The following is a 57,671-nucleotide window of genomic DNA, read 5'->3' on the forward strand; positions in this document are numbered from 1 at the left end:
TTTTTATTATACGTACTGATTGGAAGCAGGATGGAGGCCATTAAGCTGATGAATACAAACGGGAACTGACTCACGAGCAATGAACTCTGATTGATAAAACCATAATTAATGGTTAGAAAGCTGGCTCCCAAATTCACCGAGTAGAGGGTGAAAAAACCGGCTTTATTTTTAATATTCCCAATAAAAAAAGCAAGAAACAACGAGAAATAGGCATAATCATAAGCGATGGTCATCGTAATGGATATGGCAATGAGCAATCCAATCCACATGTACACCTGCCAGCCCTTGGTAATGAAGGCGAGCAGATAACAGACGAAGAAGACGAGAATGATAATAATGCCGGTCACCATCGTCCATAATTTGGAATATTGTGAAATGTAATAGAAGGGCAGGATGAAAAAGACCAGCCATACATAAGGATTTAACCCTGTATTTTTATAAAAAATCTGCATCCACTTTTGAATGTAATTCTCCTCCTTGCACTTGTACTCAACTTTAGCATGACTGTAGCATGACTATGGCTTGAATACAAGAAAACGAATCCGACAGAGTTAAGGCTTCTCTGTCAGACCCGCTGGATTGGTTACTCGGATAGGCGGTTGAACATACGGCTTGCGGGATAAGCTTTTGAGCTGTTTGAAACTAATAAATTGTTTGGATTCTTCATCCCATAAGCGGAAGCGCAGGGCAACCAGGCTGGAACGTAGTGTAATAGTCGTTGCTTTTTGCAAGGGTGGTGTTGCGTTATGTGCTTCTTCCAAGAAATAGTTAGGTACACGCGGGCTCAAGTGATGCACATGGTGAAACCCGATATTACCACTGATCCATTGCAATAATTTTGGTAATTTGTAATAAGAACTGCCTTCAACAGCTGCTTTTACATAACTCCATTCATCTTCATGTTCAAAGTACGTTTCTTCGAACTGATGCTGAACGTAGAACAACCAAATGCCGAAGAAACCGGAGAAGAAGAATACAGGTGCTTGCACCATAACAAAAGCCTGCCAGCCAATTAACCAGCACATGAATGCATAGAGTCCAACGATCAAGGCTGTGGTCAAGTGAGTATTAATGCGCTCTTTACGTCGTGCGCCTTTGCGGTTAAAGCGATAAGCGAGAATGAACACATAGATTGGTCCGATGCAGAACAATACAAACGGATTACGATAAATCCGGTAGAAAAGACGACCCCAAGGAGAAGCTTCTTTGTATTCGTCAACCGTCATGACCCAGATATCACCTACACCACGTTTGTCGAGATTACTGCTGGTTGCGTGATGGATGGAATGCTCGGCTTTCCATTGTTGATAGGGTGTCAGTGTTAATACGCCTGTAATGGTACCGAGAATATCATTGGCACGTTTGCTTTTAAAGAATGAACCGTGACAGCAGTCATGGAAGATAATGAATGTCCGTAGTACAAATCCGGATGCCACCAGGGCAATCGGGAAGGTTAGCCAGTAGGAAACCGATAAGCTAAAGTAAGCTGCAGCCCATAGCAAGAAGAGCGGGAGCAATGTATTGATTAACTGACGGATACTTAATCTGAGATCATTTTTTTCGTAAGGGGTGACTTCTTTTTTTAGCGCCATTTCTTTGGTTCTACTCATTGACGTGTGTCCTCCTTCAATCGTTATAACTGTAATCAGCTACAACTTCACGTTTCCCGGTAAGACTTTCCTCTAGGAAGCGTTTTTATCATTGTAAAACAATACACCCATGACAGTAAGTCATAAACGTCAGCCCTTTATAATGATGAACATCAATGATGGACCATGACATTTGTCATGGGTGTATGGTGGTGAATGGCTTTGTAGAAGAGAAAAGAGAAGGGTTTTGTAAATTCCTTTGCACAAATTACGTAACAATTTGTATTATGTATACAAATTTTGTTGTGGGCATGGTAAAATCTATCTTTGAGTGATTATGACAACTTATGAGACGGGTCGATTAGGTTGATTTCTGATGGATTGGATGGAATGCATAATGAAGAAACGAATTACGGATATTCTATTTATTATGGCAGGTGCATTTCTGTTTGCACTGGCGGTGAACCTGTTCGTCATCCCGAACGATTTGGCTGAAGGCGGCGTCACGGGCATCACGATTATTTTGTATTACCTGTTTGAATGGTCTCCTGGACTGATGAACTTGATCCTGAACGGTATTCTGTTAATTGTGGGATATCGGTTTCTTGATAAAACGACTACGGTGTATACAATTATTGCGGTCGTATTCAACTCGTTGTTCCTGCATCTGACGGAGAGCTGGACAATTGCATCGGATGAACTCTGGATCAATACCATCTTTGCTGGCGTATTTGCCGGTCTTGGTATTGGCTTGATTGTTAGAGTGGGAGGCACAACGGCGGGTACCGTGATCTTGGCCCGACTTGCCAACAAGTATCTGGATTGGAATATCAGTTACGGACTTCTGTTTTTCGATCTGATTGTGGCCTTTTCCTCATACTTCATCATTGGCCCACAAGGATTAATGTGTACCATTGTCCTGCTGTTTGTCGGAACCAAAACGATGGAGTTCATTATTGAAGGACTCAATCCGAAAAAAGCAGTTATGATTATTTCTTCCAAACAGGATGAAATTGCGAAGCAAGTCATTGAGAAGATGGATCGCGGAGTAACTGTTCTGTCCGGTCATGGCTACTACACGAAAAATAAGAAAGAAATTCTATACATTGTGATTAGCAAACAGGAAGTTTCTATGTTGAAGAAAATTGTTCGAGCAGAAGACGAGATTGCTTTTATCACCATTCATGATGTGCGTGATGTCTTCGGTGAAGGATTCATTGAACTTTCCAAGACTTGATACACTTATATAGAAGAAAGAAGTTGCGGTGAAAGCTCACTGCAGCTTTTTTTTGTTGCGTTGATGTGGGAATATCATGTCATCTATTGGAGCATAAAAAGCTGTACACCCCCAAAAGGCGGTGATATATTGAATTTAATTAATTTGTTAATAAACTTAACTAACTATAAAAGGAGGGGATAAGATGGCTGGCACACCGCAATATATCCGCAATCTGAATGAAAATCTGATTATGGATGCTCTGATAACTCAGGGAACCATGTCGAGAGCGGATATCAGCCGTCAGACCGGACTTAGTAAACCCACAGTGTCGTCGGCGATCGAACATCTGATTGATCGTAATCTGGTGAGGGAAACCGGGAGAGCTGACAACGCCCAGGGTCGCAAAGCAACGCTCATCCGTTTCAATGAAACGGCTTATTATGTCTGTGGCATAGATCTCGGAGCAACACGTATTCGGATCGCATTATCCGATCTGAATGGAGAGATCATCGCCTATCGAACGTATCCCATGGTAGTTCAAGCAGCCAATGACCAAGCACAAGCGACGATACTGGAGCTTCTTCGAAGTCATATGAACGCATTGCTTGAGGAAAATCATCTGAACTGGAATCAGATACAGTGCATCGGGTTTGGCATACCGGGTGTAGTTCTACCCGAAAAGGGGCGTATCAGTCGTATTGTGGACCCGTTAGTGGGTCTGGAACAAGCCTTCTCGCTGGAGTCGTTGTCAGGAGCATTCCCCTGTGAAGTAATCTTGGAGAATGATGTGAATCTTGCGGCGCTGGGGGAGTACAGGAGTGGTGCAGCAGCAGGTTATCCTTTGTTTGTTTTTTTCTCCATCGGGACAGGTACGGGCGCTGGTATCATGGTGCATGGTCAACTGCTTCGAGGTCTTGGTGGGTTAACCGGAGAGATTGCCGAGATGCTGATGGAGGATGGCCGTCGTCTGGAGGAAGTGCTATCAGCCGATGGTCTGATGCAGCTGGCGAAACGTCATCTTTATCTGCATGATGAACTATTGGTAGCTGCTGATTCGGGTGCGGATGTAGATGTAGATGTAGATGTAGATGTAGATGTAGATGCTCTTCGCAGACATTTGACTCCCGAGAAGTTATTTGAAGCTGCACGCAGTGGAGAAGTAGAGGCGTTAGAGATTCTTAAGCAGTATAGCCAGATGCTTGCTTCAGCTCTGCGTCAGATTAGCGTGGTGCTTGCTCCTGATCTGATTGTGCTTGGCGGAGGCGTAGGAGGGAACGGTGATGTGCTGTTACCGTTATTGAGACAGATCATATCTGAGCATTTCCCGGTGCAGCCACAGTTAATCTGCTCCAAGCTTGGTGAGCAGGCTGTTGTTACTGGTGCGGTGCAGGTGGCTCTACAACAAACGATGCTGAATCTTCAACAGGAAGTCATGGAATAAGAGATTGGATTTATACATGTGAGGAGGGAAATAGGATGACAGAATCCATGAAAAACGTAAGTAATGATCGCCAGTCCAATCAGAATGGTACGGTTGGAGGGGAGCGATCCGGCTGGATTGCAGGTATTGACATTGGAGGTACCAAAACATTAATGCTCTTGTCATCACAACAGGCTGGAAGTGAAGTTCGTGAATGTCGGTTGCCTACTCTTGCCAGTGATCAGCCGGATGAGTTCTTCCGTTGGTTATTCGCTGAATTGGAAACGTTCTGCCGTGAGGTTGGATGCAGTCTGGGTCAACTTTCGGGAGTAGGCTTGGGATTCCCTGGTGTGATTCTACAGGAGGAGGGAATACTGCGAAGTGCCCCAGCTTTTCAGTGGCCTGAGCAAGATATTCGCCCTGTTATTTCGAAGTATTACGGCGGCAATATCATGCTGGATAATGATGTGAACATGGCTGCGATGGGAGAATATGATCAAGGGGCAGCACAGGGACATCAGCATTGTGTAATGGTCACGGTTGGAACAGGCATTGGATCTGCTCTTATCCTGAATGGACAGCTGTATAGCGGTCAGAATGGAGCAGCAGGCGAGATTGGGCATTTCATTGCAGGAGACGAAGGGCTTCATACCGGTTACGTTGCGGATGCGGATTCCTTTGGCGTATTCGAGCAAGCGACTTCAGGTACGGGAATTACCGAACAGGCGAGGCGTTATTTTGCAGATGGAAAAGGAAGTGCCGGTTCCCTGATCATGAGTCTGGCAGGGGAGAAAATGGAGCAGATCGAAGCCAGACATGTATTCAAAGCAGCCGAATCTGGTGATGTTGCTGCACTGGAGATCCTGGAACTACCCATGCGTTATATGGCGAGAGGTCTGGCGAATATTATAGCTTTACTCAATCCTTCCATTATTGTGATCGGTGGTGGCGTGGCAGCATCCAACCCATCCTATTATCTAAATGAAGTACGTACACGCCTTGAGCGATATACTGTACTGCCTGCGCGTCTAGCTGTTGCTGAACTGGGGAACAAAGCAGGAGCGATCGGGGCATTGGCTGCAATCAGGTCGAGTCTAACACGGACATATCAATAGAGAATAGGCGAAGCGACTACAGAATTAAAGGATGGAGATCCGGATGAGAAGCAGACATATGAAGGCTTACACAGAGAAAACAAAAGCCGATTCCAAAGATGCAAGACGTGTTTTACTCAAATTGCAGGGCCTGTACCTGTTTATGGGACTTGCGGGAGGCATGTTTAACCCGTACATTAATCCCATATTGGTTTCCCAAGGTTTTTCCAGTAAAGAAACCGGATTTATCATGGCATTTGGCACACTCGTATCTATTATTCTTCAACCTATATGGGGAATTCTGGTAGATAAGTTTAAAAAGACACGGTTCGTACTGGTCATAAGCCTGCTTATTCCTGCATCGTTAGCGTACTTCTACAATATTCAAGTGTACATTATATTAATATTGATTTATACTTTATGCACTATATTCCAAGTGACTCAAATACCTGTGGCTGACTCCTATGCGGTTACCGCGGCGAGGGCAGCCGACACCTCATATGGCATGATCCGACTCTTCGGCAGCATAGGAACGGGAGTTGGTGGATTCGCAGCAGGGATGTATCTCTCTCAGTTTTCCATTCACATGTTATGGCTGCCATTCCTAATGTTTAACGTTCTGAGCGCCATACTGGCAAGTACACTTCCCCGGCAGACGAGCATCTCCTCGTCCTCGGTAACCTTCTCCGTAGGTTTGGCAAGATTGCTCCGAAACCGGACATTCCTTCTATTTCTAACAGGTTGTTTCCTGGTTAACCAAACGCTTACTGCATTTAACTCCTTTTTCGTTATTTCATTTCAGATGGCTGGCGGTTCTGTGACCATGACAGGTACGGCGCTGTTGCTCGCGTCGATTACCAATGTTCCATCTATGTTGGCGGCGGCATTCATCCTCCGAAAATGGGGACATGAACGGACGATGCTGCTTGCAGCCGGGGCGTATATGTTACGTTGGGGAATCCAATGGCTATGGCCGACACCTGAGGTGATGATTGGCGTTCAGGTGCTGCATGGCTTATCCTTCGGATTCTTCTATATCGCAGCAGTGGAATATGTGGCTTCTGTTACGGGACGGGAAATGCAGGCCACAGGACAAAGTTTATTTAACATGGTATTTGCCGGCCTGGGCGGAATTGTTGGTAATATGCTTAACGGATATTTACTCGATTCCGGCGGCCCATCATTGATGTATCTGTCTTGCACGATCAGTGCGGCACTAGGATCAGTGATTCTGTATATCGTCAGCAGGCAGGCCAAAGAACAGAGAAGATCATACTCATTAGAATAGAGAGGGAAGGAGTTGGAGCCTATGAAAGTAAATCTAAAGCGGAATTGGCACACCAAGTTGATGTATTCCTATTTTCCTATTTTTCTGCTTACGATTTCCATTCTGATCTTTCTCTCCTTCCTGATTGTCAACGAACTCTCGCGTAATGAAACGCAAAAGGCCGACATGATCTCCACCCGCTATATCGTAGACACACTTGAGCGCTCACTAGGCGACATTGAACTTCGGTTGCTAGAAGACATTGGTGCGAACAAGACATACAGTCGTTTTCTGGAGGCTGGACAGGGACAATCATTGAGTCAGTTCATCTATGATGCGGCAAGCGGGCTGGGACGGATGCTGGATCAGCAGGATATGATTCAATCCATTTATCTCTATCGCATGTCGGATTCTCAGATCCTGACACCCAGAGGCATGATGCGCTTGGAAGATTTCCAAGATCGTGCCTATATTGAGCAAGCCTTGAAAGATCGGGAGAACCTCGGTTGGAACCTGCCGCGTCAATACAAGGAACGATCCTTCGACGTACCTTCACAAGTAATTAGCATGAATAAATGGCTTCCGCTACCTTGGGGCGGGGAAGGTCTGCTCGTCATTACGATCCGCATGTATGCAGTAGAACGGCAGATCGATAACATGACGAATGAAAAGTTGTCTGTTCTTCAGGTTCGGGACAAGAGCGACAATCTGATCTATACCGCGCATCAAATGGACCCTTCAGCCGGCGAAATCCTTAATCGTGTGTCTGCGGACAAGCTTGGTCTGGTCTTCGAGAGTGGCATTCAATCCGGACAGCTGTATTCATGGGTGTCGCTTGTCTCCTATGTATGGATCGGCATTGGTTTATTAACGATAGTTGGTGCAGTGGCGGGCCTGGTCTACATTACTCGCAGAAATACTCGGCCTATCCAGCTCATCATGAATCGAATTCAGGCGCTACAGCCACGTGCCGAGGAGGATGAAGTAGCTCCGTCCGTCAAGGATGAACTGGCTCTCATCGACCGTGCGCTGGAACATCTGATTGCTCAAACGGTTGACTATGAGAAACAGCATCATGAAAACTTGCTAATTCACCGTAGACAGTTGCTTGTTGATCTGATGGAAGGAGAGCGAATGGATTCGTTCCGTCAGCGACTTCGCCATCTGCAGCCACTAGAGGAACGATTTATGGAACCAAAGAGTGTTGCTGTCCTCATTGCGGAAATGAATGGCGACGATCTCTCAACCAATCAGAATATTTTGAAGATAGCACTCATGAACGTGGTGGAAGAACTTGCGCAGAACGAGACCCAGTTTGGTGGCTGGGCTGAATGGTTTGGGAACCGCAGGCTTATTGTGGTGATCGCATCGGATGAGAAGGAAGGACTGGATCGTGAATTGCTCATGGATCTGGCTAAACAGATGCATATGTGGATTGCGGAACACTTCCGACTCCGGTTTACCTTTGGCATTGGACGAACCGTATCGGGCTGGGAGGAGATCACGCGATCCTATGCGAGTGCAGATGCGGGTCTGCAGCATAGGCTTACCCTTGGTAAAGATGCGATTGTTCTCAGTGAACAGCTGCCGGATCGTATTGAGCTACAGTCGTACAAATACTTGCAGATGCTCGCTGACTTTGTCCGTGAATTCAGGCTTACGGGTGATGGCTGGCGGACACAGCTGGATCAGATGTTTGTTGCGTTCAGCGAAGATCAGATTACAGATAATGATATTCGTATGTTGCTGCAGGCATTAATTCAGATGTTGTCCCGTGAATTCGGGGAGCTGTCTGAGCGGTTGCAAAGCCAATTTGCTGAGGAAATCCTGACTCGCCTTCGCAGTGATATCCAGCAGGTGGAGACACTGGAGGGAATTCAAGAGATTTTGCAGGAATGGCTTAAAGAGGTCTATCGTAATTATGTGTCTGTGAATGAAACGAAAAGTCATCGAGCGATGATCAACGAGCTACGGATCTATATTGAAGAGCATTTTGATGATCCGGATCTGTCGCTGAAACATCTGAGTGATCGGTTCCAGATCTCGGGTAAATATGCGAGTTATTTGTTCAAGGAAGAGTTTGAGATGAAGTTTGTTGATTTTCTGGTGAAACTGAGGGTCGAGAAAGCCTGCCGTCTGTTGTCTGCATCCGAAATGGCTGTTCAGGATATTGCTCTGCAAGTGGGTTATGCCAATGCGATCTCCTTCGGTAGAGTATTTAAACGAATTATGGGCGTGACACCAGGGGACTACCGCAAGCAGAGTGGAAAACAAGGGGAACAATAACGATCGATATTGGACGTGTCAGAACATCCAAGCATCGTATGAAAAGCAATATCCATAGAGATATTTCATGAAATCTCTTGTATGAGGGGATAAGGTTCGTGCCTTATCGTCCTTTTACAGGAGATTTTTTCATGTTTAATACAACATCTTAGGCCCATTAAGCTGGTGCGTTAAGGAATTTTACGAATGACCTATACTAGCATTATGACAATCCATTAATTCATAGGGAAGGAGTTGAAGATGATGTATACATACGGACAGCAAGTGTGGGGATCGGTAGATATCAATAGGCGGGTTACCATCACAGCAAGCAACAACACATTCACATTTAATGTAGATGACCCGTCATATACGATAACGATACCTGATGGTACCTACATGACCACTCGCCAAAGGCATGAATCGGAACTTGTGCAGGCCATTTCGAAAGCGGGGTCAGCTCAGAACATTCCAGTACGATTTATTTTGGGCGGAATGCATTATGATGAGAAGTATAATGTATTGATTTTGGAACATACGGATACGAACAACGAACATGTTATCGATCAATTTGCGGGAAATGCCATCGATACGTTGTTTGGTCAAGTGAAGTTTAATCTTCCACCGAGGAATTAGTGAGTTGAAACGTTCTACAAGTGTTGCTAAACAAGGAGATCACATAAGATGTGGTCTCTTTTTCTTTTTTTTGAAGAGAGATTCAATGGAAAAAGGATTATTGCAAGATGGGTGATGCCAGATTGGGTATGAGAAATCAACATTAACGCAACATATTATGTTAATATAGTTAACATATAAGGCGTGAAAATTGTATATTGTCAGGAAATATGTTTATATATCGCGGTATTTAACTTAAAAAGCGTGAATTTTACATTTTGAAAATAGTTTATTGTCTAAATATCAGATCCTATGTAATTATTAGTGACATTCACAGGTGCAACAAAATGGGATGAACAAAGTGGAGTGGCAATCATGTGAATCCATTCAGAGAGTGTGCGAAAGGGGAAAGGTCAAATGAGATTATTTCAAAGACGTAAGGCAGGCAAGGCAAGTTCAATCCTCGCAGTGGTAACAGCATTCACTCTATTATTATCTGCATGTTCGTCAGGAAGCGAATCTACCTCTTCATCAGGAGAGTCGGGTTCGGGGGAAAAAACGACTTTGAAAGTGGAAATCTTCGACCGGGGAAACACACCGGCGGGCTACACCATTTCGGACAGTTATCTGACTCGCTTCATTCAAGAGAAGTTTGGCGATCCAAACAACATCGACGTTCAGTTTGTTCCGGTACCACGCTCGGAGGAAGTACAGAAGCTTAACGTTCTGATGGCGAGTGGCTCTGAAGTACCTGACATCGTCTTTACTTACGATTCGGGAACATTCAACCGTTATGCACAACAAGGTGGTTTGACGGAACTTACGGATCTGATCGATCAAACGGGTCCTAACCTGAAAAAAATGCTGGGAGATGAAACACTGGCCTACGGTCAATACGATGGACAACAGTTTGCGGTTCCGGGTAAACGTCTTGTACTTGGCAAATACGCATCCTATGTTCGTCAGGACTGGCTGGATGCACTCGGATTGCCTTCACCTGAGACAGCTGAGGAGCTGCATACAACACTGAAGGCTTTTAAGGAAAAAGATCCGGGTAAGGTCGGCACAGGACTTATCCCGATGGGGATGTCCATCGCCTCGGCTCAATATGAACCCCTGATCTGGTCATTCATTGAACCACTGACGGAAGAACAAAAATATACGTTAACACAACAACTGGGTTCCAATGACTATCCAACATTATTGCCTGGTTTCAAGGACGCTCTGAAATATATGAACACACTTTATAATGAAGGATTAATGAGCAAGGACTTTGGGCTCGACAAAGACAAGAAAAAGCTGTGGGAAGATGTATCTAACGGCAAAGTTGGATTCTACACCGAGGATGCAGGGGAGATTTACATCTCTGGTACGTACAAAAACCTGCAAACCAATCAACCTGGTGCAGTGATGACTCCGATTGATGCATTCAAAAACTCCGAAGGAAAATTCGCCAAACCGGCATATGCACCTAATGCGATGTATGTCATGATTCCGAAATCGAGTAAAAATGCGGAAGCAGCGATGAAGTATCTGGATTGGATGGCTTCGGGCAACAACCTGTTCGACCTGCAATTCGGTGTTGAAAATGAGAACTATGAGCTTGTGGATGGAGTTCCACTAATCAAAGATGATGCTTCTCCTGAAATCGCAGGTCGTATCTATAATTCCGGTGACATTGCCATTATCGTCAATGGTAAATACGTTGGGGATGACAAGAAAAATGAAGAAGCTTATGTCGTACAGGTAGAGTCGAAGTATCGGGATGATATGCGTAAATCGGTAGCGATCTCTAACACGGACACGATTCAACCGGTGCGCTTCTCCAAACCGATTGAGGCGGAAGCACGCTACGGTAACGGCTTGAAAGACAAATTTATGGAGTTCTTCGTGAAAACAACCATTTCCAAACCTGCTGATTTTGAAGCCACGTATGACAGCATGATGAAAGATTACATGGCGAGCGGTGGTCAAGCGATCCTGGATGAACGTACAGAAGCTTACAATGCGATGAAATAAGTAGAGTAGAGATCACATCTAATGCGTATGGCAACAAAGAACAGGGATTTCATCAAGGCGATGACACAATATCGTCTTGATGAACAAATCCTGAATGACATGGGGGGAAGGTTTATGAAAACAAGCATCTATTTCCGCAGAAACTGGCAACTATATGCGTTGCTCCTACTGCCCATGATCTACTTCATTATTTTCAAGTATGGGCCAATGTATGGTGTGCAGATTGCGTTCAAGGACTTTAACTTCTTTCAAGGTATCGCTGGTAGTGAGTGGATTGGCTTGGATGCGTTCAGAGAAGTCTTTCAAAATCAAGGATTCTACACGGCATTACGCAATACGTTAGTGCTTAACATGCTGGACTTACTGGTATCCTTCCCAGCGCCACTGATATTGGCTATTTTATTGTTCGAGCTGAAGAAGGCCTGGTTCAAAAAGTTGGCACAGACCTTACTGTACATTCCTCACTTTATTTCGTGGGTTATTATTGGAGGGATCGTACTTCAGGTATTCGGTACACAATCCGGTTTCATTAACAATATCTTAATGAGTATGGGATTCGATCCGTTACCATTCCTTTCAGACAAAAACTATTGGCTCTTCACGTATCTTGCAGTAGGCGTGTGGCAGAGTGCAGGCTGGGGTACGATACTGTATCTGGCATCCCTGACAGGGATTAACCGGGAACTGTACGAAGCGGCAGAAGTGGATGGAGCAAGTCGGCTACGCAGAATCTGGCACATCTCCTTACCAGGCATCAAAACGACGATTGTTACCTTATTGATCATCAATGTCGGCAACATGATCTCTATCGGCTTCGACCGACCATTTATTATCGGTAACGTGGCTGTACGTGAATACTCGGATGTGCTCAGCACATTTGTCTATCGTGTCGGTTTACAGTCTGGTCAGGTTACGCTCGCAACAGCTGTAGGTTTGTTCCAGGCTTTGGTTGGACTTGTCTTCATACTCGGAGCGAACTATACGTCCAAGAAATTAACCGATGAGAGCATTATGTAGTGGATTGAATCACATATGATCTGTAAGGAGTGAGTGGGATGTCTGAAAACACGGCGAATCGAATATTCAACACGGTAAACGTCATTCTTATTGTCATTACGATGGTGCTGTGTCTTGCACCATTCATTCATATTATTGCGATCTCGCTCAGTTCGAACCGGGCGATCGGTTCAGGAGAAGTTTCCTTTTTCCCAAAAGAGTTGTCCTTTGAGGCTTATACTAAAGTATTTGCAGATGGATCAATGATTCGTTCCCTCATCTATACGATTTGGCTCACCGTCCTGAGTACGGTGCTAAGCATGGCGATGACCATTGCGGCAGCTTATCCACTGGCGAAGAGTAATCTAAAAGGGCGCAAGTGGTTCATGCTTGTCATTGTGGTGACGATGTTCTTCAGTGGCGGCATTATTCCCGAGTATATTCTGATCAAAAATCTACATCTACTCGACAGCACATGGGGACTTATTTTGCCTGGATTGATTAGTCCGTTCTATATGATCATTCTCATTACCTTCTTCCGAGGCATTCCCGAAAGTCTGGAAGAAGCGGCGGGCATTGATGGAAGCAGCCACTTCGGAACACTTATGCGCATTATCTTGCCGCTATCCCTTCCGGTTATGGCGACACTGAGTTTGTTCTACGCGGTAGGACGATGGAATGGTTTCCAGGATGCACTGATGTATATTACCAAGCCTGAGCTATACCCTCTGCAATTGAAATTGTATCAGATGATTCAGCAAAACCAGATTACAGAACTGATGCAAAACGAAGGCATTGGTGCCGTTCAAGTCCTGCCTGAGAGTCTGAAAGCAGCCAGCGTTATATTCTCAACGTTACCGATCCTGCTTGTGTATCCGTGGTTGCAGCGGTACTTTATCAGTGGCGTAATGGTAGGTGCTGTAAAAGGTTAATAGAGGTTGTTCAAAAAGTTCACTTTTGATTACGAATGATGCCTAGTGGCATCATCAGCTTCTTGGTACTGAAAACTGATCTTTTTGAACACGCACCTATAGTCTCAGGAGGTCCATGACATGACACAACGAATGGTGGAGAAGATGTCAACAGAGCAGCAGTATCTAGTAAATCAGTCCATGACGATGATGGATAGCTTCTATGATAAGGAACTGGATCTGCTTCGGAGTTTTGAAGAGGAGGATTCATCGCAGCACAGCACACGGGCCAGTGCACATTATGCGCTCGGGTTGTTGATTCGAAATGAGCCTGGTGATGTGGAACGCGCGATACGAGTGTTCCACAAGGTGCTCGATGTTCAATATGACGCTCCAGATGAGATCTATCACGGAACCTTCGCGACCCGACCCAATGATGTGCATCCACCAGCGGGTCACTATGCTTGGAAATCTTTTGCGCCAGGCACGACCTATTTCCTGGAACGCACCTTTGAGAAGGTGTCTGCGCAGTTTATCCATAAACTACAGGAAGATGGATCTCTGCTCACAGAGGCGGCAGATTCCAAACAACTGAAACGCCTGTTTCATTCGGCAGTGAATCAGATTCTGCCACCGGTCTGGATCAGTTATGATCCCAACTGGCGCGAGTTTATCGCTTGTGTCTGTGTGGTCGTAACTGCCGAGTTTGCCGAACTTATGCCGGAGACACTCATGAAACGGATGGATCATGCGATGGAACTGGCTGTTCAAGGGTCAGTAGAACGAAGATTATCCGACGTAATTCCAATGAATACGAATATTGAGTTGATGCACATTTTCATCACCCACTACTATGGTCACCGCTTGAACCGGACAGAATGGATTCAGCATTCGGATGAACAGGCAGAAGGGTTGATGCAGGAGTTTGAACAATACGACAGTACATTCGCAGAATTCAATACGACAACCTATTATGGCGTCGATCTGTCCGTACTTGGCATGTATCGAAAGTATGGTCTCACCGAACGTTTGGTTGAAATTGGACACCGGATCGAACACGGGCTTTGGAATAACATTGCACTATATTACAATGCCAATCTGGAGAATCTATCCGGCCCGTTCTCTCGGGCTTACGATATAGAGATGCGAGAGCATAGTTCGATCGGTGTATTTATCTATCTCTTGCTTGGTGAAGGGTATGAATATCTGGCAGGAATCAACTGTGAGTCAGGCCATGATCCACTGATTGCGCTCCTTGGGGTGGATGTGCCTGCGGGGGCCGTGCCGTATTTCAAGGCTCATCAAGAAGATCGTCTTGTGCAAAAACAATTTATGGAGCTGTGTGAGCGCAATGATCCGGCCTCCAATCGGAATCTATGTACGGCCAAAGCCTGGATTGGTGAGGATCGGATGATTGGGGCCATGTCTGGAAGCGTGAATACCAACGGTCAGATGCATCCAGCTACGGTTCACTGGCAGACAGAGACGGGGGAGCGTTATTATCTTCGCTTGATCCGCCGTGAGGTAGGCGAGGGGTGGAACAGCCATCTACGCGGAGTAACGTTCGATGCGGACCTCACACCCGATTCGTTAACCATTGATGTGGAGCTGGATACGGCGGAAGAGATCGACGTTTATTTTGAAATCAGAGGGCCATCCCTTCGTCAGCAGGACATTACACCAGCGTTATGGCAATTCCCTGGACTTACGTGTACCGTGAAGGCTGAGGCGCCTGAACCATCCGTGTTAATGTACGTGAATCATGCGGAGATCATCTATCGTTATGTACCTGGAAAGACTGCGAACAAGATGAGATTTGAATTGACTCTCCGTGAAAACAACGGTATGAGGAATAAATAGGTAGATAAGATGAACTGAACATTTACACGAGAACGAAGAGTGCAGAACGGATCTGAAGAAGCGGAGCGTTCGCCTGAAAGCTTTCTGCAAGAAAGCTGCATCGGAAGCATAAGCTATCACCGGATTTTTCCCTTTGGAGAAGGGGATCAAAAAAATCTGGGGATACAGCGATCAGAAGATGGTACTGCAATTGGAGTGATCTAGTGTAAAGTTTATTGGTTCAACTTATATAGATAGAGATAAATGGAATATGAATGGGAGATAGAATGAGAGACAGGAGGACCAATCATGTATACAGACAAACAGGAATATTCGTTCTCAACATGTTGGAACATCAAACGTCATACGACCGGACAAGGCATGATTGAAGAGATCAAGTCTCTTGGATTCAAACAGGTGGAGCTGAACTATAACGTTACGGAAGAGTTGCTGAAGACGATAGAACCGATGATTGAACGGGGAGAGATCGGTATATCCAGTGTGCATAATACATTTCCGCATGTGGCTGATCCGGATTACGGGACGGATTCCGTCCTGCTCGGATTCGATGATGAGCCGCGCCGCAAACGGGCGATTGAACTGTTACTTCGCTCAGCCGAGTACGCACATCGTTATGGGGCCAAGGCTGTCGTTGTACATCCCGGTGAGGTTCCGTTTGAATACAACATAGATGAAGCGTTGAAAAAGATATACCACGATCAGGGGCCGGACTCACTGGCATATCAGTCTTTATGGCAAGAGATGCTGGAGAAGCGGGAAGATGGCAGTGCTCATTATCTGAGCCGGATTCAGGAAAGTCTGGAAGAGGTATGCGACTTGTCGGAGCAGCGGGGCTACGGAGTGAATTTCGGTATTGAGACTCGTTCACGCTGTTATCAGATGCCGACTTTGCACGAAGCGGGAACGATTATTGGACAAATGAAGGGCGCGCCGCTTGGTCTCTGGTACGATATTGGTCACGGCATGATGATGGATCGAATGGGCCTATATGACAATGTACGTGAAGCTAACGCGTTGATTGATCACGTGGTTGGTGTGCATATTCATGAAACCGTAGGATTGGCAGATCATTGGTGTCCATACATTCATAGTAAAGACATGACCTTTTTTGATTCGTTTTTGGATATTATCGACCGTTCTCCGGTGAAAGTATATGAGTTAAAAGCCGCGTGTACACCGGAAGAGATTGATGAAAGTCATGGATTGATTATGTCTCGCATTGCTGAACGTCAAGCGGCCCGTCAGCGCGGATAGGGATATTGGTAAATTTTCAGCTAAGTGCATGGATAGGTGAATGGTAGGGGGACGGAGGAATGTGAAGTATTCTTCTCGGCAGATGTCTGACATCCAATTGGAGTAGAAGGTATCGGCTATCCCATGTTGTGCGGGGATGTTTAATGGAAAAAGGGATCGGTTTCATCGGCCTGCAAGGCTTGGTGAGACGGATCCCTTTTTTGATTTTGTTAGATTTGTATATGTGATTGGTGTACAGCTTTCATTCAGATCACATTTTGGCGCACACTTGGCTTCATCGCGGGGCACTCTTTGGAAGCTAACGAACCTGACGCACCTTATTCCAAGCAAATGAGTCAGATTGAAATCGTAAGGAATCTGAGACACCTTATCTCTTCGTGTGTAGCGCATTTTTGCCTATTTTCAATTGTTAGATCCAGTTTAGCGTTACTGAGGTTCGTTAGAATTTTCGTGTTAGTCCAAACCAGGTAATAAGTTGCCAGAGATTCGTTAGAGTGTTAGAAATGAGTCAGAAGTTGACGAGAGAAGCGTTTAATCTATCTATCACCAAAGTAAGATTGAGCGTGTGATTCTTTTTTACTCGTACATCCGTCGTTCAAGTTCAGCATAGGCAATCGCAGGATCATCACTGGAATTATCAATATAAGCGACGGATGCAGCAGGGAGCGGCCAGGCTACTTCTTTACGGACGAGAGAAGCTATGAATGTATCCCAGTTTGCAAGTTTCCATTCATCCAATGGAGATTGTCTCGCTGTAATCCGCTTGTGATACAATGCTTCATTTTCTAAATAAATATAGGCCACACGCACATCCGTATCTTTCAGAGAACGTCCAATCCGTGCGAGTTCCTGCTCGATCCAGTCAGGGGTTCCGATTTCTTTTGTAAATGGCCCCACAACTATCGTATCGATACCCAACTGAACGTTATCCAGTGCGGCGTCCATCGTAATGCGGTACCCAAGATCACGGCACAACCTTTTGTATTCAGGCGAATCTCGGTCGGATGGGTCAAGTCCCTGAAGGGTCATGATTGCCTCAGCCGCAGGACGAAGCAGAATATCCATATCAAAGAAAGCAGCTTTATGTTTACGCGAAAGGGCTTTGGCAAGGGTGGTCTTGCCACTTCCGGCCCCGCCGAGAAAGAAAATCAATTTGCTCATGAATGTAATGCCTCCTTAGTATGGTGCAAGTGCGTGTAAGTGTAAGTTAATAGCATTTGTTTATTTTAGCACAATCCATATCATTCTCACTTCATCACCTGCGAAGGAAACCAGATATGACGCAGGTTCACCCAGCCCTGGCTGTTGAAAGATAGACCACGCACGGAAGGCAGATAAGCGGTTTCTACCGGTTTTTCGGATAAATGGAACAGTAAATTCTGGTCAACCAAAAATTGCTCAATTCGGTCTAATTCATAAGTTCGATCTGCAGAGATGGGAGAGGCGACGATGGTTTGCAAGATCTCATGGATCGTTATACGAGCAGAATCTTCCAAATGCTCAGACAACGTGGAGTAGAGATCATACCTGCGCAGTTCTTCGTCCCTGTCCCGAATGAGCGAGAAGAGAATCAGATCAGATTCCAGCCGGAGATTTCCTTTAAACTGCTCCATCGTAGCGGTTCGGACGGTACAAGAGAAACCGCACTGCTCCAGTATGGAAGCCAGATTTTTAGCATCCCTGCGATATTGTGGAATGGTCGCAATGTGCAATGAGATGGGACTAACCGAAGTGAGTTGTTTAGTAATGTCTCTAAATCCCTCCGGGTCAACCATCTCGGTACTCACCACACTAAAATCAGGCTCAACGACCTCAGAGTCATCTGCATGTCCGTCACCTCTATACATTCCAGCAAGGCATGACTTGATATGTGCTCTTACTTCCGGATCGTTTAACGATCCGGTTTTTTGTGTATTACACGTGAGTAATTTATGAACCATTACCCCTGCACTAATCTGTGTCCAGTCTGCACCGGCAGACGAAGACGGATTATGAACAAGATGAAAAAACGGAGTTTCGATATCTTGGCTATCGTCCATTTTTGCCGAGGCACTCCACGGAATTTGCAGGATATCTACCCGGTCCATATGTGCTCTACCCTGAAAATATGATGTGAAGGTTTCAAGTCTGCACAAGTGATCATCCCAGGCAGTGACCTTGAACGGCCCCGTCCCGACAGGTTTTTGCATCCCGTGCGCATCACCCGCATGCTGTATCTTTTGTTCGTTTTTTCCTGATGAGGGTACAATCGCCGCACGACTTGTTGTAAGAAAGGACAAAAACAATTCGTGAGGGTCTTTCAACTGGAAACACACGGTTAAGGGATCGATCGATTCAATAGATAGAATCTGTTTACTCACATCACGGTACAATGTCCGGCGATCTGAGGATTGCAGTCGTTCAAACGTATACACAATATCATGGGCCGTCAGCATCTGACCATCGTGAAAAGTAATGCCTTTTCGCAAATAAAAGATCCATGTCTTTCGGTCTGCACTAACATCCCAAGTATGTGCGAGACAGGAAAGAATCTCTCCCTGTTCACCCCGCTGAACCAACCCGTCAAAGACATGGCTAGTAACAAAGGATTCAGCTAATAGATTAATGTAAAGCGGATCAAGCGCATGAAGCTGTTGGCGCAGAGGCAGCCGAAGCGTATCAATCTGCTCATTATTGGTGCCGGCTTCCGTATGATGTCCTGAATATCCAAGCAACCACTGGTTTAGATAATCCTGCATGATTGTTGAACTGGAGAATGCGCTCACCTGCTCGGCAGCCTCCTGCAACTCTCGGCGATTCATGGCCTGCATCATATATTCTGCGGCGATTTGATCAGCCGGAACAAGCAAGGTCAGTGATGAACGCCGACCACGGCCACGCTGAGAAACCCAACGAATCCAGTCATTGGCTACCATCTTTTTGACAATCGTTAACGTATTGCGGTGCGTACAATTTAGCAACTCAGCGAGATCGGCGAGTGTAAGTTCATGTTCTGTATGGTGACCATAATGTCGATGTAACAGCAGATATTGCTGATGTAATTTCAAGTGTTGATTCCCTCCTGGAGGTGACCTCTGACGTATTTCTCTAAAATAAGAAGTTTTATTGATTTTAATTTCTATTTATATTCCTATTTTATCATCTAGAATATAGCATAGAAAGGTTAATGGAGGTTTTTCCCATGATTGATAAAATAATGGCTTCACCGCACCGCGCTTTAATCACGCTACTGTCTGCATGGATGCTGGCAATCATTCACCAGTATTTGTTCTATGGCAATGAGATTGGCGTATCGTATCCTATCTTTGTAATTCTCTTTTATGTGTTCATGTATCTGTTTGCACGGGATCGCATGAGGTCTTTCAAGTTCATTGATGCTTTTGTGGCGGCTGTAGTGCTGTTGTTGTCGCTAACGTTCCTGTTATACGACAATGAACTGCTGTATGTTCTTAATTTTCTGGTTGTACCCGGCGTAGTTATCTTACATATGACGTATCTGATGGGCAGAAAACAGAAGCAGTGGTGGGAGATCGGATTGATTGGTACGGCTATTGACCACTTGCTGCCTCAAGCCATACGTCATTGGGGGACTGTTGCTGCTATTGCTGTGAGAGCAGGCGGACGTGGCATGGGCAAATCACAGAAAACCGTTGTTTTCAAAGTGCTCATTGGTCTTGTCGCGTCTTTGCCGATCCTCATTGTTGTCGTTGCATTACTGTCTTCCGCTGACGGGGTCTTCGATCAATATCTAGCCGGTTTTCCGGAGTGGCTGAATCAGCTGGCTTTTACTCCAGGGATACCGAGAATCATCTGGATTGTCATCGCAGGTGTATTGCTATTCGGTTATGTATGGGGATTTGTACAACCGATGCAGTATGAGGCAGAGAAGAGAGCGAACGCACATTGGAAAAATGGAGCAGTATCCACGGTTGATAAGCGTGATCACACCTATATATTCTCTCCTGTGGGCCCGGCCACTGAAGGTCAGGTTACTAATAAGATTACACCCGAGCCCGAACGCCCTGCGGTTCAGCGGGAAACATTCAGATTGGACCCCATCATTGTGGGTACGATGCTGATTGTCATCAACGTTGTGTACGTTTTGTTCGTACTTGTACAGTTTTCGTATCTGTTTGGTGCGGGAGAGGGGCATCTTCCGGTAGATCTGTCTTATGCAGAGTATGCGAGAAGTGGATTCGCAGAGTTGATTCTCGTCACAGGTATTAATTTCTTTATTCTTATTGTTGCGTTGCAGTATACCCGTCCGAGTGGCAGAGCGGGTTCCATAGCGCATCAGGTACTCCTTCTGATTCTGGTCAGTTGTTCAGCAATCATGCTGTATTCCGCGTTTATGCGCCTTAATCTCTATGAGCAGGCTTATGGATATACGTACATTCGCTTCCTGGTGCACGCATTCATGATCTTCTTGGCACTTCTGTTGCTGATTGCCGGTCTTCGTATACGCTACACGTCAATACCGCTGATCCGCTGGTATATTGTGCTTGCGCTCACTGCATATGTTGCTGTCAATTATGTGGGCATGGATAAACAGATTGCCGAGCTGAATATTGAACGTTATCATCAGACTGGCAATATTGATGCAACCTACCTGGCAAGTTTGTCGGCAGATGCGGTTCCGTTACTTCGAGCGTTTGCTCTGGAGGAGTATCCGGATCTCAAAAGGGAAATGCTGGAACGACAAGCCTACCTGGAGATGGATAGATCAGATCGTTCCTGGCCTTCTTATAACGTTGCAAGACACAGAGCTGAGCTAGAAATGTCCAAATTGAGAACGGAATAGTTGAATAATAGCTGTTTTCATGGACGGATTTATGCAAAAACAATATGTAAGTGTTATAATATAAAAATGAACCTATAAAGGGGGTGAATCCCTTGTTTGAACTGCAGGAGTTATTACCATATTTATTCTCGATTGGACTCATCTTCACCGTCAGTTATGCCTATATTGCCCATCTTCACTGTGGCATGACAGAGTACTGGATGGAAGGTGGCGTCGGTGGTGGACTTGAGCCTGTACTTCCCGCCCTGTGTTTGGACAGACAACACAGACAGGAAGACTGGGGCCGCATGATTAGACGAAGAGAAGCGCCCGATGAAGATGAACCAGATTGTCATTCCTCGTTGAACGATTGGTCAACAAATCAACGAGGAGGATTTATATGGAACATAAGACCAACAAGGGATTCACTTTTACATCGGGCAAGGGACGGATCTATGGCCTGATTGCCATTTTGTTTGCAGTCATGCTGCTTGCCGGATGCAGTAACAACGTGTCGGAGATTACTTCATCGACACCGGGATTTTTTAATCACTACATTGTATTTCCACTGTCGTACCTGATTCAGCACATTGCCACCATATTTAGTGGAAGCTACGGGATCGCGATCATTGTAATTACGCTTGTCATTCGTCTGGCACTGTTGCCATTGATGATGCGTCAAGCCAAGTCCCAGCAGGGAACACGAGTCATTATGAACGCCATGAAGCCCGAGATGGATGCGCTCAAGAAAAAATATGAAGGCAAAAATGATCCTGCTGATAAGCAAAAGCTGTCTCAGGAAACGATGGAGCTATACAAGAAACATAAGTTCAATCCGTTGAACATTGGTTGCTTGCCGATGCTCATTCAGTTGCCTATCCTGTCCGGTATTTACACAGCCATCCGACTTACACCGGAGTTGTCCTCCCATTCGTTCCTGTGGTTCAAACTGGGAGCACCGGACTACGTGCTCGCTGTGGTGGTTGCGGTCATTTATCTGATTCAAGCGAAGGTATCACAAGCCAACATGGCGCCTGAGCAGCGAAAACAGTTCGCCATTATGGGATATCTCTCCCCATTGATGATGGCATTCTTTTCTCTAACAGCCCCGGCAGCCATGCCGCTTTACTGGACGGTTGGGGGTTCGTTCCTGGTACTACAGACGTTATTGTTCCGAAAAATGTACCCGGTAGAACACCCGCAGGAGCCTGTGATTGTGGAAGTGAGTAAGAAAAAGAATAAAAAATCAAGTTCCTCCAAACCTTCTCGGAAACCTGCAAAGTCTTAATCAAGTCGTTCGCAGGTGACAAGGGAAACATGGTGGCTACGGAAACTTGTTGAACACGAAAAACATAATGAAGAAGCCTGATCCATATGGATCAGGCTTCTTTTTGTGTTGAGAGCAGACATTCCTGTGCCGAAAGAGGGCAGAAACATCTATGATATCGAAGTCATGCATTTAAATAAGCACACCCTCTGGATCATTTGAAAGATATCTTAACAAATTGAATGATTTTGCAATGGACGAAGCTTGTGAAATCCTGCAATGATATAGAAAATAACGACACATCAATCAAACGAAGTGAATGTCACACAAGTCTACAACATGAAGGAGGAGTGTACATGGCATCTCGGCAAAAGCGCGGTTTGGTAAGCCAAGCCAAGTGTGTTGTAATGTGTATTCTAATTGTTAGTTTGGTTGCAGTGGCTTATCCGGTATCAGGTGAAGCGTCTGTGAACGAGAATACGTCAGCAGCATATCTGCCAACGATTTATGAGGAAATTGATGCAAGCGGTTTCAAACATCCGGGAATCGGGCTCACCAAGGACATTCTTGAGAATATGCGCACACAGGTGCTGGCAAAGCAAGAGCCTTGGTATAGTTATTTTAATCGAATGACAGATTCCCCAACCGCATCCAAGAACGTTACGTCCAGCAATCAGAGCAGTGCAGATCCGACAAAACCTGGCAGCTTAGATTTTAACAGTCAATCCTTCAACTCCAAATTTATTGCGGACAGCTTAAAGGCCTACACACAAGCCATCATGTATTATGTAACCGGGGAAGAGGTGTACAGGGCTAACGCGATGGGCATCATTCGAATCTGGTCTCAGATGGACCCTGCCAAATACACCTATTTCATTGATTCACACATTCACACTGGAATTCCATTGAATCGCATGGTGACAGCAGCAGAGATTTTAAGATATACGAGCAGCACAAGACAAGACCTGGAGTGGACAGACCAGGACACAACCAATTTTAGCAATAATCTCATCTATCCGGTCATAGATACTTTCCAGCATGATAACGGGTATTTTATGAACCAGCATCTGTATCCGCTCCTTGGAGCGATGTCAGGATATATATTTACAGGAAACCGTGATCGTTACAATGAGGGTGTAGAGTGGTTTACCGTGAATGAGTCTGCTGTGGATCAAGGGCAAAATGGTTCGATCAAGCAGTTGTTTCGATGGGTGGACACTAATATTGTGACAGGTGAAGCCGTGGTTCCACCGAGAGTGCAGCATGTAGAGATGGGCAGGGATCAGGCCCATGGCGCTGGGGATCTCACCAATGTGGAGATCTTGGCCCGCCTGTTGGAAGCACAGGAAACCAAGGTCGATCCAGTCGCAGGAACGGTGTCCACTGCGGACAATGCAATTAATGCCTACGAATATCTGGATCAAAGGATATTGAAAGCGGCCGATTATTTTGCACAGTTCATGCTGGGCCATGATACGCCATGGACACCGGTAGCGGCTCATACGGATGCCGATGGCAATCCGACCATTATCTATAAAGAGCTGGCTGAAGGATACAGAGGACGTATTGGCGGCAACGTGTATGGTCTCTACTATTATTACAAATATACGGCAGGTCTAAATATGGAAGAGGAAGCTCCATATTATGTCGATATGTTTAAGAAGCGACTGCCTTTCTATTGGGAATCTCCGGATGGAGGCGCCGATTATTGGATGTTTATCCCCGAAGAAGCAGCAACTGAGGGAGCAACAACACTTCCAAAAGTATCGACGAATGCAGATTGGAATGAAATTGAACACCGGGCTACCAGTCTGGATTCACATTCCGAGATAAAACAAGAGGGTGAAACTTCCTTTGTAGAGATTACAGCCACGGAAGAGGGGAGTCGAATCGCCATCGTCAGCACCAGCACTCCCGTTAAAACCATAGGGCTGCGAATACGGACGAATGGTACAGCCAAGCTTGTGATCAATGGATGGCAGGATGCTCCTTTAATTTTACCGGATACCAAGGGGCAGTGGAAATATGTATCCTATACAATGCCCAACCTTCGCGGCCTAAGTGATTTGACGTATTTCAAAGTTCAGGGAGCTGGTACTGTGGTGGATATGGATCACATCCATCTAAAAGCCAGTGAACAGCTGACGCCACCTGTCTTTAACGAGAGCGGAACCTCTCTTCTTTTGTATACGTATGTCGGGTCAAATGCAGCATTGCAGTACGATTTTACTGTCACGGATGCAGGCGCAGGCGACAACGTTACCTACCAGATCGATCATAAGCCTGAGGGGGCTGTGTTTGACGAAAGTACAGGTGCTTTTTTGTGGAAGCCGGAGCAGGTCGGCACCTATTCCATAGTGGTAGGAGCGACGGATGGGACCACCATCACTGCCAAACAAGTCAAGATAATCGTGAGCGCTGACCGTGCGTCTGCCGTTGCCGCAGTGATTGCTGCCTATAAGCCGGAAACCCGCTATGTATCGGGGAGTTTAACACACTACAACAGCATTTATGCTGATGTCATGGACGTAATAACAACGGTTTCAGATGACGAGTTTTTGCAAAAGCTGGTGGAGTTGAGGACTGCGGTAGTAGGTCTACAAGAATTAACACCGCAGCTTCAGGATGGAAGTATGGACTATTCCCATATGCTGACTGCCGCAACCTTCTTCAATGAAACGCTAAATTTATTGGATAATTACGCCGGAAGTTTTGCATTTTACGGTAACGCCGTCAATTTGACACACACCATGGATTTTGGACCGGATTATAAAGTCACTGCGGATGCTTTCTCCCTGCAGGTAAGAGCAAGTTTTCCCGAGCGGATCGGCGGTACTGCGATTTTTGGTTCTAATGATAATGAAACATGGACTCGTCTAACGCCAGGGTTGACCGTCGTATCTGAAGATATGCAGACACTTGAAGTCAGCGAAGGTCGTAGGAATACTGCCTTCCGGTTCTTCAAGATTCAGATGATTGAGCCATCCAGTACGATGCTGGAGTTGTCCGAATTCAGAATACTTGGAGAACGCCATGAAACGAATAACAAGATTCAATCGCTCACAATAAGCTCCCCCCAGAGCGTACAGAACCGCGTTGATGCAGGCAATACGGTTGTGTTGACCTTTGAATCCAGTGAGCCGATTCATGATGTGCAGGCAGTGATTCAAGGTCAGGAGGCAACGGTGCATTCCACAGATCAGCTGAACTGGACGGCATCTGCGGTCATCGACAATCTTGCGCCTACAGGTCCTATTCGGTTTGCCATCGATTATAAGACGGCTAATGGACTGTCCGCAGGTCCTGCCATCTTCACGACGGATCGATCTTCGCTGTATTTGGTGAACCAATCCAAGCTCCTCGATGTATCCAGGCTGGCCACCGTAACTGCTTCAGATAAGCAGTATGGTACAGGCGGACTGAGCAAGGAACAGGTAGGCTATCTATTGTTCGATGGAAATACGGGGACTTTCGGTGATCTGGCAACTGGTGCCGGGGCCTACTATACGTTGGACTTTGGACCAGATGTATCCGTAACGTTGAGCGATATCATGCTGATGCCCAGAGCCTCCTATCCAGCAAGAATGAACGGAGTGGTCCTGCAAGGTTCGAATGACAATAACAGCTGGACAAACATGATTGCAGCCGTCACAGGAACAACAGAAGGCAAGTGGACTTACATTGGCGGGGATAAAATAATCGATCATGATGCTTACCGATACCTGAGAATTTACAACAGCACTGCATGGAACGGGAATGTGGCAGAAGTGGAATTGTACGGACAATATGATATTCGCAGCATCGATTCCAAGGTAGTCAGCCCTGATGGATATACGAAAGGAAGCTATTACCAATACATGCAAGAGGTTGAGCGGATTCGAGAACTCTTCAACAATCCTGTATCTGATCGGCCTGCTTTGCTGGAGGAGTTGCACCAAGCTCAAGAGCAGCTGGTTTCTCTTGCTTCCCTGCCTGCTCAGAAGATTACCGTAACGCCTTCCATGGTGGCGGCCTCCACGCCAGTCTATCAGAACAAGGGGACCAAAGAGCAGAATGGTTGGCGTGCCGTGGACAGTAATGTGGATACGTTTACCGATACAATGGATGCTGTAGCATGGATTGATATTGATTTGGGAGAAAATCAGGCCGAGTCATTGTCGAGCTTCAAGTTTTATCCGAGAAATGGTAAAGCTTCAGAAATTACACGTGTTAACGGAGCTATTCTACAGGGATCTAACGACGGCACGCATTACTCCGATTTGTATACCATCAGCGGGATCAGCAGCGTCCAATGGCATACGGCTTCGATAACCAACGATACAGCGTTCCGTTATCTGAGGTACTATTCACCAGGCGGTTATGCCAACGTGGCGGAACTGGAATTGTACAGCAAGCCCACAGACCTGACGTTGCTAGTCATGCTACTGGAGCAAGCAGACACCTTACAGGAAGAAATCTATGAAGAGGTTGGTTTTACCGCCATGTTGGCGGCCAAATCACTGGCCACGGAAATAGCGGAAGATGCTGACAGCACCCAAACACAGATTGATTCCGCAGCTAACGAGCTGCTACAGGCGATACAGGCACTGGTTATCCAGACGGAACCGAACGAAGAAGGATGAAAGAAGTTGCTGAGCTCGAACCATCCTAATAAATCATTTTGATATACTGCTTGCCTGCAAAAAAAGCACGTGTTCAATGTAAATGTCCCGAAGCGCCTCAATAAGGAGGCTTTGGGGCATTTTTTTGCATTGTTTTGTACCAGATAAGTGCAGGTCCGCACTGGGTTGAAAGAAATTAGAATGAAGTGAAAGATTTTATACTGGATTTTAGAGAATGATTTTGATAGCTTAAGCAATATGAATAACTATTGTTGATCTCATTTATGATAGCGCATACATTATTGTGGAGACGGGATAGTTCACGATGAGCGAAGCTAAAGGGGATGGATGAAAATGCCTGAATACAGAAAAACCATCTTTATCAAATTTATATTGTCATATACTGTTCTGTCTGTGGTTCTGATCGGCATTATGGGTGGGTATTGGTATACCCAAGCTAATGAAATGATGGAGGATGAGATTGCCAAGGACAATAAAAACCGCCTTATTTCCGCCAAGGATTATATCGAGCAGACGATATTAAAGAAATATGAAGACAACTTGCAGAATAAAGCACTCTCCATTCGGTTCATTCAGAATAACTTCAACTTGAATCTATTGTTAACGAAGAGCTGGGAGGGGAATTTGAGTCGAATTGCATCCTTTCGGCAGGAACTGGAATTCTATAGGATTGAAAATGAAGGGCTAACGAATGTTACCGTTTATTTTCCAGCCAATCATTATGTCGTGGATGCCAGCAACTTTCATATGAAGAGTGATACATCCGAAGATGCAGCTTTCATTTTGAAGCTGAACGAAGTGAAACCTAAAGAATGGCTGTTACGGACATTGGCGGATGGAAGCAAGGTGATGACCTATGTGATTAAATTGCCATATGAGACACCTGGCGTGCCAACCATGGGTTATTTCTTTATGGATGTAGGGGTGGAATATCTGCAGACGGCGGCCTCCCGAATCTTGAGTTCCCCGGCAGACCAGCTGTATATTTTCGACTCTTCGGGTAAAGAGCTGCTTCACACGGGGGAGTACAATGAGGCGCTCGGTGGTTTATTGCAGAATACCATTCACAACCGCCAAAGTGGAGAACAGATTATAGAAGGAGCGGAAGGCAAAGCTGTTCTGTCTTATCTGGAGTCCGCGAACTCGCAGCAGGATTGGACGTATGCGATGTATCGTCCGATGAACTCTTTTGTCCTGTCCTCTGAACAGTTGAAAAACAGTCTTGTAATTAGTTGCGGCGTAGTTGTTCTATTTGGTTTGCTGCTATCGTTCTTTTTCTCCAAACAACTCTACATTCCGGTACAAAGACTGATGATGCAGATCAAAGGTTTACATACAACAAGTGCTGTCACATCCTTGGGCAATGAGTACGCTTTTATTGGTAACACCTTTCATCTAATGGAGGAAAAGATCGTAAACCTCGAAACCCAAGCGAGAAAAAATGATTTGAAAAACCTCTTGCTTGGCGTAAGTCTGGAGATCGAAGCGGAACAGTTCATTCAACCGGGATATCACTATTGCACCGTCTATCTCCGGATTCCAGAGGAGGGAAGTACAGGTCTGAAGATTCGTTATGAAAAGATGAATCGGTCTTTACACAGTATTTTCGTTCCACTGAATGAGAATGAGGCGGCTATCATTTATTATATTTCTCCTGATGAACAGGACGCAGAAAATCGTATAATGGCCGATTTGCAGGCGGCTCAACATTCTGCTGAGCATGATTCCCGGTTTGGTGCGGCAATTGGGAGTAGGGTAGACCACCCAGAAGCGCTCGCCGATTCTTATCAGATGGCCAAGCAGGCAAGCAGATATCATTTTTTACATGGAAAAGATGCAATCGTTGCGTATTCCAGAGTTCTGGAGATGAGTACAGCGCCTTATCTGTTTCAATACGATCATTTCAAAAATGCATTACAGGCAGGAGATCAGCAAGCGGTTGCTGATTTTATTAATCATTTTCTGGAGGTTCTACAGGATGGTCATATGCAGATCGAGACTGCAGAGCTCGCTGTGCTGCAATTAATTATGCAATTATATCAATCGGTGCTTGAGTTGAAGTTACAGCACTTCCTGCCGCATGCCAATATTTTTGATGAATTGAAAAAGGATACGCTGATCGAGACGGTCGAAGGAATTCGCAGGCTGTGCATGCAGATTACCGAACATTTGAAGTATGCCGGTAACCATGCACATTCGGATGTGATTCGTACATTGAAGGTGTATATCGCAGATCATCTGCATGAAGAGTTATCCCTGCAAATCCTCTCGAAGGAGGTTTCACTCGCCCCTGCTTATATTTCTACACTTTTCAGCGAAGGAACGAAAGAATCTTTTACGGAATATGTAACCCGGCTGCGGCTGGAAAAAGCTGCGGATCTGTTGCGTGTTCAACCACGTCTCGCTGTGTCAGTTATTGCAACGCAAGTTGGTTACCGGAATCCTCAGTATTTTCACAGCAAATTCAAATCACGCTACGGCGTAACGCCTGTGCAATATCGGAATTCACATCTGGCAGCGCTGGATTCTCTATCTCTGGATAAGGATTAACAGAAGCAAGTATGGAGCTAGAAGGTAAGGTGCATATGACTGTTGTTTGGAGCATCTAACGAATGTTACCCAAGCAGCGGTCATTTTTTATGAATTCGTTAGATTTTATAAGAAACCGTGAAAGAATTTATAAAGAATTGAATGAACTTGCAATAGAAAAAGCGCTTACATAATTCTAAGATTGAAGTGTGGCTTGAGGAATTTTGGATGGTTGGAAAGGAGCAGTTATCATGAACCCGGTGCACAATCCGGAAGTGGACGGTAAAAAGAATATATTTAATGAACAGCCGTCAAAATGGGCAGCAACCTGGAGGGAATACAAGAAGTGCAGATATCTTTTTCTGCTGCTTGCTCCGGTAATGACTTGGTACGCGGTCTTTGCATACGGCCCAATGTATGGTATCCAACTGGCCTTCAAAGATTTCAGGATCATGGATGGAATCTGGGGCAGTCCGTGGGTGGGCTTCAAGCATTTCGAGTTTTTGTTCTTTCAATCTCCTGATTTCTTAATGATTCTGAAGAATACGATTATCATCAGTTTTTTGCATATTTTGTTTGGATTCCCGGCGCCAATTATACTCGCGCTACTGATCAATGAGATCCGGTCAGGTGCCTTCAAAAGGGTAGCACAGTCGCTGACCTACCTGCCGCATTTTTTCTCCTGGGTCATTCTCTCGGGGATATTGATCACGCTGTTGTCTCCATCGTCTGGTGTGGTCAATTATTTGCTCCAACTTGTGGGATTGGAGTCGGTTTATTTTCTGGGAGATCCGAATCATTTCCGGTCAACACTGGTCATTTCGGCGATCTGGAAAGAAGTCGGCTGGGGCACGATTATCTATTTGGCGGCACTTGCAGGTGTACAGCCCGAGATGTATGAGGCTGCCGTGATGGACGGAGCGAGTCGCTGGAGGCAGACCCTCAGTATTACACTTCCGACAATTATGCCCGTAATCGTACTGATGTTTATTCTGCGTATTGGCAATGTACTGGATGCCGGCTTTGATCAGATTTTGAACCTGTACTCACCTGCAACTTATAGTGTGGCGGATATTCTGGACACCTATGTTTATAGGGTAGGCTTGCAGAATTTCCAGTTCAGCCTGACGACAGCGGTCGGTCTGTTCAAAAATGTGATTGCTTTTGCGCTGGTACTGGCAACGAACTATATGGCTAAAAGGTTTGGACAGCAGGGGCTCTTTTAAACAGAATAAGCAGATTGGAGGACAAGGCAGTGAAGCATAGCAGGAGCAGTAACCTTTTTCAGGCTTTTTTGATTACGTTCATGATTATTTTGTGTATTGTCATGCTGTATCCGTTTGTCCATATGCTTGCGATTTCGTTCAGTACGCCGGCAGAAGCATTGAGATTGGGTATCCATCTGTATCCACAGCAGGTATCATTTTTTGCTTGGGAGAAGGTACTGGGTAATCAGGATATCTGGATGGGGTTTGGCAACACCGTTTTTCGTACCGTAGTGGGGACCGTTTGCTCGATCCTGTTCATGTCGTTTGGAGCATATCCGCTATCCCGTAAATACTTGCCGCATCGCAATGTGTATACGATGTTAATTGTGTTCACGATGTTCTTTAGCGGGGGCATGATTCCTTCTTACTTTCTGATCAAATCGCTTGGGCTGCTGGATTCACGGCTGGTATACATTATTCCGGGACTGATCAGTACGTTTTCCATGCTGATTCTGCGTAATTTCTTTCAGAACATACCTGATGAGCTGGAGGATTCAGCCAAAATCGATGGAGCGAACGATCTGCGTATTCTGTTTCAGCTGGTTCTCCCGTTATCGATGCCTGTTATCGCCACATTGTCGCTATGGTCTGCTGTAGGACATTGGAATGCCTGGTTTGACGCGGTGTTATACATTCAGGACCCTTCCAAGCAAGTGCTTCAGACGTTCCTGAGACGAGTGGTCATCACGGGAGAGAATCTATCCATGTTCGCGGCAGATGTTAAGGGCTCAGAATTGGGTTATCAGGAACCGATCAAAGCCGCTACTTTGATGTTCACGGCATTGCCCATTATTATTGTGTATCCATTTCTGCAAAAGTACTTTGTAAAAGGAACGATGGTAGGCTCGCTCAAAGGGTAACACGGGTTCATTCAGGCTGCCTCAGGGTGTCTTGATTCACATATGCGAATCGTTAGATCAAAAGGGAGGAATTCAGAGATGAGACAAAAGAAATTCATTACCGGTATGCTGGGATTAGTGGTATCGGCTTCATTACTCGTAAGCGGTTGCAGTGGTGGTGCGACTACTGATAACAGCACTGGTGAAAATTCAGATGGAGGCAATGAAAAGCCAATTGAGATTTCAATCGCAAACAACTGGAATATTCCTAAAGCCGACAACAATTACGTCCAGAAGTTTCTGGAAGAGAAATTTGATGTGAAATTCAAGAATATCTCCTTCGAGACGGCGACCTGGAAAGAACAATTCAATGTCATGCTGGCTTCCGGCCAGATCCCGGACATTATTTCCGTAGACGGCACCGTAGGCGATGTGGTGCAATGGGCGGATCAAGGCATCCTTGCGAGTGTTTCCCAAGAGGAAATCAAGCAATATATGCCTAAATACACGGCGGACGTGGAGAGCGTTGATCCAAATGCCTGGGACCCGGGTACTTATAACGGCAAGAACTGGGGTGTTCCCAAGGTATGGGGGGAAGGTGCAACGGGTTTTATACCCGCATATAACGGACAATGGCTGAAAGCTATTGGTTACAATGAACCGCCAAAAGATCTTGCCGAGCTTGAGGATGTGCTGACCAAATTCATGAATAATGACCCGGACGGCAACGGTAAAAAGGATACGTACGGTTTGACCGGACGAGGCAAGGATGCCCAGGCACAACTGTTCAATACGGTGTTCGCAGCTTACGGAGTAGCACCGTACCAGTTCAAACTGGACGCGAATGGCAAAGTAACGTATGGCGCAATTACAGAGGAAGCGCGCAATGCGCTGAAGCTGTTAAATGAATGGTATAAGGCAGGCATAATTGATCCTGAATTCATCACCGATGGCAATAGTGAGATTCAAACCAAATTTGTCAGTCTGCGTACCGGAATCATTGAAACCGGAATGTGGCACCACCTGTATGATGATGGATACTTTGGCCTGATCTCCAAGGATAAAGGCATTGAACTTATTCCTGGTGTTCCATTCTCTGGGCCGGACGGCAAAAAGTATGCGATGGCCAACGGAGCCTTGCAGCCTCCTTTGTTGTTTGGAGCACAGCTTGAGAAGGATGACGCCAAACGAATTAAAATTTTGCAAATTCTGGAGTATGTCACGACGGATACGGAAGGTTACTTGACGACAGTGTTTGGGGAAAAAGGAAACTCTTATAACCTCGAAGGTGAATTAGCGGTCGTTACGGAAGCGGCAGCAGGTACGGAGTTAATGAGTGAACTGGGTGCAGGTTTCTATAATCCATTCGGTGCCAAAGTCAGCTCCATGATGAAGCATCACTATTCTCCTGAAAAGCTGGCTTTCAAAGAAAAGTTGACGAATGTGGAAGGTGTGACCGTCCTGAGTGATCTGATGCAGTCGACGGTGATGAAGACGAAAGCCCAATACGAGGCCATTTTGAACACACTACAGGCTCAATATTATATTAAAGCAATTTCTGGTGAAGCGAATACTGATAAAGATTTTGATGATTTCCGGTCACAGTGGCTGAACTCCGGGGGGCAGTCGGAACTGGATGAGGCCCAACAGATTTACGAGGAACGCAGTAAATAAAAATGACTTTCAGGGATGATGGCAAGATCGTTAGCAGATGAACCTGGGAACGGTGCTCATCTGCTAACTGTCTCATCTCAAGGTATGGAGGAGAACGGATATGCAGACTGTAAATACGCATTTAGTGGTTTATCCAGCCCCGATTGGTGCTGTAGTCAACCCGGACTTCACCGTGAATGTCCGCAAGCCAGGTGGGGAGTGGCAACCTTTGTTCAGCTACAATGTGAAGGTCGATATGCATGATGTCCGCAATGCATCGATGGTCACGTTCGATTGTAATGGGCCGGTGGAACTGGAGATTGTGAAAAATGAAGGGAGTGTTCAGGCTGCGATCATCCGCCCAATCTCAACAGGATTAAGCTATGAGTTGGAAGCAAACCGTATGTTGCTTCATCTGGAAGGTCCGCGGCAACTATCCTTGGAAGTGGACGGAGATCGATTCCACAATCTGCATATCTTTGCTAATCCTCTGGAACAAGATGTCCCGCTGGTATCGGATGAGGGTGTTCTGCCGCTTGAACCGGGAATGCATAACACGGTAGATATTCTGAGGAATTTGGCAGATGTGAGTTCAGCAGTGAAACCCAAAGTGATATATTTTCAACCCGGTATCCATCATTTCGATACATCCCGTTTAGAGGTACCTTCAAATACAATGATCTATATCGCCGGCGGCGCAGTCATCTATGGGGGATTTATTTGCAGTCATGTGGAGGACGTGGTCATTCGTGGCAGAGGCATTCTGTACCTTTCCGATTTTGAGAAAACGACCTTTTATCGTGGGGTAGAAATCAGTTATGCCCGAAATATATCCATTGAAGGCATTACGGTTATCGATCCGCCCCATTATACAGTCCTGATTGGTCAATCGGAGTCAATAGATATTTGTAATATAAAAACATTTAGTACACGTGGCTGGTCGGATGGCATTGACATGATGGCCTGTTCAGATGTAACCATCGACAGTGTATTTCTGCGTACTTCTGATGACTGTATTGCGATCTATGCTTCACGGGATGAGTATCAAGGCGATACCCGGAGGGTTCGTGTTACCCGTTCGATCTTGTGGGCAGATGTAGCGCACCCAGCCAATATAGGCACACATGGCAACTATGAAGGAGATGGAGATGTGATTGAGGATATTGTATTCAGCGATATTGATATCCTCGAGCATCACGAACCACAGCCGGATTACTGGGGATGTCTTGCGATCAATGCCGGAGATAACAACACGGTACAGAACGTAGTGTATGAGAATATCCGTATTGAACCTTTCGAATTGGGTGAACTGTTCAATGTGAGAGTGCTGCAAAATGCAAAATACAATCCTGCTCCAGGGAAACAGATCCGTGATATTCTTTTCAAAAATATTACGTATAACGGTAGCTGTCTGAATCCATCCCATATCGAAGGCTACGATGAAACGCGGAAGGTAGAGAATGTGAGATTTGAGAATGTAACTGTTAATGGACAACATTTCTCTATGGAGAGGGATGTTATTCTCGGACCTCATACCAATGAAGTGGAAGTGAAACCAACATAAGTGTGATTTTAATCTGTCCAATAGAGCATTCGTACCCTTATCCGCTCACGGGGAAAATAAGCAAGCGACCCCAAAGGACAAGAATATCGTCGCTTAAGAAGTCGCCTGAATGGTGGCTTTTTTTGCTTTGGTAACCCAAGTGAGTTGGAACTGTAGAGTGAATTGCTTACCTGTCAGGCTTTATATAGCCGGCTCATCCGATAACTGGAAACGGGATACGAAATACCAGATGAGCTCGCGACGTGAAGATACCTTGGTTTTGGCGAAAATGGATTTCAAATGATCCTGAACTGTATATACAGAAATATGCATCGCGGCAGCAATCTCTTTGGAAGAATAGCTGCGCAGCACATAACCGAGCAGTTCCCGTTCTCGACTGGATAATCCATGGCTTTCGGCGAGCAAGGGCAACAAATCCTGCGGCATTGCCTGCTCCAAACGAATAGCAATCTGATTCGGTCCTCCGAGCTGTTGCATAAGACTGGCATGAAGGATGAGATAACGCCCATCCGGAAGTTGGATACAGACTTTGGAGGGCGAGTTGGGAGTGAGTTGACGATCTTCAGCCCGTTCAGCCTGATTCTTGCGCTGCAAGTGGGAACTGACTGCACGTACCGGACGGGGCAGAACATCCGGCCCTACATGTTCCAGCGTGCGTAATTGGGACAGCCAATATTGAGCCGGGGCGTTCAGGGATAAGAGCTGGAACGTATCCGAGGTGATCAAAATTCCGGGTTCCTCAGGACTTCCGCTCGTGATCTCATCCACAAGTGTCAGACTTGTGGACCGTAGCATGGATGCAATAGAAGTAGTCCAGCTCTGAATCAGCGACCGTTCCTCCTCTGTAAACAAAGAACTCTCAGTCTTGCGATACAGCGTCAGGTATCCCCAACAAGCGTCTCCACTGACTAATACAGCGCGCAGTTCATCACCAAACCCCGCTGGCTGAAGAATGTTGATATAACGTGGGCTTTGTTCAGGCTCTGCGTTCGAAGTATGAAGGGTAGCTGTATGTTCACCGCTGCGAATTAATTCAGCGTATTTATGTATATCTTCTTCCATGTATTCATTGATGAATAACCGATCATGAATGGCTTCAATGCCATCTTCTGTCACAGCTCCTGTGGAGAGCAAAGTCAGAGGATCAACGGTGGTGAAACAGAAAGCATCGTAAGGCACCGCCGAATGGATCTGCTTCAGAACAGCTTCCCGGTAGGTACGCGAGGTCCAGGTTCCTTTTTCAAGAGAAGTGATAAGTCTGTGGTTCCGATCAATACGTGATGTCAACAAGATATCTCCTCTCGCTATGCTTTTATCCCAATGTTCTGGGATTGTAGGTTCGGTGTATCCTTCTATAATGAAATTAGACGAACAACGAGTCAAGTCTAACTTCAATTCAAGAGGAGTGTAGTATCCATGAGTCACAATCCATCACCCATGAGCTGGGAAACGGCAGATGTACATCGCTACGAACAATCGATAGCCCTGAAAATTCCGGGTTATTCTCATATGCATGATCTAATGGAACGGCTGCTTGCAGCATCGTTTGCGGATAACAACGATATTCATATACTTATAGCCGGAGCGGGAGGGGGAAAAGAGATTGCTCTGCTTGGCTCACGCCATACGGAGTGGACAATGACCGGTGTTGATCCTTCACTGCCCATGCTGCAACTTGCTGAGAAACGAGTCGCGGAAGCAGGCATCGGTTCCAGAGTGAAGCTGCAACCTGTCACGGTTGAAGAATTGCCGGAGGATAATGTATATGATGGGGCGACAAGCATGCTCATGTTACATTTCCTTCAGGGGATGGAGGCCAAGAGAACGTTTCTGACCAGCCTCGCAACGAGACTTAAACCGGGTGCACCACTGATCATTGCTGCTGTAAATGCGGATCTTCGTTCACCTGCACATCCAACTATGATGCAAGCTTGGAAGGATCACATGTTGAGTGCAGGTGTTCTTCCTGAAGAGTGGGAGCGTTTTGCTGCTTCCTTGGGCCGTGAATCCGATCCCATATCCTCTGAAGAGATGACTCAGCTACTGACCGAATGCGGTTTTTCACATATTACACGTTACTTCGGGGCGTTCTGGGTGGAGGGGTATTATGCAAGTCGAAACTAACGTGAAGTCTGTGAAAGATCAGATCTGGGTGGTTGGTGGTTATGGTCAAGTAGGGCAGATGATATGTACTCAGCTGGGGAAACTGTTCCCGGGTAAAGTGTGGGCAGCGGGTACGCGTATGAACCGTGCGGAAGAATTCAGCAGATCGACTGGTGGTGCTGTACTGCCGCTTCAACTGGATGTAACACGACCTGTGGAACCATCCATGTTACGGTCTGTGAAGCTGGTCATCATGTGTGTGGACCAGAGCGATACCCGATTTGTTGAATCCTGTGCACAAGCCGGAACCGATTATATTGATATTTCTGCAAAATATGATTTTCTCGCTCAGGTTGAACAGTTGCACACCAAAATGCAACGTTCCAAATCGACCGCGATCCTCAGCGTTGGATTATCACCGGGAGTCACGAATCTGCTAGTACGTGAAGCGACCATGCATATGGATCAGGTGGAGGAAGCAGATATTACCGTGATGCTGGGACTTGGCGAGAAACACGGGAAGGCTGCCGTGGAATGGACCGTTGATCAGATGAATGCCACATACCAGGTGATGCAAAAGGGCAAGCCTGCTGAGGTACAAAGTTTCGGAGATGGCAAAAGGATTGATTTTGGAGCGGAGCTGGGGAACCGGAAGGCCTATCGATTTAACTTTTCGGATCAGCATGTGGTTGCTCGGACGTTACGGATTCCAACCGTATCTACCAGACTCTGTCTGGACTCCCGCTGGATCACAAGATCTATGGCAATCTCCAAACTTGCAGGGTTATTTTCGTTGCTGCGTGTCCCGTCTATTCGCAATGGAACAGTTAAGGCATTTGGCCTTATTCCTGGAGGGGAGCCAATGTATGCAGTCAAGGTCGATGCCGTAGGATGGGAAAATGGTGAGCAAGTCCGCGTCGAACAACTGCTTGTTGGCCATAGAGAAGCAGATGCGACAGCGGCCGTGGCAGCAGCCGTGGCAGAACGCGTATATAGAACAAAGTCAGAGCTGCCACATGGTGTGTTTCATATTGAACAGGTTCTTTCTTTGCAAGACATTCAGGATGCACTTCATACGCCACTAAAGGTGACAACCAAAATCACCTAGCTTCATGTTCTTTTGCGGGTACCCTCCGATCTGCTATGATGGAACAATAATCATGGCATGAATGGAGGGAGATCATGAACTGCGTTGCTGTATTACCTTATTATAAAGTACAGAGAGAAGTGACGGGTCTCGCCCAAGAGATTGAGATGAATGCCCGCTCCATGATTCTGTATTCAGATAAAATCGTGACCAAATACCGCGAGTTCAATATCACTGAGGTGTTTGACATGTCATTTCGACGAATGGGCGATGAAGGTGGATTTTTCTATCTGCACACAAGTACAGGCGTGTATCCTTACATGGTTGAAATCGATCCCAAACCCTTTATTCAAAGTTTCAGAAAGATGACGATCCAAAATTTAAAATGACTTGACCTTGCCGTTACGTGAAGGCTTACTCTCGGATATGGAAGGAACGATAACCAATCCAGAGGAGCCGTGAATGTAATGAGTATATTGATTCAGCAAGCGACCATCTTAACGATGAAAGACGCCGATGCCCCCTTCACGGGGGATATTCGTGTTGATGGAGATCGCATCACGCAGATTGCGGACCACATTCTGCCTCAACCGCAAGACGAGATTATCGATGGCCGTAATAAGGTTGCCATGCCGGGACTGATAAATGCCCACCAACATACACCGATGAGCCTGCTCCGGGGATTCTCGGACGATCTGAAGCTGATGGACTGGCTCGAACGCAAAATGCTACCTGCTGAAGCACGTATGAACCCCGAAGACATCTATTGGGGTGCTAAGTTATCCATTGCCGAGATGATTCGCTCCGGTACCACTACCTTTGCGGATATGTATATCCATATGAATGAGATTGCAGAAGCGGTTAAGCAAACGGGGATGCGGGCATCGCTTACACGCGGGATGGTATTTCTCGAGGATGATGGTGGACGCAGGTTGCAGGAGGCAATCGATCTTGTAGAGCGCTGGTCTGGAGCGGCCGAGGGAAGGATTACAACGATGTATGGACCGCACTCACCCTACACCTGTCCCGTGGAGCCGCTCCGTGAAGTCATTGCCATGGCTGTCGCGGAGGATATTCCTCTGCATATTCATCTGGCTGAAACGAAGGAAGAAGTCATGAAAATTCGTGAGCGCTATGGTATGACGCCGACAGAGTATTTGGAAGAGGCGGGGATGTTCGAACAGGCACACGTGCTGCTTGCACATGGTGTACACCTGAATCGAAGGGATATCGGCAGATTGAAGGGCATGCGCGGCGGTGTAGCGCACAATCCGGTCAGTAATCTGAAGCTGGGTTGTGGAATTGCTCCGATTACTGAGATGTCGGCCCAAGGCATTAACGTGGGAATGGGAACGGATGGAGCGGGAAGTGCCACAACCGTGGATATGTTTGAGGAGATCAAAGCCGCGACCTGGCTGCAAAAGCTGGACTATGGTGATCCCACACGCTTGCCAGCCAAGGACGTTCTACACATGGCTACACGCGGAAGTGCTAATCTTCTTGGCCTTCAGCATGAAGTAGGTGTGCTGGAAGCAGGACGTAAAGCTGATCTGATCCTGATTGATCTGGCGAAACCACATCTTCAACCGGTACATGCGGTAGAGTCGCTACTGGCATATAGTGTAAACGGTGCAGATGTGGACACCACGATCGTGAATGGTCAGATCCTCATGAGAGGCAGAAAGCTGCTCACGATCAATGAGGAAGAACTTTACCGTGAGGTGAAGGTTAGAGCCAAACGAATCGTTGAGGGAATTTAATTTTAGATCAATTTGATCCAAACTGGAAAATGATTTGTATTCAAAACGCTATGGAGGCTTAATCCATGGCGTTTTTTGTCGAACTACAATTGGGAATAGTTCCATGGACCTGTTCAGAATCGGTTCAGAATGACTCGTTATACTGAGCATGTAGTTGTTCAAATTTGAAATGTACACGAGGAGGAACATGAATTGAAGGGGAAACAAAACAAAAAACGGCTTAAGCCGATATTGAAAAAAAGCATGTTGACTGCACTCGGATTGGGCATTGCGCTGCCTATAGGTGGAACGCTTCCGCAGGTCAATGCGGGTGCGGCTGGCTCAGATATCATTATTTCACGACCTGTACTTAGTGAGTATATTCACTGGCTTAACGGATCATCAGAAGATCCGGATTTTCATTCGATCAGGCCTTTGAGTTCAATTCAAGCCTCGGATAAAACGGTGTTAATTGATTTAAGCAATCATTTTCCATCCGATCAATTCGATACGATTAAGGCTTCTTCATATGATGCTAATAATGGTAATGTTGCTGAAGTATATGTAGATGTAAATAATAAATTGGTGGTTACTCCCTTTTCATCCGGTGTTGTCACTATTACGATAACAGCCAACCACATTGCATCACAGACTACAGTTACGGATAACATCCAGCTGTTCATCAGTAAACAAGGGGATGTGAATAATGATGGCAAAGTGAATTCTGCGGATGCAGCAGCGCTATTGAAGCATCTTCGTAACGAATTGAACCGTCGCTCTTATTCTGCTGTTGAGATGAATCGGATGGATATTAATCGAGACGGTGAAGTTTTTTGGTCTGATCCTCAGGCTTTGCTGGAAGGCTATTCTGTTGCAAAGCTTGGTGCCAAGGATAACCGTTATGTATTGACATTTAAGCAGTTGGACGATGCACCGTATGCATTGAATGCTCAGCTAATCGGTGAGATGAAGACCGGAGTCAACATAACCAGTACAGTCGAATACTTTGACGCAGATGGAGATTACCCTAATACGATGCTGTATCAATGGTACCAGGGTTCGGATGCAACGGGAGCAGATAAGACAGAGATCCCGGAAGCAACAAGCTCTGAGTACACCATTACTGCTAACGACGTGGGGAAATACCTTTTCCTCGAAATCACACCTCAATCTACTTCCGATGAGCAACCCCAAGGAAGAACAGTAACAATTGTTGGCAAACAAGCTGTTGAAGGACCTCCATCACCCCCTTGACATTAAGTAGGGGATAACAATCACGTTCATCAGTGCCATCTATCAATTAATACAGACTATGGAGGTTATTACATGCTTCAACCGAAAAAGAAACGTCCAAGAATCAGAAAAACAATGTCAGGTTTGATCGCACTGACGTTACTCTCGTCACTCGTATTGCCGAGTGTAGCAGGGGCGGAGCCGATGGAACCATCACAGGTACAGTTTACGGATGTCAGCGTACAGGCTGGGCAGAGCGTGCATGTTCCTGTGACGTTAAAACAACCGCATTATGCGGCAGTTACCGCTTATAATATGCAGATTGATTATGATTCGTCTGCACTGGAGATCGTGCGTATCACGCCTAAATATGTAGGCGGCAGTTTTCCATCCATAGTAGAAAACAATGAATCAAATTTTCATTATAAGATTGATAATGAAGCTGGCTGGGTACGGATCATCTGGGCTGATTTGACTGCAGGTGAACATCCAGTCCCTGTGGAACAGCAGCTGTTTGATATTGAGGTCAAAGCCAAAAATAATGCGGCTCCAGGAACGAAAAAACTCACGGTAAATCGTGAAGATGCAGAACACTGGAATTTCACGAACGTAGATTATGAAAATTACACTGAATTGTCCGGTGGAACAATCACAATTACAGCAGCAAACTCAGGTGGTGGCAATTCGGGTTCTCCAGGTTCCTCTTCGGGAGGAAGTGTATCGCCAACTACACCCGTGGTTACCCCAGTTCCATCGACTCCGGCGGTAACCAAAGGCGTAGATATCTATGTGAATGGACAGAAACAGGAACAATCAGCGACAGCTACCACATCAACGGTAGGCAATCAGGTTACTACGACTGTTCACGTGGATAATAATAAAGTCATCAATCAAATTGGAAGTGGACTAAGAACGCTTCTGCTGCCGATTACAGGTACTGGCAAGAGCGCGGTCGTTGGTGAACTGAACGGCAAGCTAGTCAAAACGATGGAAGGAAGTAATGCCGAAGTTGTCATTCAGACAGATAGTGGTACGTACACCCTCCCAGCTAACCAGATTCAGGTAGATCAGGTTCTGAACCAATTCGGAAGCACCGTTCCATTGGAAGATATCACCATTCAAATCGCTATTGTGCCTAGTGCTACATCTAAGCAAACAGCAATTCAGGCCGCAGCAGACAAGCTGGAGAACACTACAGTGGTTGCAACTCCGGTTGATTTTGAAGTGAAAGCCATCTGGAATGGACAGCAAGTCAATGTGGATCGTTTTAACTCCTATGTAGAGCGCTCTATTACTTTGCCAGAAGGTGTCGATGGTTCAAAGATCACGACAGGGGTTGTACTTCAGGCAGATGGCAGCCTTCTGCATGTGCCGACCAAGGTTATCAAAGGTAGCGGGCAAGATTCTGCTATTATTAACAGCTTGACGAACAGCACTTATGCCCTGATCTATCATCCAGCAACATTCAGTGATGTAACGAATCACTGGAGTCGTGATGACGTACAGGACCTGGCATCCCGTCTGATCGTACAAGGTACTGGTGAGAACGTGTTTGCGCCGGACCGGAGTATTACGAGGGCAGAGTTCACGGCTGTTCTGTTAAGAGGTTTGGGTCTGCACTCTCCGAACAGCACAGAAGCGGCATCGTTCACGGATGTGAAGACAGGCAGCTGGTATGAGGATGAGGTTCAGACGGCTGTGTCCTACGGTCTGATCTCAGGTTATGCTGACGACAGCTTCCGTCCGAACAACGAAATTTCTCGTGCTGAAGCGCTGACTATTGTGTCACGTGCGATGAAATTGGTCGGTCTGGCACAGGCCGACACGTCAGAGACAACAAGTCTGCTGAGCACATACAGCGATAGCGCTAAAGTACAGGCTTGGGCAGCTGAGCCGGTTGCATCGGCGATTAAACAAGAGCTGGTACAAGGCGATGATGGCAAGCTGATGACAGATGCAGACATTAGTCGTGCACAATCAGCAGCGATTGTGAAAAGGTTACTTGCAAAAGCTGGACTAATCTAATCAAATTTTGGACACCTACACTTACTTGAAATGTTTATTTCAAGCAAGCTGTAGGTGTTTTTTTGCATATAGTTCTTTTTGAACAACCTCTTATAGGTGCAATGGTCCAGTTCATTATCAGTTCACAATAATTTGTTACGATATGAAACATCAAATAGATAGATATTGTGCATGATCAGGAGAGGAAGAGATCCATATGAAAATACTTGAAGTTAAAAATGTGAAGAAATCATACACCTTATATGGAAAAGAAAGAGTTCCAGTACTTCACGGTTTGAACCTTAGCTTTGAGACGGGGGAGTTTGTCTCCATCCTAGGTGAATCTGGCTGTGGTAAATCCACGCTGATGAATATCATTGGTGGCATGGACTCCGATTATGAAGGGGACGTCGTTGTTCGTGGCAAGAACTTAAGTGCCATGACCGAGAAAGAAATGGATGATTATCGGAAGAATAATATCGGCTTTGTCTTTCAAAATTTCAATCTGATTCCGCATCTGTCAGTCCTCGAAAATGTGACGATTGCAATGCAAATGACGGATACCAATGAGAAGGATCGGAATCAACGTGCCGTTGATATATTAACAGAGGTCGGACTGAAAGATCATCTGAACAAACGTCCCAACCAGTTATCCGGCGGTCAGAAGCAACGGGTTTCCATCGCACGGGCGTTATCCAACAATCCGGATATTATTCTCGCAGATGAACCAACAGGTGCTCTGGATAGGGAAAACGGAGATCAAATCCTCGCTTTGCTCGACAGTATAGCCAAAAAGGGAATGCTGGTAATTGCCGTAACTCACTCCCAGAAAGTCGCTGACTCCGGTACACGTATTGTGAAGGTTGAAGAGGGGCGCATTAGTGATGATATTCACCTGAAAGATCCTTCTACGGCTGTTTACGAGAGTGGTCAGGATTCTTCCCGCAGCCTAAGCCTGCTTGCTTCATTCAAGATGGCACTCAAAAATATGAAACTCAACGGCAAACGTAATGTATTGGTAGCATTGGGAGGATCTATAGGTATATTAAGTGTACTCCTGATGCTCTCCTTGGGGAATGGTATAACGACGTATATGAATGACGAAATCAATTCAAGTATGGACCCTTTACTCGTGGATATAACGAAGCCGAGTGAAGAAGCGAAGAACATGCAAGGCCCCGAGGCCTTGATGGCACCAGGTGAACCGTTCACCGAAGCTGATGTTGAGACAATTCGCAATTTTCCTAATGTGGATCATGTAGAGACGATCACAACCATTACAGGAAAATCGACTATGGTGAATGAAGAACAAAGTGTGGGACTCACGCAGTTAACGACGTTAACGGATGCTTTTGATCCAGCACTGATGACAACGGGGGTCCTTCCTGTAGAAAATCAGATGCTGTTACCTCTCGATACGGCGAAACAATTAAGCGGAAATGACCAAGCTGAATCCATGATCGGCAAGTCGGTGTTTCTATATATCAATGAGATGGATAGCAATAATAAACCAGTAACTTTGGAGAAAGAAGTTACGATCTCAGGAATCTATGAAGCAGCAGATCCACGTTCTCCAATGCAACAATCCCCGGGATACATCTCATCAGAGACGTTGGAGCCAATGTATACAGATAAAGGAATAACGATCGGGCCGATTCAGGTTAACGCCTATGCAACCGATATGAAATATGTAAATGACATCAATGAAGCTGCTGTTGACGCTGGCTTCGCAGGCTCCCAGATGGCCAAGGTCATGGAGAATATCACGACATATGTAAGTATGGCTTCCATTGTACTTGCTGGAATTGCAGGCATTTCGTTAATCGTATCCGGTATCATGATACTGGTAGTACTCTATATTAGTGTCGTGGAACGGACGAAAGAGATCGGAATCCTTCGGGCGATTGGAGCGAGAAAGAAAGATATCAAGCGAATATTCTTCTCCGAATCTGCCTTATTAGGGGTATTTAGTGGTATTATTGCGGTAATCTTTGCAGTGGTCATTAGTTATGTGTTAAATATTCTATTGGACAATGCGTTTGGAGCAAAACTCATTAATCTCTCAGGATATTATATCTTGTTCGGTATCGTGGTAAGTACAGCGATTAGTATCGTGGCCGGTTTGATGCCATCATCAAAAGCTGCGAAACTGGACCCGATGGAATCCTTGCGATACGAATAAAACCAATTGCGGAAAGGATAATGGCTACATGAACACGATTCTGGTGGTGGACGACGATTCCCATATCCGCAAATTAATCCGAATCTATCTTGAAAAGAATCAATTTTCCGTGCTGGAAGCACCAGACGGGCAAGAGGCATTAGATATCCTGTCTCATACGAAAGTTGATCTGGCAATTGTGGATGTAATGATGCCGCGAATAGACGGCATTGAACTTACCGAAGATATCCGATCTTATCTGGATATCCCGATTCTCATGGTAACTGCCAAGGGAGAATCCAAGGACAAGGTCAGAGGATTTAATGCAGGATCAGACGATTATCTGGTTAAACCTTTTGATCCGGTAGAGTTAATCCTGCGTGTAAAATCGTTATTGAAACGATATAACAAAAGTTCATCGAACATGATTCAGATTAGTGGTGTAACGATTGATTTGGGCAATCTGATGGTCGTTGTGGATGGTCAAACCATCGAATTGAAAAAGAAGGAATGTGAATTGTTATTTTCTCTGGCGAGTTCGCCAGGGAAAATATTCACACGTACACAGCTTATAGATGATATATGGGGTATCGATTACGAAGGCGATGAACGTACGGTTGACGTGCATATCAAGCGGTTAAGGGAGCGGCTTGAACCTGTACCTGAGCTAGTGATCTCAACGATAAGAGGACTTGGATATCGCCTGGAGCGGGCATGAACATGTTGAGGAAAAGCTTGCGACTTCGAATCGTAGCTACTTTTATTGGGATTGTTTTGGTGAGTCTGATTCTCTCCTTTATCCTAAATGCTGGGGCACCAGAAAAGACGCCAGATCGATTAATGGTTACCTTTGCTGAAGACATCGCCACAATGATTAACCTGATTGATGATCCGGAAAAAGTGAAATCCAGCTTGGGTATCTTTGCCCGGTACGGCTTGAATATTACTCCCGTGAATCAACAAAGTGAAGAGTTGTCTTCCTTGCCAGAGGGTAAAGTTCATTCATTATTTGAGGCAGGTGCAACCGATGCAATGTTTATGTCCAGTAAAGAAGGAATCGCGACCATCGGTGTTCCCGGAACGAGCGAGGGGATCGGCACATTTCTGATCCAAAGCGATTTCTCTTCTCTTTTTCATACACTGCGAAACACGCTCTTAACCTCACTGTTAACGGTACTGGTCATTGGTAGCTTATTAATTCTGTTAATGTCCGGGTACATTGTGAAACCGATTAAGAGATTAACGGTTGCAGCGAAGGAGATGTCATCAGGAGACCTATCTGTCCGCCTGAAGCATAATAATAAGGATGAGTTTGGGGAACTGATGGAGAGCTTTAATCATATGGCCAGTGAATTGCAAAAAATCGATTCGGTTCGTGATGACTTTGTCAGCAACGTCTCTCATGAAATGCAGTCTCCGCTAACATCGATCAGAGGGTTTACCAGAGCACTGCAAGATGGTGTTATTCCATTGGAAGAGCAGAAAGAGCATTTGGATATCATCTATGAGGAAACGCTGCGCTTATCGAGGCTCAGTGATAATCTGCTTCGGCTAGCCTCGCTAGACTCCGAGCATCATCCGGTTCATTTCACCACATTCCAGTTGGATGAACAATTAAGAAGGACGATCTTACTGGCGGAGCCGCAGTGGGCGCAGAAGGACATCCAGATCGAATTGGATTTGCTGCCCTGCGAGATCACAGTGGACAAAGATTTGTTTGATCAGGTCTGGCAAAATTTAATAAACAATGCGATCAAATACACCGGTTCTAGTGGTACCATCCATGTGGAGATTGAGACGTCATCTTCATTCGTGAAGGTACTGATTAGAGATTCAGGACAAGGAATACCTGAGGAAGCTCTGCCGTATATCTTTGATCGATTCTACATGGTGGACAAAGCGCGGAGCAGCTCGCTTCGAGGTAACGGATTAGGGTTATCCATTGTTATTAAAATTCTGAAGTTGCATCAATGTACAATTGATGTAGAGAGCGAAGTAGGAAAAGGTACGCAATTTATTGTCACGATTCCCAGGTCGGTTATTACATCTTAGGCAGGTCAGAACAGAGAGAGCAATATGGAAACAATCGGTCCCTGCGCGTTCAGGATTCGGATTGCTGCCATATTGCTTTTTTTGATATTTGTATTTGCGACAAAGTTTCACATATAGTTTTGTTTAGCAGTGGATCATTTGATAAAATAGAAGAGACGTTATGTGAATCTATGAACTTAATTAATTTAATCATACACAGAATGGAGCCATCCAATGAAATATCGCAATATGGAAGATTGTATTAACGATCTGGAGCAGCACGGTCATTTGATTCGGGTCAAAGAAGAGGTTGATCCTCATCTGGAGATGGCAGCGATCCACATGAAAGTGCACGAGGCTAAAGGCCCGGCGTTATTATTCGAAAATGTAAAAGGCTCAAAGTTCCAGGCCGTATCGAATCTGTTCGGCACAGTGGAGCGAAGCAAGTTCATGTTCCGCGGTACGCTGGAAGGCGTACAACGGGTCATGGCTGTTCGTGACGATCCCATGAAGGCGCTTAAGACGCCATTTCAGCATGTCCGCACAGGTCTCGCTGCATGGCAGGCGTTGCCGAAACAGAAGTCTATAAGTCTACCCGTGTCCGCGCAAGAGATTCAAATCTCGGATCTGCCGCTCATCAAGCACTGGCCCATGGACGGCGGGGCATTCGTGACGCTACCGCAGGTATATTCCGAAGATCCGGATAAGCCAGGAATCATGAATTCCAATCTGGGGATGTACCGGGTTCAGCTGAGTGGCAACGATTTTGAAATGAACAAGGAAATTGGATTGCACTATCAGATTCATCGCGGAATTGGTATACATCAAGCCAAGGCGGTGAAAAAGGGAGAACCGCTGAAAGTCAGTATTTTCATCGGGGGTCCACCAGCACATACACTCTCAGCGGTTATGCCTCTGCCAGAAGGACTCAGTGAGATGACATTTGCTGGCCTGCTCGCTGGACGTCGTTTCCGATACAGTTATAAGGACGGATATTGCATTAGCAATGATGCCGATTTTGTCATCACAGGTGATATCTATCCAGGCGAGACGAAGCCTGAAGGCCCGTTCGGCGATCATCTGGGTTACTACAGTCTGACGCATGAATTCCCGCTAATGCGTGTGCATAAAGTCTATGCCAAACCTAATGCCATCTGGCCGTTTACGGTTGTTGGTCGACCACCGCAAGAGGATACGGCTTTTGGCGATTTGATTCATGAGATTACAGGAGATGCGATCAAACAAGAGATTCCTGGCGTCAAAGAAGTGCACGCGGTCGATGCGGCAGGGGTCCATCCATTGCTGTTCGCCATTGGTAGTGAACGTTACACGCCTTATCAGGCGGTGAAGCAACCGACAGAGCTACTCACGATTGCTAATCGCATTTTGGGAACAGGGCAGCTCAGTCTGGCGAAGTATCTGTTTATTACTGCTGAGGATCAACAGCCTTTGGACACCCATAAGGAAGTTGAATTCCTGACCTATATTTTAGAGCGCATGGATATGCAGCGGGATATTCATTTCCATACCCATACGACCATTGATACATTGGATTACTCGGGTACAGGGCTGAACAGCGGTAGCAAAGTTGTTTTTGCAGCCTATGGTGACAAGATTCGCGATCTGTGCACGGAAGTGCCGGAGTCATTGAAAAACATTCGAGGTTATGAGAATGCGCAACTCATCATGCCGGGCATCGTTTCGATCCAGACATCGGCTTTTACCAGTTATGAGGATACGGCACAGGAGATGCAAGCATTCACCTCTCTTTTGAAGGAACAAGGCGGTCTGGACTCGTGTCCGATGATCATTCTTTGTGATGACAGTTCGTTCTTGAGTGCTAATCTCAGCAACTTCTTATGGGCAACCTTTACTCGAAGCAACCCTTCACATGACATGTATGGGGTTAATAGCGGATATGACCACAAGCATTGGGGTTGTGATCAGGTTATTATTGATGCGCGTACCAAACCTCATCAGGCACCTCCGCTGATTCCCGATGCTTCGGTGGAGAAGAGCATTGAACGTTTCTTTGTTCAAGGGGCAAGTCTGGGTTCGATCAAAATCTAATTTGTGATGTTTTAAGAAGTTCAAACATAAGAGTTTGAACTTCTTTTGCTTATGCTGATACAGCGATTTTTCACAGAAAAGTGAATAAATGTTCAAAACCGGGACTAAATCAGATGCAGGAGTGAGGATAAAGTCTTATACGTTCGTATTTACCTTTGCGATTAAGGTCGTTTGAACTATGTATGAAATGAAGAATTATAACGATATAAAGAAGTATAGGTATTTTTGTGGACCCAATCCATTGGGTGCTGTTACTATAATGAATTGTTCAGGGGGAATACCGATTTGAGAATCCATATTATGAACCTGCAAGACGGAGACCGTCTGACTGCGGATACATTCAGCGATGCAGGATTACACGTTCTCGGGAAGGGAACTGTGATCAAAAGTGAGGATATCTCCTTGCTTATGCAGCACCGTGTAGATTATGTAGATATTGAATCACGTGAAGAGGAAATTACTGAGGCCGAATTTTTTGCTGCAGCGGCAAAGCATGCTTCCGGGTCAAGCGTAAGCACGAAGGAAGAGCCGCCTGAAGAAGAGATGAAGTCCCAATTTATTCAGACTGTACATAATTATCAAAATGCTTTTCTCGAAGCTCTGACTGTTGGCAAGTTCAACGCCACCATGGTGGATGATGCACTGCAACCGATGGTTGAGGGACTGGATGAGCAGAAAGATGTCGTTCATCTCCTGATGATGCTGGAGCGGGATGACGTCAATAACTATACACATTCAATCCAGGTAGGTTTGTTGTCCTTCTACCTTGCGAACTGGCTCGGATATTCTCAGAAGGAAAGTTATCAGATCAGTCGTGGTGGCTATCTGCATGACATCGGAAAGTGCAAAGTATCACACCGGATTCGGAACAAAACTGAACCGTTGACAGCAGACGAGCAGCTTGAAATGCAACGTCACACCATATATGGTCATGAAATTATCAAAAATTCCATGACGGATGAAGCGACAGCGCTGGTTGCTCTACAGCATCACGAGCGGGAAGATGGGTCTGGTTATCCGATGCAACTTGAGAAAAGTGAAATTCATCCATATACCCAAATTGTATCTGTAGCCGATATCTATATTGGCATGAGATCCGGGAGCCACGGCGGCAGCAATCCGAACCTGATCAACAACCTTAGAGATATCTATGGAATGGGATTTGGTAAACTGAATGAAAAGCCGGTTCAGGCTTTGATGCAACATTTGCTTCCTAATTTCATCGGCAAACAAGTTTTGCTGAGTAACGGAGAAAAAGGTGTTATTGTCATGAACAATACGTCTGATATTTTCAAACCGCTCATCAAAGTGGAGTCTGAAGAATATCGTGATCTCTCCAAAGAGCGTACGCTTGCTATTGATGAATTGCTTATTTAATATCGCTAGTTATTGCTATTTCAATATTATATGAAAGACGGGTCTCCTGTACTAAGACAGGGGACCCGTTTTTTGTTATATCATCCTTGATGTGTTGTTCGACAAGAAAAGCAAGCGTATACTTTGCAAAGACCTTATTTTTCCTGCCAAGGAGCGATCGCCATGATTGAAGTGACAACCGAGATTACGATAGATGCCTCGATTGAACAGTGCTTTGACTATGCCCGGGATATTGATGTACATACACAGACTGTCTGGAAACATACGAGAGAGCGTGCAGTTGCAGGAGTAACAACAGGAAGAATTGAAGCAGGCGATACAGTTACATTTCAGGCTACTCATTTTGGTGTCAGACAGAAGCTGAAGTCCCGTATCGTGCAGTTTGAACGACCTTTCCTTTTTGTAGATCAGATGGAGAAAGGGGCTTTCAAGAGCATGCGACATGAACATCATTTCAGCGTAATTGGAGATCAGATGACTTGTATGAGAGATACACTTCGATTCGAAGCTCCACTTGGATTACTGGGATGGGTAACCGAACGACTTGTGCTCAAGAGATACATGCAGGCATTTCTGGAGAGTCGCAATCGTAAGCTCAAAGCGATGCTTGAACTACTGCCGGAATTGAATGGATAAAGGAGAGAAAAGACGTTTGATGGATAATGAATATTATGTAGGCTGGGGCACACTTGCCTTGATTAATGCCGGACTGGCTCAGGGAAAAAACAGAAGTGGTCGGAACTGGTTTCTGATTTCCCTGTTAGTTGGTCCGTTAGCGACCCTTTTTATTGTTGTGTGGAATAAACTGGACTAGGGCATATTTGAATTCACGCCCTAATTCAACGATCAGCATTCCGATTGATATAACGATCGATCATCCAGAACAGAAGGGCTGCTGCACTAACGCCCGCGCCTAACCAGCAAACCGCTGTCCAGCCCGCCCACGCATACACTTGGGTAGAAACGATGGAGCCAGCCGCACTGCCTATGGAATAAAAAATCATATAAGCGGCCGTCAGGCGGCTCTGCGCTTCGGGACGAACTTCGTAGATCAGGCTCTGGTTGGTAACATGTACAGCCTGCACGGCGAGATCAAGCAAGATAACGCCCAGGATCAGGAACCACAGGGAGTGATGCACATAACCGATGGGCAGCCAGGACAATAGTAGAATGACAAGTGAGATGCCGGTAGTTTTTTGCCCAAGTCCCCGATCGGCGAGCTTACCTGCACGAGCAGCAGCCAACGCTCCCGCCGCTCCTGCGAGACCGAATGCGCCTATGACTGTATGAGACAGGGACAGTGGAGGGCTACTTAGTGGCAGAACCATGGAAGTCCACAAGATGCTGAAGGCTGTAAAAATCAGCATGGCCAATATACCGCGTACTCGTAATACAGGCATTTCACGGTACAGTAGCAAGACAGATCGGAGTAATTGGAAGTAGCTTTGTTTTACTTGAGGGGACTGCTGCCTTGGGAGAACAAGATATAAGGCGACAATCCCTAGTAATGTAAGGCTGGCGGAGAAGAGATATACCGATCTCCACCCGAGCCAATCGTTCAGCGTACCTGCAACCGTTCGTGCAAGTAAAATGCCAATGACGATTCCACTGGTTACCTGTCCGACAATGCGACCACGTTCGGAAGGGGCTGCCAAGTGGGCAGCAAAGGCAACGAGCGTTTGCGTAATGACCGCGAGCAGACTGACGACAGCCATGCCCGTGAATAACAGGGAGCTGGACTGTGAGGTTCCTACCAGAACCAGTGCAAGCACAGATAAGAGCATCTGAATGATAATCAGCTTGCGACGGTTTAAGAGGTCACCAAGTGGAACGAGAAGGAACAGTCCCAGTGCATAACATATTTGAGTCACTGTGATGACAATACCTATGGACGATGGAGAGAGGTTGAATTCTTGAGCAATGGAGTCCAGCAAAGGCTGAGCATAATAGATACTGGCGACAGCAAGTCCGCTGCACACGGCAAAGAGAATAGCGACTAACCGTGAAATGGCGGGACGATCCTGGTTGGATAATTGTGCATCTAGGGAAGAAGTTTGCATGAATGGATATCACCTTTCTATTGTGTACCGATTGGTATGTTATGATTCCGCATAACCATACTTTAATTATGGGAATTCTGTCAACAGTGATTTAGGTGAGAGTTGAGCTAAAGAATATTTACACAGGGACTGCGATGACGGAATAACCATCCAATCGCTGTTATTGCCAGATTTTTTGATTCCATTGTAACTAAAAAATCCTTTCCGTTATTAGGTTTTGACTTTGTGGTAAAAGTGAGATTACAATATAATAAATACTGATCGATACATAAAGAGGTGGATTGTATGGTTAGACAACGGGAATTTGATACGGATAAAGCACTTGATGCTGCAATGCTTACGTTTTGGGACAAAGGATTCGAAGCGGCATCTTTGAGTGATTTGACGACTGCGATGGGCATTCAACGCCCCAGTCTGTATGCAGCTTTTGGGGATAAAAAGGAATTATTTGAAACAGCGCTTCGCAGGTATACCACTCAGCATGCGGCTCAAGTCAGAACCAGACTTCAGCAGGGCACCTCTGTGCGAGAAGCCTTTCGTGGGTTGTTTGAACATATTGGAGCAGAGGGAAGTGTGACTGAGCCCAGTCACGGCTGTTTTTGCATTAATACGATGGTTGAACTGGCTCCGCATGACCCTAAATTCGCTGTCCTTACTCGGGAGCATCAGATGTACCTGGGTGTTCTTTTCAAGGAAACGATAGAACGAGGGCAACAGAGCGGAGAGTTGTCTGCTGACATGAACGCGAGTGCAGTTGCACAGTCTCTGGTTGTATCCATGATTGGATTAACTGTATTAATAAAATCAGGACCAGACCGCTCTTTTGTAGAGCAAAGCATCCAGGTTACGTTGTCTTTGTTACAATATAGATAAGAATTGAGCAGGTATAGGAGGAGATCGGGAATGAATACGAAGTTACGCTGTGCCGTTTTGGATGATTATCAGAACGTTGCGCTGACGTCGGCGGACTGGAGTCCGTTGATGGATCAGGTAGAGATTCAGACATTCAACAACTATATGGGCTCGGAAGAAAAAGTCATCCAGGAATTGCAGGATTTCGATATGGTTGTCCTGATGCGGGAACGCACACCGTTTCCGGAAAATGTCATTTCGCAGCTCCCGCGGTTAAAACTTCTGATTACAAGTGGTATGCGCAATGCATCCATAGACCTCAAGGCTGCGGAGCAGAACGGGGTTATTGTGTGTGGAACCGAGGGGAGCTCCAACCCGCCGACCGAACTTACCTGGGCGCTTATTCTGGGACTGTCGAGACAATTAGTTACGGAAAATAATGCACTTCGCTCCAATCGAAACTGGCAGAGCACGGTCGGGTTGGATCTGCATGGGAGAACACTTGGATTGCTCGGTTTGGGCAAAATAGGTACTCGTATGGCTGAGATCGCACAAGCATTCGGTATGAATGTGATGGCCTGGAGCGAGAATCTGACACGAGAGAAAGCCGAAAAACATGGTGTGATCTGGGCCGAGACCAAGGAGCAACTGCTTGCACAGAGCGACATTGTATCCATTCATCTCGTATTAAGTGATCGAACGCGCAACTTAATCGGACAAGCTGAATTTCAACACATGAAACCTCATGCGCTATTGATTAATACGTCACGAGCGGGCATTGTCGATCAGGAAGCTATGGTGGAGGCATTGCAGAGTGGTTGGATTGCAGGTGCAGGTCTGGATGTATATGAGCAGGAACCGCTACCTGTTAACCATATTATGCGAACATTGCCCAACGTTCTGGCCACACCGCATCTGGGGTATGTAACTCGTGGCAATTATGATTATCATCATACCGTAGAAAATATAGAGATGTTCCTGAAGGGAAGACCGATCAGGCAACTGCTTCCTTAGAAGAAATATATGCTGAATAACCATTCACCCTGTACTTGTATAGACTCAAAGAAAGATAAGGTGCTGCCAGGAAATAACCATCCCTGAGCAACACCTTTTTAGTAACTGTGTAGAAAAAGAAATGAAGAGATAGCTTCAGCCGGAGCTGTAAGGTATTCTGCTCTATTTCAGTCGCCAAGTTTAACGGTGCGGTCCATGCGAAGAAGAACGGATCATGGCAACGCTCGATTCGCGAACGATCAGGCGCGGTTCAAATTGAATGTGCTCGTAGTCGGTCGTGTTCATCTCCCGAATTCGTTTTAACAACAGCTCGGTAGCAAGTCTGGCGACTTCTTCTCCCATAATGGATACAGAACTAATCTGTGGAGACGAGACGGTAGTCCATTGATTGTTATCCACGCCCACTACAGCTACATCTTCGGGCACACGCACCCCCAACTCCTTGAAGCGATTAACCAATCCGATGGCAACCATATCATTAATGGCATAGACCGCATCGGGCATATGCGTAAGTCCGTAGAAATAATCGGCAGCATTGGCCCCTGTATTCAATGAAAAGTCCTCACCAAAGTAGACGAGAGAAATATCCACATGGCCTACGGCCTGTTCATAAGCACGGAAGCGTTCTTCAATAATGTCTTTGGGTGCTCCGGCATAAGCAATTCGGGTCCGACCGATTTTGAACAGATGTTCCATCACCAATTTGCCTTCAGGTTGAGACAGAGAGACGATATCCGCCTTCATGCCCGGTTCCAGTTTCTTTCCGTAATTAATCATGGAGATGGGGAGGGGGGCTTTATCAATCAGTCCGGGCAAAGTTTTGGGATACGCGAGGGGCATGAAGATCAGCCCGTCCACATGCAGTTTTTTTACATTACGAATGGTTTCCAGTTCTGTGCGTGCATTGCCTGCCGTATTAATCTGCACGACATGGTATCCATGCTGCTTCGCGGTTTGCTCCACGGACCAGGAAATTTCCGGAATGATGGCGTTACGTATGTCGGGTACGACGAGCGCGATTTGGTGCGTTTGTCGGATTTTTAGACTCTGTGCAGAGGTGTTCGGTACAAATCCAAGTTCTTCAATAGCCTGCATCACCTTATCTCTTGTTTTACTGCTGATGCCTTCTGAATTGTTGATGGCTCGGGATACAGTAGCGATGCCCACGCCAGCACGTTCTGCGACGTCCTTGATCGTAAGTTTCTGTTCTTTACTCAATGTATGGTTACCTCTCTTTATCGGAAACGATTCCGAATTATCAGGATATGTACGCATTTCACGATGCTTATATAACTTGATTATAACATTTGAGCGATAAAGTATCCCATGAAAGGACCAGATTTATGCTGAGGCTTTGATTAAATTTCAATCGCTCTGTGATGAAATCAGTCATATCAGATACCATATATATGTTAGAACATGAATCACATCGTTTGTGATACAGCAAAGACAACTAAAATTAAAGTATAAGCATTCAAAATTGAACTTGATATGATCACGAGATAGACATATTCGTGGAGAAATTTGTTTGACAGCGTATCTAAAATGTGACATATTTAATTTACGGAAACGTTTCCGATTATATCATAACTTATGATCTGGGAGATGAATTGAATGAAAGCATTACGTTGGCATGGAGTCAAAGATTTACGTCTCGAAAATATTAATGAACCTCATCCTGAAGAAGGTAAGGTCAAAATAAAAGTGGAATGGTGCGGAATCTGCGGTAGTGATTTGCACGAGTACACAGCAGGGCCGATCTTTATTCCAGCTCAAGCTCCACATCCGCTAACAGGGGAACAAGCGCCTGTAGTTATGGGCCATGAATTCTCAGGACAGGTCGTTGAAGTAGGCGAAGGCGTTACCCGTTTCAAAGCGGGCGATCGTGTTGTGGTAGAACCAATCTATGCATGTGGACACTGCGAAGCTTGTAAACAGGGCAGATACAATCTGTGCGACCAGATGGGTTTCCTTGGACTCGCTGGAGGAGGAGGAGGTTTCTCCGAGTATGTAACTGCTGCAGAATCCATGGTACATGCTATACCAGATTCAATCTCGTATGAGCAAGGTGCATTGGTTGAACCTTCAGCTGTAGCACTTCACGCCGTGCGCCAAAGCAAACTGAAAGTGGGCGATACGGCAGCAGTGTTTGGCGCAGGCCCAATCGGACTGCTGGTCATTGAAGCACTCAAGGCCTCGGGAGCATCTGATATTTATGTGGTCGAGTTATCGGACGAACGGAAAGCAAAAGCCGAAGAACTGGGAGCCATTGTAATTGATCCAGCACAGTTCAATGTCGTGGAAGAGATCCATCAACGTACACAAGGCGGCGTTAACGTAGCCTATGAAGTAACGGGTGTTCCACGTGTACTGCAACAAGCCATCGATTCGACACGTATTGGCGGTGAATTGATGATCGTCAGCATTTTCGAACAGGAAGCACCGATTCATCCGAACTCGATTGTCATGAAAGAACGTACGGTCAATGGTATTATCGGTTATCGCGATGTATTCCCGGCAGTCATCAGTCTGATGGATAAAGGTTTCTTCCCGGCAGACAAGCTGGTGACCAAACGAATTTCGTTGGATGAAGTTGTTGAACATGGATTTGAAGCGCTTCTGAAAGAGAAAAACCAGGTTAAGATTCTGGTGAAAGCAGAATAATAGAGCAGCAAACGAAAAAAGAAGTAAGAAGCCGAGTTGAAATTACTAAAAATTCAGTAGACTGCGGCAATAAAATGATTACAAATAGACAACGTATCTTTCGATGCGATTGTCTATTTTTTTTGTATAGATCGGGCGGAATTTGTTGCATGTACGGATGGTTTTACATAGTATAAAAAGATACAATTTGTATCATCTTGGTGTGAAGGGATTTATCATGAAAATATGAAGGAGGAAGCGGACAT

44 protein-coding genes (2 of these 44 cut by a window edge) are annotated in these 57,671 nt (G+C 45.8%); 37 read left to right on the forward strand and 7 right to left on the reverse strand.

What is annotated here, in order from left to right:
• On the reverse strand, nucleotides 1-464 hold the 5' end (the start) of the coding sequence (locus tag MKX75_RS12380; protein ID WP_076330869.1) for a sensor histidine kinase. Its footprint begins 685 nt before the window's first position; the window shows 464 of its 1,149 coding nt (coding positions 1-464); its start codon is at nucleotides 462-464; the stop codon falls past the left edge of the window.
• 87 nt (nucleotides 465-551) lie between these two features.
• On the reverse strand, nucleotides 552-1,610 hold the full coding sequence (locus MKX75_RS12385) for a fatty acid desaturase (protein ID WP_062834071.1): 1,059 nt from the start codon (nucleotides 1,608-1,610) through the stop codon (nucleotides 552-554).
• 376 nt (nucleotides 1,611-1,986) lie between these two features.
• On the opposite strand from MKX75_RS12385, the gene MKX75_RS12390 reads away from it, so the two are divergent.
• From MKX75_RS12390 to MKX75_RS12440, 11 genes are all read left to right on the forward strand, one after another.
• Nucleotides 1,987-2,826, forward strand: coding sequence for a YitT family protein (locus MKX75_RS12390; protein ID WP_062834072.1), 840 nt, complete (start codon nucleotides 1,987-1,989; stop codon nucleotides 2,824-2,826).
• Between the two features lie 184 nt (nucleotides 2,827-3,010).
• Complete coding sequence (locus MKX75_RS12395; protein ID WP_339169785.1) at nucleotides 3,011-4,249, forward strand: ROK family transcriptional regulator; 1,239 nt, start codon at nucleotides 3,011-3,013, stop codon at nucleotides 4,247-4,249.
• Between the two features lie 35 nt (nucleotides 4,250-4,284).
• Nucleotides 4,285-5,343, forward strand: a complete 1,059-nt coding sequence (locus MKX75_RS12400; RefSeq protein WP_339169786.1) for an ROK family protein — start codon at nucleotides 4,285-4,287, stop codon at nucleotides 5,341-5,343.
• Between the two features lie 43 nt (nucleotides 5,344-5,386).
• Nucleotides 5,387-6,610, forward strand: a complete 1,224-nt coding sequence (locus MKX75_RS12405; RefSeq protein WP_339169788.1) for an MFS transporter — start codon at nucleotides 5,387-5,389, stop codon at nucleotides 6,608-6,610.
• Between the two features lie 21 nt (nucleotides 6,611-6,631).
• Nucleotides 6,632-8,875 (forward strand): helix-turn-helix domain-containing protein, encoded by a 2,244-nt coding sequence (locus MKX75_RS12410; RefSeq protein ID WP_339169789.1) that lies wholly within the window; start codon nucleotides 6,632-6,634, stop codon nucleotides 8,873-8,875.
• Nucleotides 8,876-9,115: 240 nt separating this feature from the next.
• A complete protein-coding gene (locus MKX75_RS12415; RefSeq protein WP_339169790.1) occupies nucleotides 9,116-9,490 on the forward strand; it encodes a hypothetical protein in 375 nt (124 codons plus the stop codon).
• Nucleotides 9,491-9,886: 396 nt separating this feature from the next.
• Nucleotides 9,887-11,488: an extracellular solute-binding protein gene (locus tag MKX75_RS12420; RefSeq protein ID WP_339169792.1), complete on the forward strand. Its 1,602-nt coding sequence runs from the start codon at nucleotides 9,887-9,889 to the stop codon at nucleotides 11,486-11,488.
• Nucleotides 11,489-11,602: 114 nt separating this feature from the next.
• Nucleotides 11,603-12,505 carry an ABC transporter permease subunit gene (locus MKX75_RS12425; RefSeq protein WP_017688833.1) on the forward strand — a complete coding sequence of 301 codons (903 nt, stop codon included), beginning with the start codon at nucleotides 11,603-11,605 and terminating at the stop codon, nucleotides 12,503-12,505.
• 38 nt (nucleotides 12,506-12,543) lie between these two features.
• Nucleotides 12,544-13,416, forward strand: coding sequence for a carbohydrate ABC transporter permease (locus MKX75_RS12430; RefSeq protein ID WP_339169794.1), 873 nt, complete (start codon nucleotides 12,544-12,546; stop codon nucleotides 13,414-13,416).
• A 120-nt stretch (nucleotides 13,417-13,536) separates the two neighbouring features.
• Nucleotides 13,537-15,255, forward strand: a complete 1,719-nt coding sequence (locus MKX75_RS12435) for a hypothetical protein (RefSeq protein ID WP_339169796.1) — start codon at nucleotides 13,537-13,539, stop codon at nucleotides 15,253-15,255.
• A 288-nt stretch (nucleotides 15,256-15,543) separates the two neighbouring features.
• Nucleotides 15,544-16,509 carry a TIM barrel protein gene (locus MKX75_RS12440; RefSeq protein ID WP_339169797.1) on the forward strand — a complete coding sequence of 322 codons (966 nt, stop codon included), beginning with the start codon at nucleotides 15,544-15,546 and terminating at the stop codon, nucleotides 16,507-16,509.
• A gap of 576 nt (nucleotides 16,510-17,085) precedes the next feature.
• Here MKX75_RS12440 and MKX75_RS12445 read toward each other — a convergent pair.
• Nucleotides 17,086-17,670 carry an AAA family ATPase gene (locus MKX75_RS12445; protein WP_339169798.1) on the reverse strand — a complete coding sequence of 195 codons (585 nt, stop codon included), beginning with the start codon at nucleotides 17,668-17,670 and terminating at the stop codon, nucleotides 17,086-17,088.
• 86 nt (nucleotides 17,671-17,756) lie between these two features.
• Complete coding sequence (locus tag MKX75_RS12450) at nucleotides 17,757-19,556, reverse strand: ABC transporter substrate-binding protein (protein ID WP_339169799.1); 1,800 nt, start codon at nucleotides 19,554-19,556, stop codon at nucleotides 17,757-17,759.
• Between the two features lie 134 nt (nucleotides 19,557-19,690).
• Here MKX75_RS12450 and MKX75_RS12455 point away from each other — a divergent pair, with 134 nt between their 5' ends.
• From MKX75_RS12455 to MKX75_RS12495, 9 genes are all read left to right on the forward strand, one after another.
• Nucleotides 19,691-21,310, forward strand: a complete 1,620-nt coding sequence (locus MKX75_RS12455; protein ID WP_339169800.1) for a DUF4173 domain-containing protein — start codon at nucleotides 19,691-19,693, stop codon at nucleotides 21,308-21,310.
• 92 nt (nucleotides 21,311-21,402) lie between these two features.
• Complete coding sequence (locus tag MKX75_RS12460; RefSeq protein WP_186333588.1) at nucleotides 21,403-21,753, forward strand: hypothetical protein; 351 nt, start codon at nucleotides 21,403-21,405, stop codon at nucleotides 21,751-21,753.
• On the forward strand, nucleotides 21,690-22,577 hold the full coding sequence (yidC, locus tag MKX75_RS12465; protein ID WP_339169801.1) for a membrane protein insertase YidC: 888 nt from the start codon (nucleotides 21,690-21,692) through the stop codon (nucleotides 22,575-22,577). The genes MKX75_RS12460 and yidC overlap by 64 nt, the downstream gene beginning before the upstream one ends.
• A gap of 335 nt (nucleotides 22,578-22,912) precedes the next feature.
• Nucleotides 22,913-27,178 (forward strand): discoidin domain-containing protein, encoded by a 4,266-nt coding sequence (locus tag MKX75_RS12470; protein ID WP_339169802.1) that lies wholly within the window; start codon nucleotides 22,913-22,915, stop codon nucleotides 27,176-27,178.
• A gap of 333 nt (nucleotides 27,179-27,511) precedes the next feature.
• Nucleotides 27,512-29,728 carry a helix-turn-helix domain-containing protein gene (locus tag MKX75_RS12475; protein ID WP_339169804.1) on the forward strand — a complete coding sequence of 739 codons (2,217 nt, stop codon included), beginning with the start codon at nucleotides 27,512-27,514 and terminating at the stop codon, nucleotides 29,726-29,728.
• Nucleotides 29,729-29,958: 230 nt separating this feature from the next.
• Nucleotides 29,959-30,933, forward strand: coding sequence for an ABC transporter permease subunit (locus MKX75_RS12480; RefSeq protein ID WP_339169805.1), 975 nt, complete (start codon nucleotides 29,959-29,961; stop codon nucleotides 30,931-30,933).
• A gap of 29 nt (nucleotides 30,934-30,962) precedes the next feature.
• A complete protein-coding gene (locus tag MKX75_RS12485) occupies nucleotides 30,963-31,835 on the forward strand; it encodes a carbohydrate ABC transporter permease (protein WP_339169806.1) in 873 nt (290 codons plus the stop codon).
• Between the two features lie 78 nt (nucleotides 31,836-31,913).
• Nucleotides 31,914-33,488 (forward strand): extracellular solute-binding protein, encoded by a 1,575-nt coding sequence (locus MKX75_RS12490; protein ID WP_339169807.1) that lies wholly within the window; start codon nucleotides 31,914-31,916, stop codon nucleotides 33,486-33,488.
• 100 nt (nucleotides 33,489-33,588) lie between these two features.
• Nucleotides 33,589-35,031, forward strand: a complete 1,443-nt coding sequence (locus MKX75_RS12495; protein ID WP_339169808.1) for a glycosyl hydrolase family 28 protein — start codon at nucleotides 33,589-33,591, stop codon at nucleotides 35,029-35,031.
• 180 nt (nucleotides 35,032-35,211) lie between these two features.
• On the opposite strand, the gene MKX75_RS12500 is transcribed toward MKX75_RS12495, so the two are convergent.
• On the reverse strand, nucleotides 35,212-36,318 hold the full coding sequence (locus tag MKX75_RS12500; protein ID WP_339169809.1) for a helix-turn-helix transcriptional regulator: 1,107 nt from the start codon (nucleotides 36,316-36,318) through the stop codon (nucleotides 35,212-35,214).
• 129 nt (nucleotides 36,319-36,447) lie between these two features.
• On the opposite strand from MKX75_RS12500, the gene MKX75_RS12505 reads away from it, so the two are divergent.
• The 13 genes from MKX75_RS12505 to MKX75_RS12565 all read left to right on the forward strand — a co-directional run bounded on the left by MKX75_RS12505 (nucleotide 36,448) and on the right by MKX75_RS12565 (nucleotide 51,650).
• A complete protein-coding gene (locus tag MKX75_RS12505; RefSeq protein ID WP_339169810.1) occupies nucleotides 36,448-37,155 on the forward strand; it encodes a class I SAM-dependent methyltransferase in 708 nt (235 codons plus the stop codon).
• Nucleotides 37,139-38,242, forward strand: coding sequence for a saccharopine dehydrogenase NADP-binding domain-containing protein (locus tag MKX75_RS12510; RefSeq protein WP_339169812.1), 1,104 nt, complete (start codon nucleotides 37,139-37,141; stop codon nucleotides 38,240-38,242). The genes MKX75_RS12505 and MKX75_RS12510 overlap by 17 nt, the downstream gene beginning before the upstream one ends.
• Before the next feature lie 74 nt (nucleotides 38,243-38,316).
• Nucleotides 38,317-38,610: a hypothetical protein gene (locus MKX75_RS12515; protein WP_062834093.1), complete on the forward strand. Its 294-nt coding sequence runs from the start codon at nucleotides 38,317-38,319 to the stop codon at nucleotides 38,608-38,610.
• A gap of 78 nt (nucleotides 38,611-38,688) precedes the next feature.
• Nucleotides 38,689-39,981, forward strand: a complete 1,293-nt coding sequence (locus MKX75_RS12520; protein WP_339169814.1) for an amidohydrolase — start codon at nucleotides 38,689-38,691, stop codon at nucleotides 39,979-39,981.
• A 192-nt stretch (nucleotides 39,982-40,173) separates the two neighbouring features.
• On the forward strand, nucleotides 40,174-41,214 hold the full coding sequence (locus MKX75_RS12525) for a dockerin type I domain-containing protein (protein ID WP_339169815.1): 1,041 nt from the start codon (nucleotides 40,174-40,176) through the stop codon (nucleotides 41,212-41,214).
• 72 nt (nucleotides 41,215-41,286) lie between these two features.
• On the forward strand, nucleotides 41,287-43,218 hold the full coding sequence (locus MKX75_RS12530; RefSeq protein ID WP_339169817.1) for an S-layer homology domain-containing protein: 1,932 nt from the start codon (nucleotides 41,287-41,289) through the stop codon (nucleotides 43,216-43,218).
• 196 nt (nucleotides 43,219-43,414) lie between these two features.
• On the forward strand, nucleotides 43,415-45,379 hold the full coding sequence (locus tag MKX75_RS12535) for an ATP-binding cassette domain-containing protein (RefSeq protein ID WP_339169819.1): 1,965 nt from the start codon (nucleotides 43,415-43,417) through the stop codon (nucleotides 45,377-45,379).
• 28 nt (nucleotides 45,380-45,407) lie between these two features.
• Nucleotides 45,408-46,076 (forward strand): response regulator transcription factor, encoded by a 669-nt coding sequence (locus tag MKX75_RS12540; RefSeq protein WP_339169820.1) that lies wholly within the window; start codon nucleotides 45,408-45,410, stop codon nucleotides 46,074-46,076.
• Between the two features lie 2 nt (nucleotides 46,077-46,078).
• Complete coding sequence (locus tag MKX75_RS12545; protein WP_339169821.1) at nucleotides 46,079-47,410, forward strand: HAMP domain-containing sensor histidine kinase; 1,332 nt, start codon at nucleotides 46,079-46,081, stop codon at nucleotides 47,408-47,410.
• A gap of 213 nt (nucleotides 47,411-47,623) precedes the next feature.
• Nucleotides 47,624-49,459, forward strand: a complete 1,836-nt coding sequence (locus tag MKX75_RS12550; RefSeq protein WP_076330893.1) for a UbiD family decarboxylase — start codon at nucleotides 47,624-47,626, stop codon at nucleotides 49,457-49,459.
• Nucleotides 49,460-49,744: 285 nt separating this feature from the next.
• Nucleotides 49,745-50,836, forward strand: a complete 1,092-nt coding sequence (locus MKX75_RS12555) for an HD domain-containing phosphohydrolase (protein WP_062834101.1) — start codon at nucleotides 49,745-49,747, stop codon at nucleotides 50,834-50,836.
• Between the two features lie 162 nt (nucleotides 50,837-50,998).
• Complete coding sequence (locus MKX75_RS12560) at nucleotides 50,999-51,472, forward strand: SRPBCC family protein (RefSeq protein ID WP_339169822.1); 474 nt, start codon at nucleotides 50,999-51,001, stop codon at nucleotides 51,470-51,472.
• 16 nt (nucleotides 51,473-51,488) lie between these two features.
• Complete coding sequence (locus tag MKX75_RS12565; protein WP_167350827.1) at nucleotides 51,489-51,650, forward strand: hypothetical protein; 162 nt, start codon at nucleotides 51,489-51,491, stop codon at nucleotides 51,648-51,650.
• A 25-nt stretch (nucleotides 51,651-51,675) separates the two neighbouring features.
• Here MKX75_RS12565 and MKX75_RS12570 read toward each other — a convergent pair whose 3' ends face one another.
• The gene (locus tag MKX75_RS12570) at nucleotides 51,676-52,896 is read right to left on the reverse strand and encodes an MFS transporter (RefSeq protein WP_339169824.1); all 1,221 of its coding nucleotides are present in this window, start codon (nucleotides 52,894-52,896) and stop codon (nucleotides 51,676-51,678) included.
• Nucleotides 52,897-53,181: 285 nt separating this feature from the next.
• Here MKX75_RS12570 and MKX75_RS12575 point away from each other — a divergent pair, with 285 nt between their 5' ends.
• The gene (locus MKX75_RS12575) at nucleotides 53,182-53,769 is read left to right on the forward strand and encodes a TetR/AcrR family transcriptional regulator (RefSeq protein ID WP_339169825.1); all 588 of its coding nucleotides are present in this window, start codon (nucleotides 53,182-53,184) and stop codon (nucleotides 53,767-53,769) included.
• A 30-nt stretch (nucleotides 53,770-53,799) separates the two neighbouring features.
• Nucleotides 53,800-54,762 (forward strand): D-2-hydroxyacid dehydrogenase family protein, encoded by a 963-nt coding sequence (locus tag MKX75_RS12580; RefSeq protein ID WP_339169826.1) that lies wholly within the window; start codon nucleotides 53,800-53,802, stop codon nucleotides 54,760-54,762.
• A gap of 180 nt (nucleotides 54,763-54,942) precedes the next feature.
• On the opposite strand, the gene MKX75_RS12585 is transcribed toward MKX75_RS12580, so the two are convergent.
• Nucleotides 54,943-55,980 carry a LacI family DNA-binding transcriptional regulator gene (locus MKX75_RS12585; protein ID WP_339169828.1) on the reverse strand — a complete coding sequence of 346 codons (1,038 nt, stop codon included), beginning with the start codon at nucleotides 55,978-55,980 and terminating at the stop codon, nucleotides 54,943-54,945.
• Nucleotides 55,981-56,376: 396 nt separating this feature from the next.
• Between MKX75_RS12585 and MKX75_RS12590 the strand changes: the two genes are divergently transcribed.
• Nucleotides 56,377-57,426: a 2,3-butanediol dehydrogenase gene (locus tag MKX75_RS12590; RefSeq protein ID WP_076330899.1), complete on the forward strand. Its 1,050-nt coding sequence runs from the start codon at nucleotides 56,377-56,379 to the stop codon at nucleotides 57,424-57,426.
• 243 nt (nucleotides 57,427-57,669) lie between these two features.
• Nucleotides 57,670-57,671: a 2-nt sliver of a hypothetical protein gene (locus MKX75_RS12595; protein ID WP_339169829.1), read on the forward strand. It continues 1,312 nt past the right edge of the window; a 2-nt sliver of its 1,314-nt coding sequence is all that appears in the window; its start codon straddles the right edge of the window (only 2 of its three bases are visible, at nucleotides 57,670-57,671); its stop codon lies beyond the right edge, outside the window.

This window comes from Paenibacillus sp. FSL R5-0341 (assembly GCF_037975235.1).
GTDB lineage: Bacteria > Bacillota > Bacilli > Paenibacillales > Paenibacillaceae > Paenibacillus > Paenibacillus amylolyticus_A.

Bases quoted from the DNA above. Each gene is read 5' to 3' on its own strand.
- yidC (WP_339169801.1), top strand. From the start codon at position 21,690: ATGGAACATAAGACCAACAAGGGATTCACTTTTACATCGGGCAAGGGA.
- MKX75_RS12410 (WP_339169789.1), top strand. From the start codon at position 6,632: ATGAAAGTAAATCTAAAGCGGAATTGGCACACCAAGTTGATGTATTCC.
- MKX75_RS12480 (WP_339169805.1), top strand. From the start codon at position 29,959: ATGAACCCGGTGCACAATCCGGAAGTGGACGGTAAAAAGAATATATTT.
- MKX75_RS12475 (WP_339169804.1), top strand. From the start codon at position 27,512: ATGCCTGAATACAGAAAAACCATCTTTATCAAATTTATATTGTCATAT.
- MKX75_RS12535 (WP_339169819.1), top strand. From the start codon at position 43,415: ATGAAAATACTTGAAGTTAAAAATGTGAAGAAATCATACACCTTATAT.
- MKX75_RS12505 (WP_339169810.1), top strand. From the start codon at position 36,448: ATGAGTCACAATCCATCACCCATGAGCTGGGAAACGGCAGATGTACAT.
- MKX75_RS12425 (WP_017688833.1), top strand. From the start codon at position 11,603: ATGAAAACAAGCATCTATTTCCGCAGAAACTGGCAACTATATGCGTTG.
- MKX75_RS12520 (WP_339169814.1), top strand. From the start codon at position 38,689: ATGAGTATATTGATTCAGCAAGCGACCATCTTAACGATGAAAGACGCC.
- MKX75_RS12575 (WP_339169825.1), top strand. From the start codon at position 53,182: ATGGTTAGACAACGGGAATTTGATACGGATAAAGCACTTGATGCTGCA.
- MKX75_RS12390 (WP_062834072.1), top strand. From the start codon at position 1,987: ATGAAGAAACGAATTACGGATATTCTATTTATTATGGCAGGTGCATTT.
- MKX75_RS12560 (WP_339169822.1), top strand. From the start codon at position 50,999: ATGATTGAAGTGACAACCGAGATTACGATAGATGCCTCGATTGAACAG.
- MKX75_RS12405 (WP_339169788.1), top strand. From the start codon at position 5,387: ATGAGAAGCAGACATATGAAGGCTTACACAGAGAAAACAAAAGCCGAT.
- MKX75_RS12515 (WP_062834093.1), top strand. From the start codon at position 38,317: ATGAACTGCGTTGCTGTATTACCTTATTATAAAGTACAGAGAGAAGTG.
- MKX75_RS12455 (WP_339169800.1), top strand. From the start codon at position 19,691: ATGATTGATAAAATAATGGCTTCACCGCACCGCGCTTTAATCACGCTA.
- MKX75_RS12420 (WP_339169792.1), top strand. From the start codon at position 9,887: ATGAGATTATTTCAAAGACGTAAGGCAGGCAAGGCAAGTTCAATCCTC.
- MKX75_RS12510 (WP_339169812.1), top strand. From the start codon at position 37,139: ATGCAAGTCGAAACTAACGTGAAGTCTGTGAAAGATCAGATCTGGGTG.
- MKX75_RS12385 (WP_062834071.1), bottom strand. From the start codon at position 1,610: ATGAGTAGAACCAAAGAAATGGCGCTAAAAAAAGAAGTCACCCCTTAC.
- MKX75_RS12580 (WP_339169826.1), top strand. From the start codon at position 53,800: ATGAATACGAAGTTACGCTGTGCCGTTTTGGATGATTATCAGAACGTT.
- MKX75_RS12545 (WP_339169821.1), top strand. From the start codon at position 46,079: ATGTTGAGGAAAAGCTTGCGACTTCGAATCGTAGCTACTTTTATTGGG.
- MKX75_RS12440 (WP_339169797.1), top strand. From the start codon at position 15,544: ATGTATACAGACAAACAGGAATATTCGTTCTCAACATGTTGGAACATC.
- MKX75_RS12430 (WP_339169794.1), top strand. From the start codon at position 12,544: ATGTCTGAAAACACGGCGAATCGAATATTCAACACGGTAAACGTCATT.
- MKX75_RS12400 (WP_339169786.1), top strand. From the start codon at position 4,285: ATGACAGAATCCATGAAAAACGTAAGTAATGATCGCCAGTCCAATCAG.
- MKX75_RS12415 (WP_339169790.1), top strand. From the start codon at position 9,116: ATGATGTATACATACGGACAGCAAGTGTGGGGATCGGTAGATATCAAT.
- MKX75_RS12495 (WP_339169808.1), top strand. From the start codon at position 33,589: ATGCAGACTGTAAATACGCATTTAGTGGTTTATCCAGCCCCGATTGGT.
- MKX75_RS12550 (WP_076330893.1), top strand. From the start codon at position 47,624: ATGAAATATCGCAATATGGAAGATTGTATTAACGATCTGGAGCAGCAC.
- MKX75_RS12570 (WP_339169824.1), bottom strand. From the start codon at position 52,896: ATGCAAACTTCTTCCCTAGATGCACAATTATCCAACCAGGATCGTCCC.
- MKX75_RS12590 (WP_076330899.1), top strand. From the start codon at position 56,377: ATGAAAGCATTACGTTGGCATGGAGTCAAAGATTTACGTCTCGAAAAT.
- MKX75_RS12435 (WP_339169796.1), top strand. From the start codon at position 13,537: ATGACACAACGAATGGTGGAGAAGATGTCAACAGAGCAGCAGTATCTA.
- MKX75_RS12530 (WP_339169817.1), top strand. From the start codon at position 41,287: ATGCTTCAACCGAAAAAGAAACGTCCAAGAATCAGAAAAACAATGTCA.
- MKX75_RS12395 (WP_339169785.1), top strand. From the start codon at position 3,011: ATGGCTGGCACACCGCAATATATCCGCAATCTGAATGAAAATCTGATT.
- MKX75_RS12470 (WP_339169802.1), top strand. From the start codon at position 22,913: ATGGCATCTCGGCAAAAGCGCGGTTTGGTAAGCCAAGCCAAGTGTGTT.
- MKX75_RS12445 (WP_339169798.1), bottom strand. From the start codon at position 17,670: ATGAGCAAATTGATTTTCTTTCTCGGCGGGGCCGGAAGTGGCAAGACC.
- MKX75_RS12490 (WP_339169807.1), top strand. From the start codon at position 31,914: ATGAGACAAAAGAAATTCATTACCGGTATGCTGGGATTAGTGGTATCG.
- MKX75_RS12540 (WP_339169820.1), top strand. From the start codon at position 45,408: ATGAACACGATTCTGGTGGTGGACGACGATTCCCATATCCGCAAATTA.